This is a genomic window from Methylobacterium sp. Leaf456, from assembly GCF_001425465.1.
In the GTDB taxonomy this organism is placed as follows: Bacteria; Pseudomonadota; Alphaproteobacteria; order Rhizobiales; family Beijerinckiaceae; genus Methylobacterium.
The window spans coordinates 223,781-279,838 of record NZ_LMQV01000044.1 but is presented as its reverse complement, the minus strand read 5'-3'; the positions used below and the strand labels follow the sequence as shown (position 1 = coordinate 279,838).

Below are 56,058 nucleotides of genomic sequence, written 5' to 3'. Positions count from 1 at the left end.
TTTACCGCACGATCGTCGGGGGCGCGGCGCCTGAGGGTGCCGCGCCCTTCTCATGTCAGGGGTTGGGTGGTTTCCGCGACGATCCAGGCGGCCGTGTCCGGGTCGGCGTCCGCCACCGGCAGGTGCAGGATGATCGGGGTGTCGTAGGGATGGCGCTCCTTCAGGGCGGCGCCGAGCGCCCCGGCCAGCCCCTCCCGGCTCTTCAGGATCGCGACGACCTCGGTCGCCCGCTCGATCTTTCCCTGCCACGCATAGACCGACTGCATGTCGGGCAGCACGTTGACGCAGGCCGCGAGCCGGGCCCGCACCAGCGCCTCGCCGACCGACAGCGCGGTCGGCGCGTCGGGGAAGGTCGTGTAGACGAGGAGCATGCGCTCCATGCTATGGCTCTCCTGAAGCAGGTGGGTTCGGCAGTGGAGCCGGTGCGGCCTGCATCCGTCAACGGGGCCGACAAACCGATGCCGCGGCGTTTTTCACGGATCGCCTTCGTGGCGAGCCCCACGCCGGAGGCGCGGGAGGCGGCGGACCTGCTGATGCGCCGCTACGACCACGTACCACCGGAAGAGGCCGATGTGGTGGTGGCGCTCGGCGGCGACGGCCTGATGCTGCAGGTGCTCCACCGCTTCATGAACGAGCCGAAGCCGATCTACGGGATGAACCGCGGCACGGTCGGCTTCCTGATGAACGAGTTCCGGGAGGACGCCCTGCTGGAGCGGCTGGAGGCGACCAAGCGCTCGACGATCCATCCGCTGACCATGGTGGCGACCGACATCGAGGGGCGCAGCCACACGGCGCGGGCGATCAACGAAGTCTCGATGCTGCGCCAGACCCACCAGACCGCCAAGCTCAAGATCTCGGTGGACGAGCACGTGCGCCTGCCCGAACTGATCGCCGACGGCATCCTTGTGGCGACGCCCGCGGGCTCGACCGCCTACAACCTCTCGGTCGGCGGGCCGATCCTGCCGCTGAACGCGCAGCTCCTGGCGCTGACCCCGATCTCGGCCTTCCGCCCCCGTCGCTGGCGCGGGGCGCTGCTGCCGAATCACGGGCGCATCCGCATCGACGTGATCGACGCCACCTACCGCCCCGTGGCGGCGGTGGCCGACCACACCGAGGTTCGCCGGGTCTGCACCGTCGAGACCTGGCTCGACCACGCCACCAGCCTCGTCCTGCTGCACGATCCGGGGCACAGCCTGGAGGAGCGGATCTTGCGGGAGCAGTTCGGCTGAACGGCCGGCGTTTTCGACTGCGGCCGCTTCCACCCATCCCCGTCATCCTGAGGTGCCCGCGTCAGCGGGCCTCGAAGGAGGGCTCCAGCGGATCGCGCGATCCCTGGAGCCCTCCTTCGAGGCTTCCGCTTCGCTCCAGCACCTCAGGATGAGGGTGAGAGAGGGAAAGCCGTTCGGGCGGCGATCGGTCGGCCCCTGGCCGAGAATGGACCGCCGCCTCGGCCCTCAAGGATTGCGCAGCACCGGCACGGTCTTGGGCGAGCCGAGATCGTAGGTCTTGTTGCGCAGGGGATCGAGGCGAGTGCCCTCGGAGGCGTCGAAGGCCTTCGGGCGCTGGCCGTCGATCGTGGCGCCGTCGAGCGCCAGCGACGAGTTCGAACCCGGCGCGTAGGCCGAGGCGCGCCCGGGGGTGCCGGCGGGCTGGGGCGCGTTCGGCTCGGCGGTGTTGGGATCGACCTTGTCGACGCTGCCCGATTCCGGCTGCGGCGCCTCCTTGCGCGCGCGCTCCACCTGCCGCCAGCGGGTGACGTTGCGCTGGTGGCCTTCCAGCGAGTCGGCAAACGCGTGGCCGCCGGTGCCGTCGGCGACGAAGTAGAGGTCCTTCGTCCGCGACGGGTTGGCGACGGCTTCCAGCGCGGCGCGGCCCGGATTGGCGATCGGGCCCGGCGGCAGGCCCTCGATCACGTAGGTGTTGTAGGGGGTCGGGCGGTCGATCTCCGAGCGCAGGATCCCGCGCCCCAGCGTGCCGCGCCCGCCGACGAGGCCGTAGACGATGGTCGGGTCGGATTGCAGCTTCATCCGCTTCTGCAGGCGGTTGACGAACACGCCGGCCACCCGCGGGCGCTCGTCGGCGCGACCCGTCTCCTTCTCGACGATGGAGGCGAGCGTCACCATCTCGGCGGGCGTCTTCACCGGCACCTCGGGGCTGCGGCGCTGCCAGATCTGGGCCAGCACCTCGCGTTGCTTCGCCCGCATCAGGTTGACGATCTGCTGGCGGGTGGCGCCGCGCTCGAACTTGTAGGTGTCGGGCAGGAGCGAGCCCTCCGGCGGGGTCTCGGCGATCTCGCCGGACAGCACGTCGTTCTCGCTCAAGCGCGCCACGATCTGCTCCGAGGTCAGCCCCTCGGGAAAGGTGATGGCGTGCTGGACCTGACGCCCGTTCGCCAGGGTGTCGATGGCGTCGCGGACACTGGCATGGGCCTTGAACACGTACTCGCCGTGCTTGAGCGGACCCTTGCCGCCGAAACGGGCAGTCAGCTCGAACAGGTTGGGATGCTCGATCACGCCCTCGCGGGCGAGGAGCTGGGCGATCTCGGAGGTGCCGCTGCGGTTGGGGATCACCACGACCTTGTCGGCAGGCAGCGGTCCCGGCTCGTTGGCCTGCCGGTTGAACAGCGTGACCACGACCATCGCGCCGAGCGCGGCGATGACCGCCAGCGTCAGGAATCCGCTGACGGCGGCGAGCAGGCCGCCGCGGCGGCGCTCCGGCTTCTCGGGCGGCGGCGGGGCGACGGTGGGCTTCAGCGCCTCGCTCGGGCTGCGCGGCGACAGACGGTTGGGCAGCGACGGCTCCTCGGGAGCGGGCGGCGGCGAGGGCGGCGCTTGTCGTCTGCGGAACATCGGAACCCTGCTGCGAGCCGCGCACGATTCTCGACGAATCGTCGCCGGACTTCCCGGAGCCATGAGGCTCACGGCCGGCCGCGCGTGTCGAGCAGGACCCTTATGCGGTTTTGTGGCGAAATGGCGTTAACGTAAGACGCGTCGCTCAATCCACCCGGCGCATCAGCAGCGAGGCGTTGGTGCCGCCGAAGCCGAACGAGTTCGACAGCACGGTATCGACGCGCTTGCGCTTGGCCTCGTGCGGGATCAGGTCGATCGCCGTCTCGACCGATGGGTTGTCGAGGTTGAGCGTCGGCGGCATCACGCCGTCGCGGATCGCCAGCACGGAGAAGATGGCCTCGACCGCGCCGGCCGCACCGAGCAGGTGGCCGATGGCGGACTTGGTGGAGGACATTGAGGCCTTGGAGGCGGACGCGCCCAGCAGGCGCTCGACCGCCTTCAGCTCCAGCTCGTCGCCGAGCGGCGTCGAGGTGCCGTGGGCGTTGATGTAGTCGATCTCGGACGGGTCGATGCCGGCCCGCTTCACCGCGGCCGTCATGCAGCGGAAGCCGCCGTCGCCGTCGGGCGCGGGCGAGGTGATGTGGTAGGCGTCGCCCGACAGGCCGTAGCCGATCACCTCGGCGTAGATCTTGGCGCCGCGGGCTTTCGCGTGCTCGTATTCCTCCAGCACGACGACGCCCGCGCCCTCGCCCATGACGAAGCCGTCGCGGTCGCGGTCGTAGGGGCGCGAGGCGCGGGTCGGGTCGTCGTTGAAGCCGGTGGAGAGCGCGCGGCAGGCCGCGAACCCCGCCAGCGAGAGCCGGTTGACCGGCGCCTCGGTGCCGCCGGCCACCATCACGTCGGCGTCGCCCAGCGCGATCAGCCGCGAGGCGTCGCCGATGGCGTGCGCCCCGGTGGAGCAGGCGGTGACGACCGCGTGGTTCGGACCCTTGAGGCCGTGCTGGATCGAGACCTGCCCCGAGGCGAGGTTGATGATGCGGCCGGGAATGAAGAACGGCGAGATGCGCCGCGGCCCCTTCTCGTGGAGGGTCACCGAGGCGTCGTAGATCGTGCCGATGCCGCCGATGCCGGAGCCGATCAGGACGCCGGTGGCCTCCTGATCCTCGTCCGACTTCGGGTGCCAGTCGGCGTCGTCGAGTGCCTGACCGGCGGCGGCCATGGCGTAGACGATGAACGGATCGACCTTGCGCTGCTCCTTCGCCTCCATCCACGTATCGGGATTGAAGGTGCCGTCGCTGCCGTCGCCGAAGGGCAGCGTGCAGGCGATGCGGCAGGCGAGGTCGTCGGTCTGGAACGCGGTGACCTGGGACGCGCCGCTATCGCCGGCGATCAACCGGCTCCAGGTGTGTTCGACGCTGCCTCCCAGCGGCGTGACCGCCCCCAGACCCGTGATCACCACCCGACGCATCGCACGTTCCCGATCGATCCGTGACCCGGCCCGGTGACCGGGGCTTCGTTGAACATAGGTAAACGGCGCGCGGGGCCTGTCGACCCCGCCCGCACGAGGACGTCTCCGATCAGGCGGAGTTCTTTTCCAGGAACTTGACCGCGTCGCCGACCGTCTGAATGGTCTCGGCGGCGTCGTCCGGGATCTCGACGTTGAACTCCTCCTCGAACGCCATCACCAGCTCGACGGTGTCGAGGCTGTCGGCGCCGAGATCGTCGATGAAGTTGGAGGCCTCGGTGACCTTCTCCGGCTCGACGCCCAGGTGCTCGACGACGATCTTCTTCACGCGCTCGGCGATATCGCTCATCGTTGTTGGTCCTCGTCTTCTCGATCGTGGTGGTTTGCTTCGACGAAAGCGCCGTGGCCGCCTACCCGCTTCGGGGGTTCTTCGAGACGACCGTTGTTCGATCACGCGTGGTTTGGAAAGCCGCAACCCGCTGAACCGTCAACTCCCCTGCACGGCTGAGCCGGGTGTTAACACAGGGTTTCCGTGCTGGCGAGAGGCGGTTCAGAAAGCGTTCAGTGGCGTGGTTTTTCGGTCGGAAACCATCTCTGTGGACGGGTTCAGACCATCGCCATGCCGCCGTTGACGTGGAGCGTCTGGCCGGTGACGTAGGCGGCTTCTTCCGATGCCAGATACACCGCCGCCGCGCCGATCTCGGTCGCCGTGCCGAGGCGCCCGGCGGGCACGCGGGTCAGGATGGTCTCGCGCTGCTTCTCGTTCAGCGCGTCCGTCATCGCCGAAGAAATGAAGCCCGGCGCGATGCAGTTGACGGTGACGTTGCGGCTCGCGACTTCCGCCGCCAGCGCCTTGGTCATGCCGACGAGCCCGGCTTTCGCCGCCGCGTAATTGCCCTGGCCCGGATTGCCGGTGGTGCCGACGACCGAGCCGATGCCGATAATGCGGCCGTAGCGGCGCTTCATCATGCCCCGCAGCGCCGCCCGGGATAGCCGGAAGGCGGCGGTGAGGTTGACGTTGATGACCGCCTCCCACTCCTCGTCCTTCATCCGCATGAAGAGGTTGTCGCGGGTGATGCCGGCGTTGTTCACGAGGATGTCGAGCCCGCCGAGCGCCGATTCGGCCGCCGGCAGCAGCGCTTCGACGGCCGCCTTGTCGGCGAGGTCGGCTTCGACCACCGCGACGCGTTCGCCGCCGAGTTCGGCCGCGAGGTCTTCGAGCACGCTCTTTCGCGTCCCCGAGAGGGCGACGTGGGCGCCTTGGGCGTGGAGCGCGCGGGCGATGGCGCCGCCGAGGCCGCCGGTCGCGCCGGTGACGAGGGCCTTGCGGCCGGTCAGGTCGAACATCGGATTGTCCTTGGGCAGCTTCTTAAGCGTAGGCGGCGACGTCGTCAGGCGTGCCGACGGGCGAGGCGCTGGCGCCCGGCGCGATGCGCTTGACGAGGCCGGTCAGCACCTTGCCGGCGCCGAGTTCATGGAAGCGGTCGACGCCGGCCTCGGCCATGGCGGCGACGCTCTCGCTCCAGCGCACGGTACCGGTGACCTGGGCGACCAAAGCCTCGCGGATCGCCGCCGGATCGGTCAGCGGGCCCGCCGTGACGTTGGCATAGACCGGCACGACCGGCGGGTTCAGCGTCACCTCGGCCAGCGCCGCCTTCATGGTCTCGGCGGCGGGCGCCATCAGGGCACAGTGGAACGGGGCGGAGACGTTGAGGAGCACCGCGCGGCGCACGCCGCGCGACTGCGCCAGCGCCATCGCCCGCTCGACCGCCTCCTTGTGGCCCGACAGCACGACCTGCCCGGCACCGTTGTCGTTGGCGACGCCGCAGATCATGCCCTCGGCGGCCTCCTGGGCGATGGCGCGGGCGGTCTCGAGATCGGGCCCGAGCAGCGCCGCCATGGCGCCGACGCCCGGCGCCACCGCCTTCTGCATCGCTTGGCCCCGGATGCGCAGCAGGCGCGCGGCTTCGGCGATGGAGAACGTGCCGGCCGCGGCCAGCGCCGAATATTCGCCGAGCGAGTGACCAGCGACGAACGCCGCGTCGCGCGAAAGATCGAGGCCGCGCTCGGCCTCCAGCGTGCGCAGGACCGCGAGGCTCGCGGCCATCAGCGCCGGCTGGGCGTTGGCCGTCAGCGTCAGCTCGTCGGCCGGGCCCTCGAACATCAATTTCGACAGGTTCTGGCCGAGCGCCTCGTTCACTTCGGCGAAGACCGCGCGGGCGGCGGGCGAGGATTCGGCGAGCGCCTTGCCCATGCCGACCGCCTGGCTGCCCTGCCCCGGAAAGATGAAGGCCCGCGTCATGCCGCTCGTCGTCCCCGCCGTCTTTTAAAGAGCCGCCGAAGCAGGCGCCCCGGCGGAATCAAGGTGCGGCGGACTGGCACCGCGAACCGCGGGTGTCAACAATGCAACGCACAAGACGGAACATCTGTCTCGGATCGGGCAATCGTAACAGCCACGCTCGAACCGGCGGGGAATGCGGCGCGTTCACTCCTCGATCCTCGTCCAGATCGGGGGAGTCTCACAAATGTTCCGAACTTCGTTTCCGCAGGAAGCGGTCGGGCGGGCGCACAGCCTGATCGGCGCCTACGAGAGCGCGCAGGTCGGGCTCGCGGGCCTGTCGCGCGAGTTCCGCTCGGATCTGTGCCCGACCCTCGACCGGCTCGGGCCGATGGGCATTCCCTATCTGCGGGTGCTGCGCGGCGACCTGGAGCGGCGGACCCAGGAAGCGCAGGCGACGGCGCCGATCTTCATCGACCGGCTCACCGATCCGATGCTCGACCGCCGCCTGATCGCATCGCGGGCGTTGCTCGACACGGTGCGGGCCGAAGCACAGGCCCGCGGCTTGGCTGTCTGATGGTTGCACGGCACAGGATCGATGATCCCGTGCCGCGCGTCCGGCGGACGACCGCCGCCCCGCCGTCGCGGGGGCGACTGACGATGAACGGAACCATCGTCGGTCGGTTCGTCGCGGTCAGGCGCGGGTCAGCTTCGAGACCACCGCCAGCAACTGCTCGGGCTTGAACGGCTTCGTGATCCAGCCGGTGGCGCCCGCGGCCTTGGCCTGCTGCTTGATGCCCTCGTCCGATTCCGTGCTGAGGAACAGGATCGGCACGCCGGTGAGCGCCGGCAGCGTGCGCAGATTCTTGATCATGTCGAGGCCGTTCATCACCGGCATGTTGAGGTCCGTGATGACGAGGTTGAGCGCGGCGCTCTTGGCCTTGACGATGCCTTCGGCGCCGTCGCCCGCCTCGATGACGGTGTGACCGGCCGGTCCGAGGACGACCTTGATCATCTGCCGGATGCTCGCGGAGTCATCGACGGCGAGAACGGTGGCCATGGGGGAACTCCAGGACTTTCGTGATTTGAAACGTGAGGTTGGCTTCAGGCGGCCGGCGCGAACGGCGCCCGCGGCTGCAGGCCCGCCCGCGCGAAGGCGCTCGCCACCACGTCGGATGCGTCGATCAGATCGATCCGCTTGGCTTGGGCCCGCGCCGTGGCGGCGGCCGAGAGCACCAACTGCACGAAGGCGATGTCGGCGCGCTCGATTTGCGCGCAGTCGAGGCTCAAGTCAGCGCTCGTCTCCAGGGCGGCGGCGATCTCACGGTGCAGCGTCCGAATCGAACGCACCGTACAATCGCCGGACAACCTGACGGATAATTGTTCTGACATGGCCGGCGGCTATCCTGTCGAGGCCCGGGAACCGCGCCTCGTGACAAGAGTTAGACCGGTCCCTCGTAAAGTTTTGTTGAATCCTCCCCGCATTTCAACCGCACCGCGCTAACGCTTCGGCAAGCATGAGCCCTTAAGCCTTCGGCGGCGTGTCGCCCGCTGGGCACCGCGGCGCAGACGGTCCCTTGGAGCGCGGACGATGATTTCCGAAGTCGCGAAGCTCGCGCAGGAGCGCACCGGCGTCACGTGGCTGCAACCGCGCCGCGTGCAGCGGCTGGTCCCGGTCGCCGTGTCGGATTCAGAGCCCTCGCCCGCGGTCGCCCCGGACCAGGCCGGCGCCATCGATCTGCTTCAGGCCTGGCTCGGCCTGTCCACCCTGCAACGCCGCGCCCTCGAAGCCCTCGTCGGCGAGGCGGGTCTCACCGCCGCCCATATGGAGGAGAGCGTCCAGGGTCTCACCGGCCGGTTCGAGCGCATCGCCGCCACGACCCGCGATCAGGCGGAGATCGTGCAGGGCCTCGTCGCCTCGATCCAGGAGGTCGAGATCGACGGGCATTCGATGCTGCTCGCCGACGTCGCCGCGGGTCTCGGCGACACGCTCGGCGCGCTGATGGACAAGGTCGGTCGCCTCTCCCGCCAGGGCGGCGCGACGGCCCGCTCCCTCGACACGGTGCTGACCGAGATCGGCTCGGTCGAGGGCAGCGTCGCGCGGATCGAGGCGATCAACCGTCAGACCAACCTGCTCGCGCTCAACGCCAAGATCGAGGCGGCGCGCGCGGGGGAAGCCGGCCGCGCCTTCGCCGTGGTGGCCGACGAGGTGCGGCTGCTGGCGCAATCGATCAACACGCTCTCGGCCACGATCAAGGAGCAGATCGGCTCCATCGCGACCGGCCTGCGCGGCAGCCACGGCCTGTTGCAGGACATCGCCACCGTCGATGTCTCCGACGAGAGCCGCAGTGCGGAGGCGCGGGTGCAGACCGTGATGCAGACGCTGGTGGCGCAGAACACCCGCTTCGCCGGCGTGCTCCAGCAGACCGCCGAGACGACGCAATCGATCACCGCGGATGTCGCCGGCGCCATCGTGGCGATGCAGTTCCAGGACCTGACGAAGCAGCGCATCGAGAACACCCAGACCGTGCTGCGGGCGCTCGACGCCGAACTCGCCCGGATGGCCGAGCGCACCGCGGCCGAGACCCCCGAGGCGGCGGACGGCACCCCGGACCCGGTCTGGGCCGAGGCGATGGTCGCCGCCTGCACCCTCGGCGAAGTCCGCGACCGCCTCCGTCGCCACGTGCTGACGGGCGAGCCCGCCCCGGCGCCCGCCGCGACGGCCTCGGACGATCCGTTCGAGGGCATCGATCTTTTCTGAGTTTTTTAGTCGGCCTCTCCCACCCACACCCTCATCCTGAGCGGCCCGCGCGAGCGGGCCTCGAAGGATGAGGGGGTTGGGTGGGAAATCTGTTGTGTGCGGACGACACGTTTTCAATAACTGACTCCGGTTTTTCAGTCTCCGCCGGCTTATCCAGCCTCTCCGTCATTGCGAGGCGGAGCCGAAGCAATCCAGTGCTCCGCACTCGCCGGATGACACCTTTCGGTGGCCGCCCCTTCGGCGCAGTCGCGTCCTTTCCGAAAACGTCGCACCCTGGACCGCTTCGGCGCCGCCTCGCGATGGCGGCGTGAGGTGGATGCGGCGTCGATGGGGCGGCATCCACCTCCGACATCACGGCGCGACGCCCGGCCCGAGGCATCCGCCCACGATCTCTCCCGAGGCGATCTCCGACCCCTCCGTCCTGTGATCCGGCGATCCCAGGACACCCGGAGCACGGCATCAAACTCTACTTTTATACTTGATTTTATCTAATGTTATGCTTCACAAAATATTCATCGTTTGGCCTTTTTCTGTCGATCACCACGGAAGACAGCATTTCCACGGCACTCACCGCGATCACGCGATGTCTTTTGCCTCGCTCCGACGAGGCGGAGGACCTGTACGTGATCGAGCACAGTACCGGACGCGGCGCTGGACCTCCGTTGTGTGACCATCGGGCATGCCTCAAAGGCCGGTGCAGACATGACGACCCTGGACCCCGTCGCCGTCTTCCGTACGGAAGCCGACGAACTTCTGGAAACCTTGGAGACGACCCTGCTCGACCTCGGCGAGAAGCCGCAGGACCGGGCCCTGATCGACACCGCCTTCCGGGCGCTGCACACCATCAAGGGCTCGGGCGCCATGTTCGGCTTCGAGCGGGTGGCGGCCTTCACCCACGATTTCGAGACCGCGTTCGACCTCGTGCGGCAGGGCCGCGTGCCCGCGAGCCTCGACCTCGTCAACGTCGCCCTCTCGGCCAAGGACTACATCCGCCTGCTGATCGAGGACCCGGACGGGACCGAGCCGGTCTTCGGAGAGGCCATCCTCGACGAGCTCGGGCGTCTCGTCGGCGGTGCCAAGGACGGTGGCAAAGCCAGCGTCGCCCCCGCGCCGAGCCCCGCCCCCGCCGCGCCGGTCGCTGCGCCCGCCCCCGCCCTCAGCGAAGAAACCGGCTGGCGGATCGGGATCGCCTTCGCACCCGAGGTGCTGCGCAACGGCACCAACCCGCTCGCCCTCCTCGACGACCTGCGCGACCTCGGCCCTTGCACGGTCGTCCCCCGCCTCGACGCGCTGCCCGGCCTCGACGCCCTCGACCCGGAGGCGCTGGCGATCGGCTGGGACGTCACCCTGCGCAAGGCGGTGAGCCGGGAGGCGATCGAGGACGTTTTTCTGTTCAGTCAGGACGAGGTGACCCTCACCCTGACGCCATTCGATGCAGAGGCCGAGGCGCCGCCAAAGGCCGAGATTCCCGCCGAAGCACCGGTCGCGGCGCCTGTGTCCGTGGTCGCCGTCGTGCCGCCCACCCCACCCAAAGCACCGCCCGCCCCGGAGCCCCGTGCCGTCGCGCGTCGAACTGAGGAGAGGCCCACCAGCACGGTGCGGGTCGAGGCCGAGCGCCTCGACGAGTTGATGGACCGGGTCGGCGAACTCGTGATCGCCCAGGCGCGGCTGAGCCAACTCGCGGGCCTGCATTCGGACGGCGGCATCAAGACGATCTCGGAGGAGATCGAGCGGCTGTCGGCGCGGTTGCGCGACACCACGATGAGCATCCGCATGGTGCCGATCGGCACGCTGTTCGGCCGCTTCCGCCGCCTCGTCCACGACCTGTCGCGCGATCTCGGCAAGCCGGTCGAGTTCGTCACGGACGGCGAGGACACCGAACTCGACAAGACGATGATCGAGCGGCTGGCCGATCCGCTGGTCCACCTGATCCGCAACGCCATCGACCACGGCATCGAGGATCCGGCCCGTCGCGCCGAGAACGGGAAGGGCGCCACCGGCCGCATCACGCTCACCGCCGAGCATGCCGGCGCGCAGGTGATGGTCAGCGTGCGCGACGACGGCGCCGGGCTCGACGCCGCCCGCATCCGCGCCAAGGCCGAGGAGAAGGGGCTCTGCGCCCCCGGCACGGTCCTGAGCGACCAGCAGGTCTACCAGTTCCTGTTCGCGCCGGGCTTCTCGACCGCCGCGACCATCTCGGCCCTGTCGGGCCGCGGCGTCGGCATGGACGTGGTCAAGAAGACGATCGAGGGCCTGCGGGGCACCATCGACCTCACGACGGTGCCGGGGGCCGGCACCACGGTGGCTTTGCGGCTGCCGCTGACCCTGGCGATCATCGAGGGCCTGCTGATCCGTGTCGGCGAGGGGCGCTACGTCGTGCCGCTCTCGGCGGTGGAGGAATGCGTCGAGCTGCCCGAGGGCGACCGGGCGGGGCGGGGCCGCGACTTCCTGAACATCCGCGGCGCGCTGGTGCCGTTCCTGCGGCTGCGGAGCCTGTTTTCGGCCGAGGGCGAGCCCGACCCGCATCAGAAGGTCATCATCGTCTCGGTCGGCGAGACCCGGATCGGGCTCGTGGTCGATCAGATCATCGGCAACCACCAGACGGTGATCAAGTCGCTCTCCAAGCTCCACGCGGACGTGGCGACCTTCTCGGGGGCGTCGATCCTCGGCGACGGCACCGCCGCCCTCATCATCGATATCGGCCAGCTCGTCATGGGCAACCGGCCCGATTCCTTGCAAGAATTTCAAGAGGTGGCGTGATGACCGGCTCGGTGGAGACCCTGGAGCCCATCGCGGGGCTGCAGGTGGTGATGGTGCGGATCGGCTCCGAGACCTTCGCGCTCGATGCCGGGATGGTGCGCGAGATCATCGACCCGATCCCCGCGACCCGCGTGGCGGGGGCGCGGGCGCATCTGAACCGGATCGTGAACGTGCGCGGCAACGTCGTGCCGCTCGCCGACATCCGCGAGCGCTTCGGCATGCGGCCGGAGGCGGCGACCCAGGACACCCGCTTCGTGGTGATCGAGGTCGAGATCGAGGGCGATCCCGTCGTGGTGGCGCTCGTCGCCGACAAGGTGTTCGAGGTGACCGAGCTTCAGGCCGGCACCGAACAGCGGATGCCCAAGGTCGGCACCGCGTGGCGTCCCGAATTCATCAAATCGATCGTCAAATTCGGAGACGAGTTCGTCATCCTGCCGGATGTCGAGCGGATCCTTAATTGAGCGAGCCGAGGTGAGACCCAGCAACAGTTCCAGACGAACGGAAACGAAATCATGAGGGTCACGGTCAAAATCAAACTCGCAGGCGCCTTCGGCGTCGTGCTGCTGCTCTCCGCGGCGGCGGGGGGCTTAAGCTACGTCAAGCTATCGGACTTGGCGGCGAGCCAGGCGGATCTCGCCCGCCAGGGCGAGCGCGTCACCAAGGTCTCCGATCTGCAGAACTTCCTCAACACCACCGCCCGGATCGAGAAGAACATCATCCTCGAGAGCGATCCGGCCAAGCTCGATCTGCTGAACACGGATCTCGGGACGGCGCGCCGGGACCTGTTCAAGGCCAAGGACGAGTTGGAGCGGAGTGCGGGCGCCGACGAGCGGCGCGCGCTGGAGGGCGTCTCGGAGCGGATCGGGCTCCTGTTCAAGGTGCAGGACGAGGTGGTGCGCAACGGTCGCCTCAACTCGAACTTCCGCGCGTTCCAGACGTGGCAGAGCGAGACCACCGCCATCATCAAGGGCCTGAACGAGGCCTCCGACGCGCTCGCCGCCACCCTGACCAAGCCCGGCGCGAGCGAGGAGCAGCTGCGCGCCGCCTTCGCCTTCGAGAAGGCGCGGGAGAGCTGGCTGCGCTACACCCGCCAGATCATGATGGTGCTGAGCGCCGGCTCGCTCACCGAACTGGAGGAATCGACCCGGATCGCGCAGCAGGCCGGTAAGGAAGTCGCGGCCGACATCGCCCGGACGGTCGCGGCCATCGATGCCGGCGGCGTCTCGGCAGCCGCCGTGACCAGCCAGTACGAGAAGGCCTTCGCCTCGGCCGCGCGCGTCGTGACGATCGCGACCGAGGGCGGCAACCTGCGGGCCCAGTCCCTCACCATGGGCGAGGGACGCACGCAGCTGCTCGCCGCCATCAAGGCGCTCGACGATTACAGCGGCCAGATCCGCCATCGGATGGAGGAGGTTGCGACCACCGGCGCCACGGATGCCGCGAACGCCCGGATGCTGCTGATCGGCATGCTCGCCGCCTCGCTCCTGATCGCGCTGGCGGCGGCGACGTGGATCGCGCTTCAGATCAGCCGGGGCCTGGGTCAGGCCGTCGCGCTGGCCAACGCGGTGGCCGTCGGTGATCTCAGCCGGACGCTGACCTCCAACGCCTCCGACGAGGTCGGCGACCTGATCCGCGCGCTCAACGCGATGACGCGCAACCTCGACGCGACCGCGGCCATCGCCGACGAGATCGCGGGCGGCAACCTCACGGTCGCGGCCAAGCCCCTGTCCGAGAAGGACAAGCTCGGCACCGCGCTCCAGACGATGCTGACGCGGCTGCGCGCCGTGGTGTCGGACGCGACCGCGGCCGCCGCCAACGTCTCGGCCGGTTCGCAGGAGCTGTCGGCCTCCGCCGAGCAGCTGTCGCAGGGCTCGACCGAGCAAGCCTCGTCCACCGAGGAGGCCTCCGCCTCCATGGAGGAGATGGCGGCGAACGTGAAGCAGAACGCCGAGAACGCCGGCCAGACCGAGTCCATCGCCCGGCAATCGGCCAAGGATGCCGAAGCGAGCGGCGTCGCCGTGGGCCGCGCGGTCGAGGCGATGCAGACCATCGCCCAGAAGATCACCATCGTGCAGGAGATCGCCCGCCAGACCGATCTGCTGGCGCTCAACGCCGCGGTGGAAGCGGCGCGCGGGCGAGCACGGCCGCGGCTTCGCGGTGGTGGCCTCGGNGCTCGGGCGGCTCGTGCCCGACATCAAGAAGACGGCCTCGCTGGTGGAAGAGATCTCGGCGGCCTGCCGCGAGCAGGATGTCGGCTCGGGCCAGATCAATCAGGCGATCCAGCAGCTCGACAAGGTGACCCAGCAGAACGCCTCCGCCTCCGAGCAGGTCTCGGCGACCTCCGAGGAGCTGGCCGCCCAGGCCGAGACCTTGCAGGCGACGATCGCCTACTTCCGCATCGACGGGAAGCAGGCGCCGGCGACCGGCACGCGGGAGATCGACGGGGCGGTGACGCAGTTGCGCGCCACGGCGGCCCGGATGGATGGCGGCCTCCCCGGTGGTGAAATCACCGGTGAGCCGTGCGCCGGCCAAGCGGGCGGCGGCCCGCCCGGCGGCCAAATCCCAAGGCGGGGGCTTTGCCTTCGACATGGGCGAGGGCGACGAACGCGACGCCGACTTCACCCGCGTCGCCTGAGCGATCCTCCCTTCGACGAAAAGCACGCCGGGCTCGCACAACAAGGCCTCGAAGCCTTGGGCCCGGCGCTGAAAGCAAGATGAAAGCAAGTAGGGGCTGACCACACCATGCGTTTCACGATCAAGGCCAAACTGGGGATCTCCTTCGGGGTGATCCTCGTGCTGCTCGGCGGTGCCGGCACCCTGGCGGTGACCAGCCTGAGCCAGTCCAACGACCGGATGCAGTCCTTCGCGGCCCGCCCGTTCTCCCAGGTCCAGCGGGTGCTGCGCATGGAGGCGATGTCCTTCGATGCCGCCCGCATGTTCGCCCGCTCGATGCTGGAACCCACGACCGGCGCCCGCGAGAAGCTGTTCGCCGACTTCAAGGCGCATGACGCCAAGCTCCAGGGCATCCTGAAGGAATACACCGACCTCGTCCCGGTCGAGGACCGCCCCCGCATCCAGCCCCTGCGCGAGAACTGGACCAAGCTCAGCGAGGCCGTGACCAAGGGCCTGGAATTCGCCGTCCAGAACGGCAACAACACCGCCAACGGTGTCGCGACCGGCGAGCAGTTCGCCGCCTACACGGCCGTGATGGCGCGCATCGACGACCTCAAGGCGCGAGCCGACCTCTCGGTCGAGGACCGTACTCTCATTACCGCCATCGAACTCAAGATGGTCCGCCTGCGCGGCGAGATCTACCGCGAGATCGTGGTGACCGACGACGCCCTGCTGGCCAAGATCGCCGGCGAGTTCGCCGAGACGCAGAAGGCGCTCGGCCGTGACATCGCCAAGCTGCTCGATGCCGGCCGGGCCGGCGGCTACACCGAGGCGGCAGGGGCGCTTTCTACCGCCGTGAAGACCTGGGAGCCCTCGGCCGAGAAGGTGTTCGCCCTCGGGCTCGCCAACACCGACGCCAAGGCGCTGCGCTACTATGTCGGCCCGTTCACCGAGGCCCGCCGTGCGGTGGTCGAGGAAGTGGGCAAGCTGCGCGGCTACGAGGAGAGCGTGGCCCAGGGCTTCGTCCACGACACCCAGGAATCCTACCAGTCGGTCCGCACGATCCTGATCGGCGTCGTGGTCGGCGCCGTGCTGCTCGGCCTCGCCATGGCCCTGTGGATGGCGTTCTCGATCTCGCGGGGCCTGTCGAAGGCGGTCACCGCCGCCCAGAGCGTCGCCGCGGGCGACCTGACCCGGGACGTGGCGGCCACCGGCCGCGACGAGGTCACCGACCTGCTGCACGCCATCCAGGCGATGAACGTGAAGCTGCGCGAGGTCGTCGGTCAGGTGATCGCCTCGGCGAGCAACGTCTCGGCCGGAAGCCAGGAACTGTCGGCCTCCGCCGAGCAGCTGTCGCAGGGCTCGACCGAGCAGGCCTCGTCCACCGAGGAGGCCTCCGCCTCCATGGAGGAGATGGCGGCGAACGTGAAGCAGAACGCCGAGAACGCCGGCCAGACCGAGTCCATCGCCCGNGCCTCGTCCACCGAGGAGGCCTCCGCCTCCATGGAGGAGATGGCGGCGAACGTGAAGCAGAACGCCGAGAACGCCGGCCAGACCGAGTCCATCGCCCGGCAATCGGCCAAGGATGCCGAAGCGAGCGGCGTCGCCGTGGGYCGCGCGGTCGAGGCGATGCAGACCATCGCCCAGAAGATCACCATCGTGCAGGAGATCGCCCGCCAGACCGATCTGCTGGCGCTCAACGCCGCGGTGGAAGCGGCGCGCGCGGGCGAGCACGGCCGCGGCTTCGCGGTGGTGGCCTCGGAGGTGAGGAAACTCGCCGAGCGTAGCCAAGCCGCGGCCGCCGAGATCGGCACSCTGTCGATCGACACGGTCAAGGCGGCGCGCGAGGCCGGCGACATGCTCGGGCGGCTCGTGCCCGACATCAAGAAGACGGCCTCGCTGGTGGAAGAGATCTCGGCGGCCTGCCGCGAGCAGGATGTCGGCTCGGGCCAGATCAAYCAGGCGATCCAGCATCGCCCGAGGCCGTGCAGGAGCGNCGCGCGCGGGCGAGCACGGCCGCGGCTTCGCGGTGGTGGCCTCGGAGGTGAGGAAACTCGCCGAGCGTAGCCAAGCCGCGGCCGCCGAGATCGGCACCCTGTCGATCGACACGGTCAAGGCGGCGCGCGAGGCCGGCGACATGCTCGGGCGGCTCGTGCCCGACATCAAGAAGACGGCCTCGCTGGTGGAAGAGATCTCGGCGGCCTGCCGCGAGCAGGATGTCGGCTCGGGCCAGATCAACCAGGCGATCCAGCAGCTCGACAAGGTGACCCAGCAGAACGCGTCCGCCTCCGAGCAGGTCTCGGCGACCTCCGAGGAACTGGCGGCCCAGGCCGAAACGCTCCAGGCGGCCATCGTACTTCCGCATCGACGGGAAGCAGGCGCCGGCGACCGGCACGCGGGAGATCGACGGGGCGGTGACGCAGTTGCGCGCCACGGCGGCCCGGATGGCGGCTTCCCCGGTGGTCAAGTCGCCGGTGAGCCGCGCCCCGGCCAAGCGGGCGGCGGCCCGGCCGGCGGCGAAGGCGATGGCCGGCAGCGGCGGCTTCGCCTTCGACATGGGCGAGGGTGACGAGCGCGACGCCGACTTCACCCGCGTCGCCTGACGCGGCCTGGTCCCCCGCGGGCTCGAAACGCCCGCGGGGCCTACCATCGATCAACACTTTTCATGCAACCTGCCCGTGGCTCGGGACAGCCAGCGGACGGACCGGAGCGCCAGGATGTCGAGCGTATGGCAATATCTGACCCTCGGCCTCGGCCGTGAGACCTTCGGGATCGACATCGAGCACGTCCAGGAAATCCTCGATTACCGCGCCCCCGCGGCCCTGCCGCAGGCGCCGGCCTTCCTCGTCGGCATGATCGACGTACGCGGCCAGAGCTATCCGGTGATCGATCTGCGGACCAAGCTCGGCCTGCCGCCGGAGGCGCCGACGCCGGCGACCCGGATCATCCTGCTCAACGTGCCGATGGAGGACCGCACCATGCGGGTCGGCTTCGTCGCCGACCGGGTGTTCGAGGTGACCGAACTCGACCGGGCCGAGATGGAGACCGCCCCCGATGTCGGCGGGCGCTGGCGCTCCCACTACATCGCCGGCATCGGCCGGCGCGGCGAGGCCTTCGTCGTGGTGTTCGACCTCGTTCGGCTGATGGCCGGCGACGAGCCGGCGCTCGCCGGCCCCGCGCTCGCCGCCTGAGGGTCGCATGTCTTCCGGACTCCTGACGGACACGCTGAGCGAGCGGCATTTCCGCTCGATCGCCGAGGTCATCGAGACGCAAGTCGGCATCCAGTTGCCCGCCACCAAGCGGACGATGCTGGAGGGGCGCCTGCGCAAGCGGGTGCGGGCGCTGCGCCTCGATACCCTGGACGATTACGGCCGCCACCTCTTCGACCGGGGGCGGCTGGCGGACGAGTTTGTCCACCTCGTCGATTGCGTGACCACCAACAAGACCGACTTCTTCCGCGAGCCGGCGCATTTCGACCTGTTGCGGACCAAGCTGGTGCCGAAGCTCTGCGCCCTGCCCGGCCATCGCGGCGAGCGCCCGCTGTTGAAGATCTGGAGTTCGGCGGCCTCGACGGGCGCCGAGGCCTACACCCTGGCGATGGTGCTCCAGAACCTGATCGCGGAGGGCGGCCGGTTCGACTACGCGATCCTCGGCACCGACATCTCGACGGAGGTGCTGCGGCTCGCCAGCGCAGGGATCTATTCCGACGAGATGCTGGAGGCGATCCCAGCGGCAACCCGCCGCCGCTACGTCATGGCCGCGCGCGATCCCGCCCGGCAGCAAGGCCGGATCGTGCCCGAACTGCGCCGCCGGGTGCGCTTCCAGCGCCTCAACCTGATGGACGAGCGCTACGCCATCGACCGCGACGTGGACGTCGTCTTCTGCCGCAACGTGCTGATCTACTTCGATCGGCCGACGCAGCGGGCGGTGCTGGAGCGTCTGGCCGCCCATCTGCGCCCCGGCGGCTACCTCGTTGTGGGCCATTCCGAATCGATGTCGGTCGCGGGTCTCCCGGGTCTCACCCAGGTGACCTCGACGGTCTTCCGCCGCTGAAGGATTTCTTCCCATGCCCGGCACCGCTCCGATCCGCGTCCTCGTCGTGGACGATTCGGCCTCCGTCCGGCAGACGCTCTGCCAGATCCTCGACACGGCGCCCGACATCACGGTGCTCGGCACTGCCGCCGACCCGTTCGTGGCGGCGCGGCGCATCCAGGAGGAGATGCCCGACGTCATCATCCTCGACCTCGAGATGCCGCGGATGGACGGGCTGACCTTCCTGCGCAAGATCATGGCGCAGAAGCCGATCCCCGTGATCATCTGTTCGACCCTGACCGAGGCCGGCTCGCGGATGCTGTTCGAGGTGTTGGAGGCCGGCGCCGTCGACGTGCTCCCGAAGCCCCGCATCGACACCCGCCAGTTCCTCGTCGAATCCTCGGTGCGGGTCTGCGACGCGGTGCGGGCCGCCGCCCGCTCGCGCTTGCGCCCGCGCAGCGCCGAGCGGCAGGTGGAGCGCAAGCTCTCCGCCGACGCGATGCTGCCGCCGCCGGTGGCATCGCGCCGCGTCACCGGCACCGAGCCGATCGTCTGCATCGGCGCCTCGACCGGCGGCACCGAGGCGCTGCGCGACGTGCTGGAGGTGCTGCCCGCCGAGAGCCCCGGCATCGTCATCGTCCAGCACATGCCCGAGCGCTTCACCGCCGCCTTCGCCCGCCGCCTCGACGGGCTCTGCGCCGTCGCGGTCAAGGAGGCGGAGGACGGCGACCCCGTGCGCCCCGGCCAGGCCCTGATCGCGCCGGGCGGGCGCCATCTGCTGGTCCAGCGGGTCGGCGGGCATTACGCGGTCGCGGTCAAGGACGGCCCGCTGGTCTCGCGCCACCGCCCCTCCGTCGACGTGATGTTCCGCTCCGCGGCGCAATGCGCGGGCACCAACGCGCTCGGCATCATCATGACCGGCATGGGCGACGACGGCGCCAACGGCCTTCTCGAAATGCGCCGGGCCGGCGCGCTCACGGTCGCCCAGGACGAGGAGAGCTGCGTCGTGTTCGGGATGCCGAAGGAGGCGATCGAGCGGGGGGCCGCCGCCAAGGTGATGCCGCTCGACCGCATCCACGCGGAGATCCTGCGCTTCGGCGCGAGCCAGCCCCTCGGCCGCACCGCCTGAGGCAAGATCGAGGGCCACGCCATGCTGCTCAAGCCGATACCGTTGGGGACGCCGCCGATGCGGGCGCTCGTGGTGGACGACAGCGCGTCGAGCCTCGCCAACCTGACGCGGCTCGTCGAGGAGGCCTGCGCGCTGACTTGCGTGCCCTTCACCGACCCCTACGCGGCGCTGGACGCGGCCGCGACCGGCGCGTTCGATCTCGTGCTCGTCGATTACGTCATGCCGGGCCTCGACGGCATCGCGCTGACCCGCCGACTGCGGGCGCTGCCCGGCTACGAGCAGATCCCGATCGTGATGATCACCACGAGCCTCAACGAGCGCGTGCGGATCGAGGCGCTGGAAGCCGGCGCGACCGACTTCCTGTCGAAGACCCCGGACGCCGCCGAGGTGCGGGCGCGCCTGCGCAACATGGCGAGCCTCTCGGCGGCGCTGCGCCGCCTCAACGATCAGGCCGCCTGGCTCGCCCGCGAGGTCGAGGCGGCGACGCGGCGGCTGCTCGACCGGGAGGCGGAGATCATCTTCCGCCTGTCGCTGGCGGTGGAGTACCGCGACAACGACACCGGCGGCCACACCTACCGCGTCGCCCGCTACAGTGCGCTGCTCGCCGAGGAACTGGGCCTGCCCCCCGCCGCCTGCCGCTCGATCTTCCTCGCAGCACCCCTGCACGATGTCGGCAAGGTCGCGGTGCCCGACGCGATCCTGCTCAAGGCGGGCCGCCTCGATCCGGCCGAGTTCGCGGTGGTGCGCGAGCACGCGGCCATCGGCGAGCGCATCCTCGGCGGCAGCACCAGCGACCTGATCCAGCTCGCCGCCGAGATCGCGGGCGCCCACCACGAGCGCTGGGACGGCAAGGGCTATCCCCGCGGGCTGTCCGGCCGGCTGATCCCGCTGCCGGCCCGGATCGTCGCCATCGCCGACGTGTTCGACGCGCTGACCACCGTGCGGCCCTATAAGACGGCGCTCACCGACGAGGAGGCCTTCGCCTACATCGCGCGCGAGCGCGGCGGCCATTTCGATCCGACCTGCGTCGATGCCTTCCTGGCGGCCAGGGCGAAGATCGAGGCGGCCAAGCACGAACGGCCCGACATCGAGGTGGGCGCGGCGCAGCAGCAGACGGCCGCCTGAGTGGAACGCTGCCGCTTCGGCTCGCAACCCGACCAAAACTTCGGCAACGCCCGACGGAAGTTGATGCAGCCGGGCGGCGAAGCCTGATTGACCCTCAATTCGTCAAAAGCGTATTCATGATGACGAGTTGATCGCTAGGGTTCCTGCATCGAAGTTTCGATGTGAACGGTCCGAGAGCGGTCGCCGCGGCGGGAGACATCCGCCCGGATGCACGGCGGGATAAAAGCCCGGGAGACCTCACTGGCCAAGGGATTGGCAAGCAGTGGTCTTGTGCAATCCCTTCAATCAGGAAGGGAATCTATGCTCTCCTCGATCTCATCTTTGTCCGAACACCGCGGGCGCCCAGCGCCCGGCTGCGGTCTCTAGACCGTTCTCACTCCCTCGAATTCAGGTCCGTCGCGCCCCGGTCTTCCGGCCGGGCTCTCAGCGCGCGCCTGCCCCCGTTCCCCCAAGGAGACGAGACATGCGCATCCCGACCCTGATCACCGGCTGTCTCGCGGGCGCCCGGCGCAGCCTGTCCGCCCTGACGCTGGCCGCGAGCTTGTTCTCCGCGCCCGCGCTGGCCGCCGAGCCGCTGCGCATCGGCTACAGCGACTGGCCGGGCTGGGTCGCGTGGCAGGTCGCCATCGACAAGGGCTGGCTGAAGGAAGCGGGCGTCGAGGCGAAGTTCGAGTGGTTCGACTACTCCGCCTCCATGGACGCCTTCTCGGCGGGCAAGCTCGACGCGGTGACCTGCACCAACGGCGACGCGCTCGTCATGGCCGGCAACGGCGCCAAGAACGTCATGATCCTGCTCACCGACTACTCGAACGGCAACGACATGATCGTCGGCAAGCCGGGGGTGAAGTCGCTGGCCGATCTCAAGGGCAAGAAGGTCGGGCTGGAGGTCGGCCTGGTCGAGCATCTCCTTCTGATCGACGGCCTGCAGAAGGCCGGGATCAAGGAGACCGACGTCACGCTGGTGAACGCCAAGACCAACGAGACGCCGCAGGTGCTCGCCTCGGGCGATGTCGCGGCCATCGGCGCATGGCAGCCGATCGCCGGTCAGGCGATGCGCGGCGCGGCCGGCGCGCGCCCGCTCTACACCTCCGCCGACCGGCCCGGCCTGATCTACGACGTGGTGACGGTGACGCCCGCGAGCCTCGCGGCGCGCCGCGCCGACTGGATCAAGCTCGTCGGCCTGTGGGACCGGGTGGTCGAGTACATCGAGAACCCGAAGACCCAACCCGACGCGGTGGCGATCATGGCCGCCAAGGTCGGGATCGAGCCCGCCACCTTCACCCGCTTCCTCAAGGGCACCAAGCTCCTGAAGCTCGCCGACGGCCGCGCGGTGATGAAGGATGCCGACGGCTTCGGCTCGCTTTACGGATCGAGCCGGCATGCCGATGCCTTCAACGTCAAGTTCGAGGTCTACAAGACCCCGCAGGACGTGAAGAGCACCATCGATCCCGCCCTCACCGACGGCAAGTGAGGGTTTGAGGATGCGCGCCCTCCCCTCCTCCGCCGACGCCGTCCCCGCGGCGCTCGCCCCGCTCCCGCCGGTGGCGGGGGCGGCGGCCCCGGTGGGCCGGGCGCGCCGTTCTCCAAAGCGCTCTTGGGTCGGCGTCGCCCGCCCCCTGCCGCCCCGGCGGCGGCTGGCGCTCACCCTGCTGTCGTTCCTGCTGCCGCTCGGGCTTTGGGCGGCGGTCTCCTACCTGCCCTTCCTCTGGCACCCGCTGGTGGAGGTGACCAATCCCGGCGAGGTCGCCTGGATGGAGCCCGGCATGCGGGTGCCGAAGGCCGCCTTCGCCGAGGAAGTCGCGGCCTCAGCAAACGCCGGCACCGAGGCGCCCGCGGGTCGGCCCGCCAACCCGGTCTATCTCCCGGCCCCGCACGAGGTCGCGGTGGCGCTCTGGACCACGCTCACCGCCCCCCCGCCCCAGCGCGACGCGATCTGGCTGCCGTCGAGCCTGTGGCACTCGATCCAGATCATCTTCTGGGGATTCACGATCTCGTCGATCTTCGGCGTGCCGCTCGGCGTGCTGTGCGGGGCGCAACCGACCATCGCCCGGCTGACCGAGCCGGTCATCGAGTTCGTGCGCTACCTGCCCGCCCCCGCCTTCGGCGCGCTGATGGTGGCGATCCTCGGGATCTATGACGGGCCGAAGATCGCCATCATCGTCATCGGCACCTTCTTCCAGCAGGTGCTGGTCATCGCCAACACCACCCGCCGGGTCGATCCGCTGCTGATCGAGGCCGCGCTCACCATGGGCTCGCGCAACCTGCGCCTGATCCGCCGCGTCGTCGTGCCCGCGGTGCTGCCGCAGCTCTACCGCGACCAGCGCATCCTGCTCGGCTGGGCCTGGACCTACCTGATCGTCGCCGAGCTGATCGGCACCTCGTCGGGCATCACCTTCTTCATCACGCAGCAGGCCCGCTACCAGCATTTCGACAACGTCTACGCCGCGATCCTCGTGATCGGCTTCATCGGCGTGGCCACCGACATCGCGCTCGCGCTGCTCGGCCGCCGCCTGTTTCCCTATGCGAGGGCCGAGGCATGAGCGCCGCCCCGATCCCGATCACCACAGAGCCCTGCGACTACCGCACGCAGTGCGAGCCGGTGCGGGCCCGCTTCGAGAAGCTGAAGGCCCGCGAGGTCGCGCTGCGGGTCGATGGTCTCGGCAAGGTTTTTCGGAATGCCGACGGCGGCGAGACCGTGGCTTTGCGCGGCATCGATCTCGTTACCCATCGCCGCGAGTTCCTCTGTGTCGTCGGCCCGTCGGGCTGCGGCAAGTCCACCTTCGTGCGCATCCTCGCCGGGCTGGAGACCAAGTCTTCGGGCACCGTCAGCGTCGGCGGCGTGCCGGTCTCTGGGCCCGGCGCGGACCGGGGCATGGTGTTTCAGGGCTACACCCTGTTCCCGTGGCTGACGGTGAAGCGCAACGTCGCCTTCGGGCTGGAGGAGAACGGCGAGTCCCGGCACGTCGCCGAGCGCGAGTCGCTGCAATGGCTGGCGCTGATCGGCCTGGAGCGCTTCGCCGACGCCTACCCGCACCAGCTCTCGGGCGGCATGAAGCAGCGCGTGGCGATCGCCCGCGCGCTCGCCATGCGGCCCCGCATCCTGCTGATGGACGAGCCGTTCTCGGCGCTCGACGCGCAGTCGCGCGCCCGGATGCAGGCCTACCTGATCGAGATCTGGCGCAAGATCGACATCACCATCGTCTTCATCACCCACGACCTCGACGAGGCCGTGACGCTCGCCGACCGCATCCTCGTGCTGAAGGCGCATCCGGGCGAGGTGGAGGAGTTGATCGAGGTGCCGGTGCCGCGCCCCCGCCATCCGGGCCAGACCCTGACCCCGGAATTCCGCGCCGTCCGCACCCGGCTCGATGCGCTGATCCACCCGGCGGAAGCCGAAGCCGACGGCCCGGCCGATCTCGGCAGCCTCGACATGGTCACCCGTATGGCGAGCGTGGGGGACGAGGTCGAATGAGCGCACCCGTTCTCTGGTCCGAGCGCACCTGGGAGGAGATCCCCGGCGACTTGGCGAACGCCGCGCAGGCCGCGCTCCTGCCCGTGGGCGCCACCGAGCAGCACGGGCCGCATCTCGGCTGCGGCATGGATTTCGTGCTGGCGGACGCGGTCTGCCGGGACGTCTCGGCTTGCACCGGCGTGCCCATGCTGCCCACCCTCCCCTACGGCTGCTCGCTCGGCCATTCCCGGCGTTGGCCGGGCACCATCGCCCTCGATCCGCTGGTGATGACCGAGCTGGTCCGCCAGATCGGCGCCCAGGCCTATCACTCGGGCGTGCGCCGCCTGTTCCTCGTCAACGCGCACGTCACCAACGCCGCGCCCCTGCGCTGCGCCCTCGAAGTGCTGCGCGCCGCCCACGACCACCTGATGGTGGCGCTCGTCAACACCGCCACCGTCAGCGAGCGGGTGCGCGCGGCCCATTTCGCCGACGCCGAGGATTGGCACGCCAACCGGGCCGAGACCGCGTTGATGCAGGCGATGGCCCCCGCCCTGGTGCGGGAAGACCGCGTCGCGGATTCCGACGACCCGGACCGCACCGAGGGCTTGGTCTTCGCCCATCCGGTCAACCGCACCAGCCGCAACGGCGTCACCGGCTCCCCCTCGCAGGCGAATGCGGCCGAGGGCGCCGAACTGTTCGCCTGGATGGTCGAGGACCTGTCGGCACTCGTCCGCCGCGGCCTGACCGAGACCCCGCCCCTCCCCCATTCCTACGACGGCCCGGCCGTCGCCCGAAAAGGAGCCTGAACCATGGGCCACAGCCACGACATCGATCCGGCGATCCGCGCCGTGCAGGACGATCTGCGGGCGAAGGGCGTGAAGTACGTCATCGGCGCCTATGTCGACATCCACGGCGCGCAGAAGGCCAAGGTGGTGCCCCTCGACCACCTGCCGCAGATGGCGGCGGGCTCCGAGCGCTACACCGGCTACGCCCTCGACGGCCTCGGACAGGCCCCGAACGAGGACGAGCTGGCCTCGGTCCCCGACCTGTCGCGCGTCATCCCGCTGCCCTGGGAGCCCAAGCTCGCCTGGGCGCCCGCCGACCTGACCTTCCAGGGGAAACCCTATCCACTCTCGACCCGCGTCGCCCTCAAGAACGTCCTGAAGCAGGCCGAAGCCATGGGTTTTGGCTTCAACCTCGGCATCGAGTGCGAAATCTTCCTCTTGCGCCAAGCCGCTGACGGCTCGCTGCACACGCCCGTGCCCGACGATAAACTGGTGAAACCCTGCTACGACGTGCGTGGCTTCATCGACAACTTCTCCTGGCTCGACAAGGTCGCGACGACGATCAACGATCTCGGCTGGGACCTCTATTCGTTCGACCACGAAGACGCCAACGGCCAGTTCGAGTTCGATTTCCAGTATTCCGACGCGCTGACGATGTGCGACCGGCTGACCTTCTTCCGCATGATGACGAAGCATTACGCGAAGGAGGAAGGGCTGATCGCCACGATGATGCCCAAACCCTTCGCCGACCGCACCGGCAACGGCGCCCACTTCAACATGTCGCTCTCCGACATCGAGACCGGCCGCAACCTGTTCGCCCGCGCACCCGGCGACGATCCCCGGGGCCTGGGGCTCACCGAGACCGGCTACCACTTCATCGGTGGCGTGCTCCGCCACGGCCGCGCGCTCTGCGCCGCCTTCGCGCCCACCGTGAACAGCTACAAGCGCCTCGTGCGCCAGGGGGCGATGGCGGGTTTTTCGTGGGCGCCGGTGTTCAACTCCTACGGCTCGAACAACCGCACCAACTCGGTCCGCGTCCCGGCCGGCGGCGGGCGCTGCGAGAGCCGCAACGCGGACGGGGCGGTCAATCCCTACCTCGCCGCCGCCCTGGTGCTCGCCGCCGGCCTGGAGGGCGTGCGCGAGCGGATCGATCCGGGCGAGCCCAACGAGGACAACCTCTACGAACTGAGCGACGGCGAGCGGCGCGCGCGTGGCATCGGCTTTCTGCCCCAGACCCTTCAGGAGGCCGTCGAGGCCTTCGCCGCCGATCCCCTGATCGAGAAGACGCTGGGCACCGCCTTGCGCGACGAGTTCATCCGCTACAAGCGCGACGAGTGGAACGCCTATCATCTCACGGTGAGCCCGTGGGAGATCGAGCGCTACAGCCACCTGTTCTAGGCGGAGACTTTTCATGAAAAAGGTCATCGCCTTCGCGAACTCTTCCGCCGAACCCTCGACCTACCGCCCGGCCCCCGAGCGCATCGTCACCGGCGATCCGGTCCAGACCGCGACGCTCCATTTCACCAGCGAGGACGGGCGCTTCACCGCCGGCAGTTGGGCGGCCGAGCGGGGCACGTGGCGGGTCGTCTTCACCGAGAGCGAGTTCTGCCACCTGCTCGAAGGCGTCATCGTCGTCACCGACGAGGCCGGCGCACAAACCACCTTCCGGGCCGGGGACGCCTTCGTGTCGCCGGCCGGCTTCACCGGCACCTGGGAGATCGTCGAGCCGGCGCGCAAGCTCTTCGCCTTCTACGAGGCACCCCCGAACCCGTGACCCCATCCCACCCGTCCCCCTCATCCTGAGGTGCTGCGAAGCAGCCTCGAAGGAGGGCTCCAGCCCGCCGCGCGATCCTTGGGAAGCCCTCCTTCGAGGCCCGCCGAGGCGGGCACCTCAGGATGAGGGGGATGGGTGGGACGGAAGTCAAAACCCCAAAAAAACGGCCTGCCGGGACGGCCCGGCCGCGACAGGGCTCTCCGGCCGGGACGACCCGGCCCCCATCGGAGACACGACCATGTCGGACGACGCGAGCGCGATCGCGGAAAACCGCCGCCGCTACGAGGAACTGAAGCGGGCGGGCCAGGGCCATGCCCCGCGCGCCCTGCCGGGCCCGAGCCCGCGGGGCGGCGTGCCGCTGGACGAGGCGGCGATCCTTCACCGCGAGACCATTCCCGGCGGCTGGTACTGGACCACCACGCTCAAACGCAGCGAGGCCCTGCGCCTCTCGCTCGACCACGGCCCGTCGAGCGTCGCCCTCGTTGCGTGGTCGGCCAAGGACCCGAGCGAGCGGCTGAACTATGCCGACACCGTGAAGGTGCAGTGGACCGCGGCCCTGCGCAAAGGCCGGGTGCTGTTCTCCGACATGGGCAGGGTGATGCTTTCGCTGATCGAGGATTCCGGTGCTGCGCACGATGCGCTGGCCGGCGGCTCCAACGCCGCCTCGAACGCGGCCCGCTACGCGGGCGGCCCTCACCGCAACACCCGCGACAACCTCGTGCTCGCCGCCCTCAAATGCGGGCTGGAGCGGCGCGACATCCCCCCTCTCATCACCTTCTTCGCCCCCGTCGTCGTCGGGCCAGAGGGCCGACTCGGCTGGAACGAGGCCGGCCGCGCGGCGGGCGATTTCGTGGACCTACGCGCCGAGATGGACCTGACGGTAGCGCTATCGAACTGCCCGCATCCCCTCGATCCGGCGCCCGATTACGCCCCGAACCCGGTCGCGATCACCCGCTTCCGCGCCGCCGTGCCGGCGGCCGACGACCTCTGCCGTACCGCCACCATCGAGGCCGTGCGCGGCTTCGAGAACAACGCCTTCGCCGGCCTCTGACGGGAGCGACACCGATGACCGACACCGTGACCGCACTCTTCGATCAGGTCGTGCCCGCGCAGGCCCCGTTCTCCACGCTGGTGAAGGCCGGCCAGATCGTCCGCATCGAGGACAGCCAAGGCTGCCAAGCCGTCGACACCCTGTTCTACCGCGCCGACGACCTCACCGAGCGCTACTCCTCGCAGGACACCGTGCGCGAACAGGGCGCGGCCTACGTCACCACCGGCACGCGGGTGATGTCGAGCGAGGGCCGGGTGATGCTCACCGTCACCGCCGATTCCTGCGGGCGCCACGACACCTCCGCCGGGGCCTGCTCCTGCGAGAGCAACACGGTGCGCTTCGGCCACGCCACGAAGTATCTCCACGCCTGTCGCGAGAACTTCGCCATCGAGGTGGCGAAATACGGCCTGTCGAAGCGCGACATCGTGCCGAACATCAACTTCTTCATGAACGTGCCGATCGAGCAGGACGGCGGGCTCGCTATCGTCGACGGCGTCTCCTCGCCCGGCGACTATGTCGAGCTGAGGGCCGAGATGGACGTGATCTGCGTGATCTCGAACTGCCCGCAGATCAACAACCCCTGCAACGGCTTCAACCCCACGCCGATCCGCGTGATGGTGCGCGAGGGCTGACCCGATGTTCGCCAAGGTCCTGGTCGCCAACCGCGGCGAGATCGCCGCCCGCGTCGTGCGCACGCTCAAGCGCATGGGACTTGCCTCGGTCGCCGTCTATTCCGACGCCGACCGCTTCACCCTCGGCGTGCTCGCCGCCGACGAAGCGGTACGGCTCGGGCCCGCCCCCGCGGCGCAGAGCTATCTCGACGTTGAGGCCGTCATCGCCGCCTGCAAGGCGACGGGGGCGCAGGCCGTTCATCCCGGCTACGGCTTCCTCTCGGAGAACGTCGGCTTCGCCGAGCGGCTGGCGGCGGAAGGCATCGTCTTCATCGGGCCGCGCCCGGAGCACCTGCAGGCCTTCGGCCTCAAGCACACCGCCCGCGAGCTGGCCAAGGCCAGCGGCGTGCCGCTCCTGCCGGGCACCGACCTCCTGCCCGATGTCGAGACCGCTTTGAGCGCGGCCGAGACCATCGGCTATCCGGTGATGCTCAAGAGCACGGCGGGCGGCGGCGGCATTGGCATGCAGCTCTGCCACTCCGCCGACGAACTCGCCGAGCGCTTCGCCGCGGTCGAGCGGACGGCGCGGGCCAGCTTCGGCGATGCCCGCGTCTATCTGGAGCGCTTCGTGGCGGAGGCCCGCCATGTCGAGGTGCAGATCTTCGGCGACGGAAAGGGCCGCGTGGTCGCGCTTGGCGAGCGCGACTGCTCGCTCCAGCGCCGGAACCAGAAGGTGATCGAGGAGACGCCGGCGCCGGGCCTCTCGGAGGCGGTGCGCGCCCGCCTCCACGCCGCCGCGGTGGCGTTGGGGGCAAGCGTCGCCTACGCCTCGGCCGGCACGGTCGAGTTCATCTACGATCCCCGGCGCGAGGATTTCTCGTTCCTCGAAGTGAACACCCGGCTCCAAGTGGAGCATCCGGTAACGGAGGCGGTGTTCGGCATCGACCTCGTCGAGTGGATGGTGCGCCAGGCCGCGGGCGAGGACCCGATCGGGGAAGCCGGCCCGCTCGCGCCCAAGGGCGCCGCGATCGAGGCCCGGCTCTATGCCGAGATCCCGCACGCCAACTTCGCCCCGAGCGCGGGGCTCCTCACCGAGGTGCGTTTTCCGGACTTCGCCCGCATCGACGGCTGGATCGCCACCGGCACCGAGGTGACGCCGTTCTACGATCCGATGCTCGCCAAGATCATCGTCACCGGCGAGGACCGACCGGCGGCCATCGCGGCGCTTCAAGTCGCGCTCGCCGAGACCGCCGTGTCGGGCATCGAGACCAATCTCGACTACCTGCGCACCATCGCGGCCTCCGATCTCTTCGCCAGCGGCCGCGTCGCGACCACGGCCCTGCGCGACCTCGCCTATCGCCCGCGCAGCATCGAGGTGCTGCTGCCCGGCCCGCAATCGAGCCTGCAGGAACTCCCCGGCCGCCTCGGCCTGTGGGAGGTCGGCGTGCCACCGAGCGGGCCGATGGACGCCCGCTCCTTCCGCCACGCCAACGCGCTGGTCGGCAACGACGGCGACACCTGCGCCCTCGAACTCACGGTCTCGGGCCCCACGCTCCGCTTCCACACCGACGCCGTGGTGGCGCTCTCGGGCGCGGCCATGCGGGCGACGCTGGACGGTGAACCGCAGCCGCACGGTCGCGCCTTCGCGGTCGCGGCGGGGCAGACGTTGGCGATCGGTCCGATCGAGGGACCGGGCCAGCGCGCCTATCTGGCGCTCCGCGGCGGTTTTTCCGCGCCGGTCGTGCTCGGTTCCCGCGCCACCTTCGCGCTCGGCGCCTTCGGCGGCCACGCCACCGGCGTGCTCAAGGCCGGCGACGTGCTCCATTGCGGCGAGGCGGTCGAAGTAACGACCGCCTCGCTCGAGCCCGCGCCGCTGACGCGGGATTGGGAGATCGGCGTCGTCTACGGCCCGCACGGTGCGCGGGACTTCTTCCAAGAGGCGGACATCGCCGACCTGTTCTCGGCCTCCTACGAAGTCCACTTCAACTCGGCCCGCACCGGCGTGCGCCTGATCGGCCCGACCCCGCGCTGGGCGCGCGCCGACGGCGGCGAGGCGGGCCTGCACCCCTCCAACCTGCACGACAACGCCTACGCCATCGGCGCCATCGACTTCACCGGCGACATGCCGATCCTGCTTGGCCCCGACGGCCCGAGCCTGGGCGGCTTCGTCTGCCCGGCGGTGATCGCTCGGGACGAGCTGTGGAAGATGGGACAGTTGCGGCCGGGCGATACGGTCCAGTTCCGGCCGGAGGCGCGGCCGGCGGACGAGGCGATGACGGAAGCCCTCCCCCCTCACCCGCCCGCTCCGCGGGCCCCCTCACCCGCGGCAGGGGGAGGGTTCGGTTCTCCCATCCTCGCCCGCGACGAATCCGGCCCGGTCCCGGTCGCCTATCGCCGCCAGGGCGACGACAACCTTTTGGTCGAGTACGGCCCGATGGCCCTCGACATCGGCCTGCGGCTGCGGGTGCATCTGCTGGCCGACGCCGTGCGCGCCGCTCGCCTCCCCGGTCTGATCGACCTGACGCCCGGCATCCGCTCCCTCCAGATCCATTACGACGGCGCGGCGCTCCCCCGCCCGCGCCTGCTCGGCCTGCTCCGCGAGATCGAAGCCAGCCTGCCCGCGGCGGAAGACGTCAGCGTCCCGAGCCGCGTCGTCCACCTGCCGCTGTCGTGGAACGACCCTGAAGCCGAACTCGCCATGCGCAAGTATCAGGAACTGGTGCGTCCCAACGCGCCCTGGTGCCCGTCGAACATCGAGTTCATCCGCCGCATCAACGGCCTGCCCGACGAGGCGGCCGTGCGGCAGACCGTGTTCGATGCCAGCTACCTCGTGATGGGCTTGGGCGACGTCTATCTCGGCGCCCCGGTCGCGACGCCGGTCGATCCGCGCCACCGGCTGGTGACCACCAAGTACAACCCGGCCCGCACCTGGACCCCGGAGAACGCCGTCGGCATCGGCGGCGCCTACATGTGCATCTACGGCATGGAGGGGCCGGGCGGGTATCAGCTGTTCGGGCGCACGATCCAGATCTGGAATACGTGGCGCACGACCCGCGAATTCGCCCCCGGCCATCCCTGGCTGTTGCGCCCGTTCGACAGCATCCGCTTCTTCCCGGTCTCGCACGACGAGCTGACCGAGGCGCGCGCCGCCTTCCCGCATGGGGCCTATCCGGTACGGATCGAGGAGGACACGTTCTCCTACGCCGCGCACCGCGCCATGCTGGCCGACAACGCCACCGAGATCGAGGCCGCCCGCCTGCGGCGCCAGGGCGCCTTCGAGGCCGAGCGCGAGCGCTGGAAGGCGGAAGGCCTTGACAGCTTCGTCACCGACGAAGGCCCTCCCTCCGAGGCCGGCGACATCCCACCGGGCTGCGTCGGCGTGCCCACAAGCGTGCCGGGTAATGTCTGGAAGCTGCTGGTGACCGAGGGCGAGAGCGTCGCGGCGGGCCAGACCGTGGCGATCCTCGAATCGATGAAGATGGAGGTACCGGTCATGGCGCCCGTGGCCGGCCGCATCCGCGAATTGCGCACCGGGCCCGGCCGGACGCTGCGCGGCGGCGACCTCGTCGCGATCCTCGACGTGTGAGGCGGCTGGCCCGGGACTTGCCCCGGTCCGGCCGCGGCCTCGGGGCCGCCCGCGAGAGCACCCGGCCGATGCAGCAGACGACCCTCCTTCTCCGCGCCGCCCTGAGGCTGGTTTTTCAGGGGGTACAGGCGAAAGCCGCGGGCGTCCGGCGGCAGGGACGGTAGGGCTGGGGCGGACGGGTCGGCATGAGCCTATCGTTCGCTTGCCGCGCTCCGGCTGATGCCTCGGCCTCACACCGCATCGCGAGGCGAAGCCGAAGCAATCCGGTGCTCCGCACCCTCCGTCCGAATCACGCCGCCGATGGAGCGACGGCAGAAGCCGCCTCGCAATGGCGCCGGTGCGTAAACCCGAGGTCGTAGCGCCTCTAGGTTATCGTGCCGCACCGGCTTTTTCCGAAAACCGGCTCCCGCCTTTCGGGCCGATGCTCGAGGCTTCCGGAAAATCGTTCAGCGGGCTTGGGTCTCTCCGGCGGCGGGCGGAGGGGCGCCGCGCCAGGAGCCGAACAGGCTGAAATGCGAGCCTGCTCCCCCGGGCTCGACCGCCACCGTGGCGGTGCGGCCCACGACGAGCCGAGTCTCGTCGGGCACGCCGTCGAGCTTGATCCGCACCGGGATGCGCTGCGCCAGCCGCACCCAGGCGAAGGTCGGGTTCACGCTGGCGAGCAGGTTCGAGCCGGCCGTGCGCTCGCGGTCCTCGATGCCGCCGGCGAAACTCTCGACATGTCCGGTCAGCGTGCTTGTCTCGCCCATCAGGCGGATGCCGGCCCGGTCGCCGACATGGATACGCGGCAGCTTGGTCTCCTCGAAATAGCCTTCCACCCGCAGGGTGTCGCGGTCGATCAGCGCCATCACGCCGCGGCCGGTCGAGACGTAGGTGCCGGGCCGCAGGCCCATATTGGTGATGCGCCCGTTGACCGAGGCCTTCACGGCGGAGCGGTCGAGATTGAGCTTGGCCAGATCCCGGTCGGCCATCGCCTGACCGTAGGCGGCCTTGGCTTCGAGGTCCGCCGCCTGCGCCGCCTCGACGCGCTGCTGCGAGGCCGCCGCGTCGCTGAGCTTGAGGTAGCGGGCGTAGTCGGCCGCCGCCTGCACGGCGGTGGCCTTCTTGCCCTCGACCATCGCCTCGGCTTGCCGTAGCGCCAGCGCGAAGCGGTCGGGGTCGATGCGGAACAGCACGTCGCCGCGCTTCACCACTTGGTTGTCGGCGATCAACACCTCGGTGACGAGGCCGGACACGTCGGGGGCGACCTGCACCACGTCGGCGCGCACGCGCCCGTCGTGGGTCCAGGGGGCCTCCATGTAATAGTCCCACAGCGCCAGCCCGACGACGATCGCCGCGGCGACCATCGCCAGGGTGACGAGAAGGCGGAACGAGAGGGCGAGGAACCGGGGCATCGGGGATTCCGGAAGGTCTGGGACGTGGCCGGGCGCGCCGGTCGATCAGGAGGTGAGCGGCACCGCGACCGCGACGACGGCGCCCAGCAGCACGACGTAGAGGGCGAGATCGAACAGGGGCCGGTGCCAGACGAAGCGGTAGAACCCGGCCCAGGCGAGCCCCCGCCGCAGGGGTAGACTGAGCGCGAAGGCGATCAGCATCCAGGCCGCCAGGCTCGGCACGAAGACGCCGTAGAGGTCGAATTCGCCGCTCATGCCGCGCGCTCCGCTTCGCTGGTCGAACGATAGGGGTCGGCTTGCGGAAACAGGCCGCGCCGGATGCCGACGAGTCCCATCAGCGCCGCGCGCCCCGGTGCCTGACGTGCCTCGACCGAGACGGCATCGAGCGCCGCGTCGATGGTGTCGAGCAGGTCCGGGCCGGGGGCCGCGGGCTTGGCCCGGAAGTGGCGCGCTAGCGCCACGAGCAGCGCCTCGACCGCCTCCCGCGCCGCCTTCGGCAGTCGGCGCCGGTCGCGCCGGAGTTCCACCACGTTGATGCCGACGCGGACCTCGGCCAGCAGGTCGGCGGTCCACTCGGCGTCGTCCGACGGCAGGGCGGCGAGCCGCGGCGCGATCAGGCCGACGCGGTCGAGCATCAGGGCGGCGAGTTCGAGGCCGTTCTGCGCGCCCTGGTGCTCGGCCGCGCGGGCGAGGTCGCGGCGGTTGACGCCGCGCAGGCGCCGGGCCGACCAGCCGGCCCCGACCGAGCGGACGAGGCGCGTGACGATGGCCGCCACCCACATGCCGACGACGACCGCGATGGAGGAGTTGGCAAACGCAGCGAAGTCGGCGCTGTAGCTGCCCTGGAGGGCGATCATCGCCGAGCCGTTGACCGCCGCACCCATCGCCAGCGGCGCGGTCTTGGGCTGGGCCATGAAGACACCGCAGACCAGCAGCGCCGGGGCGAGCGCCAGGGCCAGCATCTCGAAGGTGGTGGCCACCGGCAGGACCGCGAACAGGTAGGCACCGGCTCCGAGCGCCCCGAGGATCGCCGAATTGGCGAAGTTGACGATGAACGGCGCCGGGTCGTCCTGCGCGGCGAAGAAGCTGCAGCCCACCGCCGCCATCATCGGGGCGGCGGAGCCGTGCGGCCATCCGGTCGCGATCCAGATCGCGCAGGTGACGAGGATCGTCAGGAACACGCCCACCGCCGAAAGGAGCGCCATCCCGTGGTCGCGGTGGCGGATCGTGCGGGCAGTGGCCGTGTAGCGGAAGGTCAGATCCTCGGTGACCGGCGTGCCGTCGGCGATGTGGCGTTGGAGGATGCGCGCGTCCTGGCGCAGGTCGATGAAGTCGCGCAGCCGTGCGAGCAGGCTGGCGAGCACCAGGGCATCCCAGGACGGGCGCGCCCCGAGTCCCGGTTCGAGAGCGTCGGCGGCGGTCTTCAGCCGGTCGGCCTGCCCCTGTTCGGTGGTGCCGGAAGCGAGCCAAGCGGCCATGTCGTCGAGGAGGGCGCGCAGGCGCGGCAGTAGGGGTCCCGCCCGCTCCAGCGTCTCGATGCGGTCGGCGACCGCGGAGGCGATGGGCAGGAACATCAGCATGTGCTGGCGCAACGTCGCCATCGCCTCGACTGACCGCTCCGCCCCGGTCATGTCGTAGCGCAGCGGGGTCGCGAGCGCATCGAAGGCGACGGCGTCGGAGGCGAGCTTCAGCCGCGCCCCTTGCGTGTCCCGCGCCGTGCGGGCGCGGCCGAGAAGGTCGATGACCCAGGCCCGCGCGTCGCGCAGCCAGAGGTCGAGCCGGCCGGTGACCACGGGCGCCACCGATTGCGGCAGCACCACGGTGTTGACGAGGCTGGCGCAGAGGATGCCCAGCGTGATCTCTTCCGCCCGCGCGACCGCGGTGTCGAACATGGTGCCGGGGTCGCCGACGGCGGGGAAGCCGATCAGCGCCGCCGTGTAGCCGCCGAGCATCATCAGGTAGCTGCGCGGGGTGCGGTCGAGCAGGGAGAAGTACAGGCAGGTCGCGACCCACAGCGCGATGGCGAGCGTCAGCAGTTCCGGGGCGTTCACGAGGTTCGGCACGAGGGCGACCGTGACCACGGCACCGAGCAGGGTCCCGAGCACCCGGTAGAGCGCCTTCGAGCGGGTGGCGCCCGCGAGCACCTGACTGGTGATGTAGACGGTTCCGAGCGCCCAGTAGGGGTTCGGCAGGTCGATCCAGAACGCCAGGAACAGCGCCAGCATGGCCGCCGCGAAGGTCTTGAGCGAGAACGCCCAATCGCGCCAGCCCGGCAGGGTCATGGCGCGGCCTCGCCCGGCTCGGACGGGCCGCCCCGGTGATCCTGGATCGCCCGGAACACCCGTAGGCTCGCCTCCAGATCGGCGGCACTCACCCCCGCGAACACCGCCTGCCGCAACCGGTCGAGGTCGGCCTCGATCCGCGCGACCACGGCGCGCCCAGTATCGGTGAGGCTCAGGACCTTGGCGCGGCGGTCGGTCGGGTCTTCCTTGCGTAAGGCAAGGCCGGCGGCTTCGAGCTGGTCCAGCAGGCGCACGAGCGACGGCCCCTCGATACCGACGGCCTCGGCCAGCGCGGTCTGGCGCGGCTCACCGCCCAGGCGTCCGATCAGCACCAGCGGCAACGCCTTCGCCTCGGAGACGCCGTGCGCCTCCGTGGTCGCGTTGGCGAGCCGCCGCCACTGGCGGCCGGAGAGGAGGAGCGCGTGGGTATAGGTCAACCAACGCCGGTTCAGGGCCTCGCCTGCCATCCGACCCCTTCCTTCGGGACCGAGCCGGACGCATCGTCGGAGCCGGTCGATTGATTAGCAACCTATCAATTGGCGATCGCCGCCTCAAGGGTCTCGTTCCCAGGGCAGAACGCCGGGGCGATGCGCCGGACCTGCCCCCCCTGAGCGAGCAGAGCAGCGTAACGACCCGATCGGAGCGACTGTCGCCCGTCCTATATCCCGCGCCGCGATGCGCGCGCCGGATCGCCGGCCACGGCCGCTACGGGTTCATCTGCCGATGTTTGGAAGCGGGAGCCCGAACGGTTCAGGCCCGACCCGTCACATCCCGAAACCGCAAGGCGGTTTCCCGGTGGAAGGGAGTGGAGCGGGTGAAGGGAATCGAACCCTCGTATTCAGCTTGGAAGGCTGCTGCTCTACCATTGAGCTACACCCGCATAAGGGGCCGGATATCACGGGGCGCGGGCTTTGAGAAGATCGCCGCGCCGGGGCGGCGGGTAAGGTTTTCACCGGTCGCGGGATGACGGGGGTGGCGCGGCGCGTTCTCTCGTGGAACCGGAAGCGGTGGGTTCGAGCGGGGGAAGCGGCGTGTCCGGTCGCACGATGACGGGTGAGGATGCGCCGCCCCGGCTCGCCGTCGAGGCGGTGAGCCGGGCTTACGGGCGCAGCCTCGCCCTCAACCGGGTGTCGCTGGCGCTGGGCGCGGGCGAGATTTTGGCGGTGCTCGGCGATTCCGGCTGCGGCAAGAGCACCCTGCTGCGCCTCGTCGCGGGACTCGATGCGCCGGATGCGGGCGAAATCCGCATCGACGGCCGCCTCATCGCGGACGCCCGGCGCTCGGTGCCGCCGGAGGCCCGCGGCGTCGGGCTCATGTTTCAGGACTACGCGCTGTTTCCCCATCTCACCGTGCTGGCCAATGTCGGCTTCGGGCTCAAACACCTCGGCCGCGCGGAAGCCCGGCGGGTCGCGCTGGAGCGGCTCGGCGAAGTCGGCTTGCGCGAGCGGGCCGGGTGCTATCCGGCGACCCTGTCGGGCGGTGAGGCGCAGCGGGTGGCGCTCGCCCGTGCATTGGCCCCGCGCCCACGGGTGCTGCTCCTCGACGAGCCGTTCTCGAACCTCGACGCGGGCACCCGCGACCGGGTGCGGGCCGACACCGTCACGGTGCTGCGGCAAGCGGGCGCCAGCGCGATCCTCGTCACCCACGACGCGGCGGAGGCCGTCGAGGTCGCCGACCGCATCGCCCTGATGCGCGCCGGCCGCCTCATCCAGTGCGGCACCCCTGAAGCGCTCTACCGCGCCCCTGCGAGCCCGGCCGCCGCCCGCGCGCTGGGGGAGGTGCTGGAGATCGAAGGCCACGCCGCGGCGGGCCGCATCGAGACGCCGCTCGGCCCCCTCCCCGGCCCGACCGCGCTTCCTGACGGCGCCGTCCGGGTCTGCCTGCGGCCGGACGCGATCCTCGTCGGCCCGGCGGGCGAGGGCCGGCCGGCCAGCGTGCTGCGCCGCGCCTTCGCCGGGCCGCATCTGCGCCTCGATCTCGCGGTGAACGGCCTTCCGGCGCCGCTGCGCCTCAGCCTGCCCCACGACACCGAGGCCGCAGAGGTCGTCGGCCTCAGCCTCGTCGCTGAACGGGCGCTCGTCTTCCCCCACAGGCCGGAGGCGGGCTGACGCACACAATATAGTTGGAATAATTACAAACAAAAATCGCCTTGCCGGACAGTCACGCCCTGTATAACACCCTGATCGTCTCGACGATCCTGGGGGTTTTATCGTGTCGCGCCTGCGCTGGACTGGTTCATTCGCATGCCTCTTCGCGCTCGCGGGTACGGCGCAGGCGGCGGAGGTCAACCTCTACACCACCCGCGAGCCCGGCCTGATCCGCCCCCTGCTCGACGCCTACAGCGCCAAGAGCGGGGTCACGGTCAACACCGTCTTCGTCGAGAAGGGGCTGGCCGAGCGGGTCGCCGCCGAGGGCGAGCGCTCCAAGGCCGACGTCGTCATGACGGTCGATATCGGCAACCTGATCGAGCTGGTCGATCGCGGGCTCGCTCAAGCAGTGCGCTCCCCCACCCTGGAGGCCGCAGTGCCGGCCCCGCTCCGCGATGCGGACGGGCGCTGGTTCGGCCTGTCGATGCGCGCCCGCGTGCTCTACGCCGACAAGGGGCTGAACGATCTCACCGCCGCCACCTACGAGTCGCTCGCCGACCCGGCCTGGAAGGGCAAGGTCTGCATCCGCCCCGGCCAGCACCCCTACAACACCGCCCTGATCGCCGCCTTCCTCGTCCGCCACGGCGCGGAGAAGACCGAGGCGTGGCTCAAGGGTGTGAAGGCCAATCTCGCCCGCAAGGCCGCGGGCGGCGACCGGGACGTCGCGCGCGACATCGCCGCCGACCTCTGCGAGGTGGGGCTGGCCAACTCCTACTATGTCGGGCTGATGCGCTCGGGCCGCGGCGGACCGGACCAGCAGAAATGGGGCGAGGCGATCAAGGTCGTGCTGCCGACGTTTGAGGGCGGCGGCACCCACGTCAACGTCTCGGGCGCCATCGTGGCCAAGAACGCGCCCAACCGCGACGAGGCGGTCAAGCTGTTGGAGTACCTCGTCTCCGACGAGGCCCAGGCGCTCTATGCCAAGACCGACTACGAGTATCCGGTGAAGCCCGGCGCCGCGGTCGATCCGCTGCTCTCCGCCTTCGGGACGCTCACCATCGACACCACGCCGCTCGTAGAGATCGCCCGCAACCGCAAGGCCGCGAGCCTGCTCGTGGACAAGGTGGGCTTCGACAACTGACGCCCCGTCCCGTGTCGATGGCCCGCGGGCTCGGCTGGGCGGCGGCGCTCGCGCTCGCGGCGCTTCTCGTGGCGCCCGTGGTCTCGCTCGCTTTCACCGCTGCGGAGGGCACGGGCGAGCTGTGGCCGCATCTCGCCGCCTACGTCCTGCCGCAGGCGATCCGCGACACGGCGCTGCTGCTCGCGGGCGTCGGCCTGCTCGTGATCGGGCTCGGCACCGGGACCGCGTGGCTGGTCTCGGCCTTCGATTTCCCCGGTCGGCGCCTCCTCGATGCGGCGCTGCTGCTGCCGCTCGCGGTGCCGACCTACGTCGTGGCCTACGCCTATCTCGACCTGATGCATCCGCTTGGGGCCATGCAGAGCGGATTGCGGGCGATGCTGGGGTTGACGAGCCCGCGCGACCTCGTACTGCCGGACCTGCGCTCGCTCCCCGGCTGCATCGGGTTGCTCGGCTTCGTGCTCTACCCTTACGTCTACCTGCCGACGCGGGCACTTTTTCTGATGCGGGCCGGCAGCCTGTTGGAGGCCGCACGCATGCTCGGCGCCGGGCCGGCCCGGACTTTCCTGCGCGTGGCGTTGCCGCTCGCTCGCCCCGCCGTCGCGCTCGGCACCGGGCTCGCCCTGATGGAGGCGCTGAACGATGTCGGCGCCGCGGAATTTCTGGGGGTCCGCACCCTCACGGTGCAGGTCTACGCCACCTGGGTGAACCGCTCGGACCTGCCCGGCGCGGCGCAGATCGCGCTGGTGATGCTGGCCTGCGTGCTGCTCCTCGTCGGGCTGGAGCGGCTCGCCCGCGGCGGGCGCGGTTATGCCGGGACGGGCCAACGCGAGCGCCCGACCGCCCGCCGGCGCCTCGACGGATGGCAGGCCGCGGCCGCTCTGGGGCTCGGCAGCGTGCCGGTGATCGTCGGCTTCGGGCTGCCCGCGGGCTACCTCGCGGTCTCGGCATGGCGGCGCGTGAACAGCGCGGGCCTGCCCGACACGCTGCTGGCGGAGGCCGGCAACACCGTGCTTTACGCCGGGCTCGCGACGCTGGTGACGGTGGCGTTGGGGCTGATGATCGCGGCGGCGCCGGGCCTGCTCGGGCGCCGCTCCGGCACGGCGCTGATCCGCACGGCGGCGGTCGGCTACGCCATGCCCGGCACGGTGCTGGCGGTGGGCCTGCTCGGGCCGCTGGCGTTGATGGATTCGGGGCTCTCGGTTCTGACGGGAGCCGCGGTGGGGATTGTGGGCCTCGGCACCGGCGGCGCGCTGGTGATGGGCTACGGGATGCGCTTCCTCACCGTCTCGGTGGGGGCGACGGAGGCCGGGCTCGCCCGCATCCCGCGCACGATTCCCGACGCGGCGCGGATGCTCGGGCGGGGGCGGCTCGCCACCCTGTTTTCGGTGCAGATCCCGCTGGCATGGCCCGCCATCCTGAGCGGGGCGCTGCTCGCCTTCGTGGACATCGCCAAGGAGCTGCCGCTGACGCTGCTGCTGCGCCCGCTCAACGTCGAGACGCTGAGCACGCATCTCTACGGGGAGGCGGCGCGCGGCACCTACGAGGACGGAGCCGCCGCCGCGCTCCTGATCGTCGGAATCGGATTGATCCCGGTCATCCTCCTGCTGCGGCTCGACCGCGATGCGGGCTTCCGCCGGGGATGACCGGGACCGGTCAGGCTAGAGCACGATGCGAAAAAGGGGGGGCCGGTTTTCCGAAATCATCGTGCGGCTACAGAGAGATAGAACGTCACGACGGGCCTGCCCGATCAGCCGCCCATCAGCACGCTGACCGAGCCGACGGCCGTCACGATGAGACCACAGGCGAACACGGCGATCATGGCGTAGGAAACGGGCTTCAGCTGCATCGTCGATCGACTCCTGAGATTCTGAGAGAAGGTTCGGGTTTCGATTGCGTCCGCAGGGCACGCGGGGCCCGAGCCGGACGGCTACGGGCTCACACGCACAATGCGGGCCGTGGTGCAGTGCGATCCATCACAACGGCGTGAGCGTGGATCGAACTGGAGCTTCGGGAGATTTTCGCAAGATGGGCCTGACCCATCGTGCAGGTCTCGACCGAGAAGACTTTGATCGAGGCGGGGTATCGGCAGTATTGTTCCAGGCGGGCGGCCCGCCCTCATCGGGCGGGCCGCTTCGGATCAGCAGCGGGCGCCGCCCGAGACCTGACCGTACTGCTTGACCGGGAAGTGCTGCTGGTTGGCGTTGCCCTCCGCGGCCGAGCTCATCGGGCAGCGCGTGAATTTTTGGTCGTCATGAACACCCAGCGACCCCGTCACCTCCGGCCCGAAGGTCGTGACGGGCGCGGTTCCCGCGATCGGAGCGGGCGCGCTGAAGGCCAAGGCGGAAGAGACCGGAGCGGTGGCGCCGAGCAACACGGCGGCAACGACGGCGGCGACTCGCGTCTTCATGGGGTGTTCATTCTCTTTTTGCAGCACATCCCTGGGATCGGGCCTGTTTCTCTCTGCTGATGACAAATATAGGCATCGCCTTCCATTCCGGATGTGACACCACGCACACCGCCGAGCGGATTAAGTTTCTTGCTTCTCTTCTGAACGATGGTTCGTGGCCGGCTGGCGCTGCCGGCGTAGCCAGCGGACCAGGGTGCGCAGGCGTTCGAACAGGGCGGGCCGGCGCTCCAGCTCCGCTTTCGCCGCGACGGCGGCGCGCTTCGCGGCGAGGGCGAGCCGTCCCCGCAGGGTCCGGCCTTGCGCGATCTCGAACAGCGGGCGCTCGACCGGGCCGAACCCCGCCTTGTAGGGCTGTGTCCCGATGGTGAAGTCGAAATAGGTCAGCCCCTCCCCCCGCGCCCACACCATGATGCGCGAGGCGATCAGCAGGCCGGGCGCCGCCGCGCGCCACGGTCCGCCCGCCATGGCGAGCAGCACGCCGTGGAAGGCGCCGCCATGGACGAGGCCGTAGGCGGTGGCGATCCACTCCCCCTCGGCTCGCAGGCCGAACACCCGCACGAGGCCGGAGCCGGGCTCGGCGAGTGCTGCGGCGCGGTAGAAGGCGGTCACGGCCGGCTCGTCCAGGGGCTCGAACCGGCCGATCTCGCGGAAGCGCTCCCGGCGCTGCGCCACGAGGGTGTCGAACAGGGCGGCGATCTCGGCGGGCTCGGTGGCGGCGACGAAGGCGATGTCGGCGTGGCGTTCGAGGCGGTTGGCGCGCCGTGTCAGGTCGCGGTGGGTCGAGGCGCTGCACACCCGCTTGAGCAGGGTCTCGGGCTCGCCTTGAAGCGCGAAGCCGGAGCGGGTGAGCGGGATCGGCCGGGCGCAGGCCAGCAGCGCCAGCGGGTTGGCGACCGTGCCGAGATCGCCCGGTATCCGGGTGAGGCGGATCAGGTCGGCCGGCGGCAGCACGGCGCGCACCGCCTGCCAGATCCGTTCGGCCTCTTCAGCGGTCGGCGCGGGGCCGGGGGCGAGGAGCGGCGCGGCGTAGTCGCAGGTGCCGAGATCGAGCGCCTCGATGGTCCGCACGCCCCGGCGTCGGAGCTGCGCGAGCGGCAGCAGCAGGATCGGCCGCCCGCCGCGGCGGATCTCGACGATCAGCGGCTCGGCGCCCCGCGCGGCGGCGAGATGGGCGATCAGCGGCTCGACCCACTCGATCCGCTGATAGGCGGTGCAGGCGCCCTCGCTCTGAAGCCGACGCCAGAGGGGGGTAAGCGCCGCCACGTCGCGATGAAGCACGGCCTCGTAGGCCGTGGATGCCTCCGCTTCGTGCGGGCGGATCGATTCGGCCGCGACGATCACGGGGCTCTCCTGGCGAGCGGCAGGGAAGTGGGTGCCTCGGAACGGGTCGGGGTGGCGCGCCGCCGCAGCGCCCACCAGCACCAGACGAGCACGACGACCTCGGAGGCCGCGACCCCGGCCATCGACCAGGCCGGCGCGGAGAACGCCACGATGCCCGCCACCGCCGCCATGCCGAGCGCGGCGCTGGCCAGCGCCATGGCGGCGAGTTCGGGGAAGGCGCGGCGCGTCTCGATCAGGGTTTTCGGTGCCGCATAGAGCATGGTGAGCGTCACCGTCGCCCAGACGAGCGCGGCGATCAGGCCGAGCGGCTCGCCCGCAAACCGGTCGGCGAAGAGATGGTGCTCGACCATGTCGAACAGCAGGACCAGGGCCGCGCCGTAGGCGAGGCAGGCGGCGGTCAGCAAGGCGGTGCCCGCGGCGAGCACGAAGCGCAGGCGACGCGCATCGCCCCTTGCGATCAGACGGGCCATTTCAGGCTGGATCAGGTTGACCACGACGGTGCCGAGCAGCCGCAGCGGCGCGAGCAGCACCAGCACCGCCGCGACCGGCGCGTAGGCGGCCGGCCCGGCGAGCCCGGCGATGAGGAACATTTGCCCTTGCGCCTGCACGTTGGCGGTGGCGGTGCCGGCGACCGACCACGCGAGCGAGCGCCACAGCCGGCGATAGCGCCGCCACGCATGGCGCGGGGCGATGCGCAGCCGCTCACGCAGGATCGCGAGCCCGACGGCGAGGCCGAGCCCGTGCGCGGCGGCGAGCAGCCACAGGCTGTCCCACAGCAGAGCGTCCGTCGTCTCGCTGTGGAGGAGAAGCACCAGAATCGCGGTACCGCTCGCCGTGAAGGCGAGGTCGCTCACGCCCGCGATCCCGGCGCGCCCGCGGGCGAAGAGCAGGTTGCGCAGGAAGCTGCGCAGCGACCACGCTGCCACGAACGCCCCGGCGGCCAGTGATCCGGCGCCGACGAAGGGCGCGAAGGCGGCGGCCGTACCAAGACCCAGCGCGAGGCAGAGGGCGAGCGCCCCGGTGCCGAAGGCGGTCGCCTCGGCCCCCGCGACGCGCTTCGCGCGCGCCTGCGGGATGAAGGTCGCGGCCGGCACGCCGCACAGGGCCCGCACGAAGGTGAGCGCGACGGCGCCCAGCCCGAACACGATGGCGAACAGCCCGTAGCCGTGCGCCGACAGCACCCGCACCAGGGCGAGGTTGAGCCCGAGATGGAACAGGCTCTGCAACACCTCGCCGCCCAGCATCACGGCGAAGCGCCGGGCGAGGCGATGGAGATCGGGGCGGGTCATCGAACGCGTCATGGGGTGGGCGTCTCCCGTCCCGTCCTCCCACCCCCACCCTCATCCTGAGGGGCCGCGCCAGCGGCCTCGAAGGAGGGCTCCAGAAGGCGCGCGATCCCTGGAGCCCTCCTTTGAGGCTCCGCTTCGCTGCGGACCTCAGGATGAGGGTGTGGGTGGGAGCGGGGATCGAGACATCGCTCTCGGACCAACGCCCCGATCGCCCGCCGCGCCACCGCTTCCGTGAACAACGCCTCGTACCGCCGCCGCCCGGCCTCCGGAAACGCCGCCCACGCCTCCGGCGTCGCGACGATCCGGGCCAGAGCCGCCGCCAGGGCATCGGCCCGGTCGGGCGGCACGCACCAGCCGGTGCGGCCGTCCTCGACCACTTCGGCGAGGCCGCCGATGGCCGAGACCAGCGGCGGGCGGCCGTAGGCCATCGCCTCGATGGCGACGCGCCCGAGCGATTCGGGCAGGCGCGAGGGGACAGTGACGATGTCGGCCCAGCGGTAATGCGGATCGGGATCGGGGGCAAAGGGGAGCAGCGTCACCCGCGCGGCGTAAGGGCCTTCGGCGATGCGGGCGGCCAGACGCCGCTCGAGCTCCGGGTCCTCGAAGGCGCTGCCGACGATGCGCAATTCGATCCGCCGGGCTTTCTCCGGCGGCAGGGCGTCGAGGGCGTCGAGCAGCACGTCCTGTCCCTTGATCCGGCTGAGGCGGCCCAGCATCAGCACCCGCAGGGGCAGCGTGCCGTCATAGGTTTGCGGCAAAGCGGCAGACGGGCCGGCGATGCCGTTGTGGATTACCCGTGCGCGCGCCGATTCCGGCAGGGCGAAGGCGGCGCGCGTCGCCTGCGAGTTGAACACGATCTCGGCCCGGCTCCAGCGAATCAGCCCGCGCAGCACCCGGAGCGCGAGCCCCTGCGGGATCTCGTGGACGTGGAGGATCGCTTGGCCCGGAAAGAACCGGGCGGCGAGGAGATGGTCGGCCACCACCGCGGTGTTGATGTAGACGAGATCATTCGTCGCGAAGCGCCGCAGGGCGCGGACAATCGCGGCGGGCAGGGCGAGCAGGCCCAGAGTCGCGAGTCGCCCGAGGTTTTTTCGGCGCAAGATCCACAGAGGTGCGTAGTCCACCCGCGTCGCGAAACCTTTCAGGAACGGTACGATCGGCCCCTCTCGGGGCAGGATCACGCTCAGGTCCGCCTCGGGCACCGTATCGCGTATGGCACCGACGGTTTCGATGAAGCATCGGTCCGAGCCGTAGAGTTCGTAGCCCTGATGGATGCAGGCAATGCGCATGGGGTCACTGCCCTCGACTCGTCCCGTTTCGGCACCGAACCGGCGCCGCTGACGGAGACTGAGCAAGGGCCGGGCCCGCGTGCCACGGGCATGGGTCGTCCCGCTGTGGCGATCCTGGGCACCCGCGGCATCCCGGCGGCGCATGGCGGCTTCGAGACCCTGGCCGAGCGGCTGGCGCAGCACCTGGCAAACCGCGGCTGGCGTGTCACGGTCTATTGCCAGCACGAGGTCGCGACCCTGCGGCGGCGCTTCACCACGACGACGTGGCGGGGCATCGAACTCGTCCATGTCGAGGTGGCGCGAAAGGGGGCACTCGCGACGCTGGCCTTCGACTGGCACTGCGCCCGCCACGCCGCCGCGCGCGACGCGCTCTGCCTCGTGCTCGGCTACAATGGCGCCCCGTTCCTGCCGTGGCTTCGGCTGCACGGCAAGACGATCCTCACCAACATGGACGGGATCGAGTGGCGCCGGCCCAAATGGAATCGGTCCGTGCGGGGCTATTTCTGGGTGAGCGAGTGGATCGCCGCCTGGGCTTCGCACCGGCTGATCGCCGACCATCCGGCGATCGCCGACCATCTCGCCACAAGGCGTCCGCGGAGCGCCATCGCGACGATCCCCTACGGCGGCGACGCCGTGACGGAAGCGCCCACCGCCCCGCTCGACGCGCTCGGCTTGAAGCCCCAGAACTATCTGCTGAGCGTGGCGCGGATCGAGCCCGACAACTCGATCCTGCCGATCGTGCGCGCCTTCTCGCGCCGCCGCCGGGGCGCACGCCTCGTCGTGCTCGGCTGCCTCAACGAGGAAAACCCCTATCACCGTGCCGTGCGGGCGGCGGCGGGCGACGAGGTTCTGTTTCCCGGTGGAATCTACGATCCGGCGCAGGTGCGGGCGCTGCGCTTCCACGCCCGCGCCTATCTCCACGGCCACCGGGTCGGGGGCACCAACCCGTCGCTGGTCGAGGCCCTGTGGGCGGGCAACGCGGTGATCGCCCACGACAACGTCTTCAACGCCTGGACCACCGGGCCGGGGCAGTTCCCCTTCCGCGACGAGGCCGCGTTGGAGGCGGCGATCCATCTCGCCCTGACAGAACCGGAGCGACTCGCCCCCGCCCGCGCCGCCGCACGAATGCGGGCGGCGGAGGCGTTCGCGTGGTCCGAGGTGCTAGGCCGCTACGAGACGGAGCTGATCGCGCTCGCCGAGCGGGCGGGAAGTCACCACGCGGCGCCCGCGGCGGTTCGGCCGGACGCCGCACCGCGCCCGCGCTGAGATGCCGACCCGGCGCACACTGCTGGCCGCGGCGCTCGGCGCGGCGATGCCGTCGCGGGCCGACCCGGCCAGGCCCCGTCTGCGGCGGGGCATCAGCCTGTGGCCGTGGTTCTCGCTCACCACGGAATATCCGGCCCCGCGCACCGACTACGCGTGGCCGTCGTTCCAGGACCAGCGCCCGGTGCCGCGGCAGGACGACCTGCAGCGCTTGGCGCAAGCCGGCTTCGATTTCGTGCGGATCCCGGTCGATCCGGGGCCGTTCCTCGCGTTCGAGGGGACGCCGTTTCGCCGTCGACTCCTCGACGAGTTGGAGGATGCGGTCGGACTCTGCCTCGCCGCCGGGCTCGATGCGGTCGTCAACGTCCAGATCAACGAGGCGACGCATCACTGGAATTCACGCCGGCTGATCGCGAGCCGCGAGGCGCCGGACTTTTCCGCCTACCGCGCCCTCGTGGTCGAGATCGCGCGACGTCTCGATCCGGCCCGGACGGCACTGGAGCCGGTCAACGAGCCGCCGCAAGCCTGCGGCTCGGCCGAGTGGGCCGCCCTGCAACGCGACCTCCTGGCGACGGCCCGCGCGGCGGCGCCCGCGCTGACGCTCACCGCCACGGGCGCCTGCGGCAGCATGGTGCCGGGGCTGCAAGCGCTCGACCCCAAACCGCTCGCCGGCCCCGGGCCGCTGACGTACGTCGTTCACTTCTACGAGCCGTACCTGTTCACCCACCAGGGCGCGCCGTGGATGCGGGGCGAGCCGATCTACCGCGCCCTCAACGCCGTGCCCTGGCCGGCGAGCGCCGGCACGCTCGCGGCGACGCTCGGCGCCGTGCGCCGCCGGATGGCGCAGGACACGGAGCGCCCCGCGGCCGAGGCGAAGGCGGCCTATGCCGAGACCGAGACCAAGATGCGGGAATATTTCGACGCTCGCCCCGACCGAAATTTTCTGGAGCACGGACTCTCGGGTGTTCGCGACTGGGCGGCAGCCAACGGCATCGCCCCCCAGAAAATCCTGATCGGCGAGTTCGGGGCTTTGCGCAGCGACGCCCGCTACGTCGCGGCCAACGCCGCCGACCGGGCGCGCTACATCCGGGACCTGCGCGAGACCATCGAAAGCGACAGTTTCGGCTGGGCCTACTGGAATTTCTTCGACGGCTTCGGCCTCGTCACCGACGACGCGACGCGGGCGTTCGATCCGGCCATCGTCGCGGCGCTCGGGCTGCGGATGCCGCGCTGAGCCACGCTCCCGGCGCCTCCCACCCACACCATCATCCTGAGGTGGCGACGCGAAGCGGCGCCCTCGAAGGAGGGCGCCAGGGATCGCGCGGCTGGCTGGAGCCCTCCTTCGAGGCTGCTTCTGCTTCGCAGCACCTCAGGATGAGGGGGTTGGATGGGATGAGAGGGCCGGGCGCTCCCCTTACGGAAACACCCACCCGCCGACGATCCGAAGCCCCACCTCGCGCCCCTGCGCGAGACGCGCCGTGTCGGAAGCCTCGACCACGACGGTTTTGGCGCCCTCGCGATCCACCTCGATCCGCTGGCGTCCTTGCGTGCGATAGGACGAGCGCACGGTGCCGTGGAGATGGGCGGTGTCCGCGTCGGCGAACTGGAGTTGCCAGGGCCGGGCGTAGAGCTTGACCGGGCCGGACACGCCCTGCGGCGCCGTCAGCGGGGTGACGCGGCCCGAGACCAGCACCTGCCCGTTCTGGGCGATGGCCTCGACCTCGATCGTGTCGCCCAGAAACTTCAGCACGGTCGGGGAGACCGGGTTCTCCTGCACCTCGTCCGGCGTGCCGACCTGCTCCAGCCGGCCGCGATCCAGCACCGCCACGCGGTCGGAGAGTTCGAGCGCCTCGTCCTGATCGTGGGTGACGAAGATCGTGGTCTGGCCGGTGCGGTCGTGAATCTCGCGCAGCCAGCGGCGCAGGTCTTTTCGCACTTGGGCGTCGAGAGCGCCGAACGGTTCGTCCAAGAGGAGCACGCGGGGCTCCACCGCGAGCGCGCGGGCGAGCGCGATGCGCTGGCGCTGGCCGCCGGAGAGCTGGCTCGGATAGCGGTCGGCGAAGCCCGAGAGCTTGATCAGGTCGAGCAAATTGCCGACCCGGCGCTTGATCTCGGCCTTCTCCGGACGCTCCGAGCGCTTCCGGGCGTTCAAGCCATAGGCGATGTTCTCCGCCACCGTCATGTGCTTGAACAGGGCGTAATGCTGGAACACGAAGCCGACCGCGCGCTGCTGCACCGGCACCCGCGTGGCGTCGTCGCGCCCGAAGATGATCCGGCCGCGGTCGGGGAAGTCGAGCCCGGCGATGATCCGCAGCAGCGTCGTCTTGCCGGAGCCGGAGGGCCCGAGCAGCGCCAGGAGCTCGCCCGCCCGCACATCGAGATTGAAATCGTGCAGGACGGCGGCCGTCTCGAACGTCTTCGACAGGTCCTCGATGCGGATCGCGGTCGCCTGACCCGCGCGGTCAGTGACGGCGTGTCCCCGCCGCGATGTCGTCGGCGTAGCGCCATTCGAGGAAGGATTTGATGGCGAGGGTGACAAGAGCGAGGCCGGCAAGGAGGGAGGCGACGGCGAAAGCGGCAACGAAGTTGTACTCATTGTAGAGGATCTCCACGTGCAGCGGCAGCGTGTTGGTGAGGCCCCGGATGTGGCCGGAGACCACCGAGACCGCGCCGAACTCGCCCATCGCCCGGGCATTGCAGAGCAGGACCGCGTAGAGCAGGCCCCAGCGGATGTTGGGGAGCGTCACCGTCCGGAAGGCGTGCCAGCCGGATGCGCCGAGCGTCAGCGCGGCTTCCTCCTCCGCGGTTCCCTGCTCCTGCATCAGCGGGATCAGCTGGCGGGCCACGAAGGGGAAGGTGACGAACACGGTGGCGAGCACGATGCCCGGCACCGCGAAGATGATCTGGATGTCGTGCTCGACGAGATAGGGCCCGAACAGGCCGCGCGAGCCGAACACCAGCACGTAGATCAGGCCCGAGACCACCGGCGAGACCGAGAACGGCAGGTCGATCAGCGTCACGAGCAGATTCTTGCCGCGGAACTCGAACTTGGCGATGGCCCAGGCCGCCGCCACGCCGAAGACGAGGTTGAACGGCACGGCGATGGCCGCGACGGTCAGCGTGAGCACGATCGCTGAGCGCGCGTCGGCTTCCGTGAAGGCGGCGAGATACGCGCCCCAGCCCTTGGCGAGCGCCTGCGCGAACACCGTGATCAGCGGCAGCACGAGGAACAGGGCCAGGAAGGTCAGGGCGACGGCGATCAGGAGCCAGCGGACGTAACGCCGCTCGGTCACCACGCTTTGGGGCGGGCGGATGGTGTCGTCCCGCGTGTCGGGAAAGGGGGCGACGGCCTCAGACATAGCCGAATCTCCGCCGGCTCCAGGCCTGGACCAGGTTGATGGCGAGCAGCGTCAGGAACGAGATGCCGAGCATGATCACCGCGATGGCGCTGGCGCCCTCGTAGTCGAACTCGGAGAGCTTGATGACGATGAGCAGCGGGGCGATCTCGGAGACGTAGGGCAGGTTGCCGGCGATGAAGATGATCGAGCCGTACTCGCCCACACCCCGGGCGAAGGCGAGCGCGAAGCCCGTCAGCACCGCAGGGATCAGCGGGGGCAGCACCACCTTGGTCAGCGTCGCGATCCGCGAGGCGCCGAGGATAGCGGAGGCCTCCTCCACCTCCTTGTCGATCTCGGCGATCAGCGGCTGCACGGTGCGCACGGCGAAGGGCAGGCCGATGAACACCATGGCGATGAAAATGCCGACCGGGGTGTAGGCCGCCTCGATGCCAATTTTGGCGAGCTGCGATCCCACCGGCCCATTGGGGGCGTAGAGCGAGGCCAGCGCGATGCCGGCGACCGCGGTCGGCAGGGCGAACGGCAGGTCCACCACCGCGTCGGCGAGCTTGCGGCCGGGGAAGTCGTAGCGGGTCAACACCCAGGCGACGATGCCGCCGAAGATCGAGGCGGTGAGTGCGGCGAGCAGCGACACGCCGAAGCTGACGCGCAAGGCGCTCGCCACCCGCGGATCGGTGGCGACCGCCCAGATGCCCGCCGGCCCGAGCCCGGCGGCCTTGGCCACCAGTGTCGCGAGCGGCAGCAGCACGATCACGCCGAGGCAGGTGAGCGTGTAGCCGAGCGTGAGCCCGAAGCCGGGGATCACGCTCTTCTGGCGGAAGCGCCGTTTTGGGCGGGGAGCGTCGCTCATCGCTTGCTCAGCTGATCGAACAGGCCGCCATTGTCGAAGTTCAGCTTCTGGATGTCGTCCCAGGAGCCCTGGACGTCCTCGATCTTGAACAGCTTAATGTCCGGCAGCAGGGCGAGATCCTCGGGCTTCGCCGCCTCGCGCTTGATCGGGCGGTAGCGGTGCTTGGCGAAGATCGCCTGCGCCTTGTCGCCGTAGAGGAACTGGAGATAGGCCTCGGCCTGCTTGCGGGTGCCCTTCTTGTCGACGTTGGCGTCGACGAGCGCGACCGGAGGCTCGGCGTAGATCGAGGTCGGCGGCACGACGATGTCGAACTTGTCCTTGCCGAACTCCTCCAGCACGAGGAACGCCTCGTTCTCCCAGGTGGGCAGCACGTCGCCCAAGCCCCGCTGGGCGAAGGTCACGGTCGAGCCGCGGGCGCCGGTGTCGAGCACGGGCACGTTCTTGTAGAAGCTGCCGACGAAGGCGTTGGCCTTTTCCTTGTCCTTGCCCTCCCTCTCGTAGGCATAGCCCCAGGCGGCAAGGAAGTTCCAGCGCCCGCCCGCCGACGTCTTCGGGTTCGGGGTGATGACCTTCACGTCGGGCTTGGCGAGGTCCGACCAGTCCTTGACCGCCTTCGGGTTGCCCTTGCGGACGAGGAACACCACCGTCGAGGTGTAGGGCAGGCCCTCGTTCGGAAGCTTGGTGCGCCAGTCGGCGGGAATCTTCTTCGAGATCTTGGAGATCGCGTCGATGTCGGACGGGATGCCGAGCGTCACCACGTCGGCCGGGATGCCGTCGATCACCGTGCGGGCCTGCGCGCCCGAGCCGCCATGGGCCGCGCGGATCGTGATGGTCTCACCGGTCTTGGCCTTCCATTCCTCGGCGAAGACCGCGTTAATCTCGCGGTAGAGTTCGCGCGTCGGATCGTAGGAGACGTTGAGGATTTCGGTCTGCGCCCCGGCCGCACCCACGGTGCCGAGCGCCAGGGCGAGGCCGAGGAGCGCGGCCCTTCCGAGCGGGGCGCGGCCGGGTCGGGTCGGGTTGCCTGAAGTCACGTCGTCTCGCCTCCGTGGGGCGGGCCCGCAGGCCCACTCGTCATCGAAGGAAGTGTTCGTTTTAACGAACGTTGTCAAGCTGACGCAGGGCGTCCACCGAACCCATCGACAGGCGCGATAGAGGTCATCCCACCGCGTCGTCAAGGGCGTACCGAGCCCCTTCGAAACGATCTTCTCCCGCATGCCGACTTAGTGGAAGAACCATCTTCTCCGACAGCGTTCTCTAGAAAGAACGTTCGCCCGCCTTGCGCCGGGCGCCGCTCAGGCCGTCGCCCACTCGATGGCCAGCCACACGCCGCGGGCGACGATGAACCACCACGTCATCGTGAGCGCCAGCGCGCCGACGAGGCCGAAGGTGGCGAAGCGGCGGTGGAGGAGGCGCCGGAGCGCGCCGGTGTCGGGCTGCATGGTCGGTCCTGTGGCAGGCGAGGCGTCGGTTCCGGATCGGGGCGTGCGTGCCGTCCCGATCCGCCAGCCGTCCCGATCCGGGACATCGCGGCCCGGCGGAAGGCGGTTTCACTTAACCATCGCAACCCCCGAACCAGCCCGGCACGGGGCCTCGGCGCGCCCGTTTGCGCAGGGAAATCGGCGCTTCCTCCGCAGGTCGTGCCCTGCGGGAGCGCGGCGGGGCTCCGGTCTTGCAGTGAGGCGGGCAACGGCCCGCCGCGCGCGGGCCCCGTCCCGGCTCTTCCGCGAAGGTTTTTCCGCGTGCCTGCATCCGCCCGTTCTCACGACACCGCGCATCCGGCGCCCGTGCTCGGCCTGTTCTCGGACGGCTTTTCCGCGCGGCGGGGTTCGTTTCCTCGCGCCCTGCCGTTCACCCATGCCTGCGACCCGAGCCACCGCTACGCCTTCTCGGTGGCGGACGACTGGTACGGCCGCTGGAACGTCCTGCCCTGGCGCCCCCCGGCCGCGGCGGTCCCCGGCGAGGATATTTGGGTCGTCGTCCCCACGACGGACCGGTCGCGGCGAAACGACCGGCTTCCCCCGGCCCCACGGCTGCTCTTAAGCTGAAGGCATGGAAGAGAACCCACTCCGCGAGTCGCGCGCGGCCCTGATCCTGATGGCGGTCGCCGTGTTCGCCGTGCTGGCCTTCGGCGCCGTGACGCTGATCGTGCAGGCGGGGTGAGGCGGGTTTTTCGTACGCCGCCGCGTGATCCAATCGCCCTCCCCGTCATTACGAGGCGGAGCCGAAGCAATGACGGCGTGAGGCGGAACGCGATGCAACCGTCCAGAGGGTCCCTCAACTCGACAATTGCCGCAACTGCTTGTCGAACGCTTCTAGCGCGCGGGCCTGCTCCGGGTCGGGCTGCGGTCCGCTGAGATAGGCGAGCGTCACCCGGGCGATGCGCAACGCGGTGGCGAGGTCGCGCCCCTCGCGTCGGGCCTGCTCGATCACGGTGGCGACGTCCGCCATGACCTGAGCCTTTGCCTCGTATCCCCTCATGTGTTTGGCCGCTTGTGCGCTCCGGGCGGCCAAGGCCGCGCTTGAACTCGTATCACTCCCGCGGGCGTCCGCGAAACACGTCCACGCGACATGCGCCGATTTCCCCCGGTGCATGCAGTCTCACCTTCAAACGCGGCGGGAGCGAGACCGCCTCACAGCACGTCGGTGCCGGCATTCTCGGGCCGCAGGAACTTGACGGCGCATTGCAGGGGCTCGGCGGCGCCCTGGAACAGACGCTCGCTCGTCAGCTTGAGGAAGTAGAAGCCGAATTCCGGGTTCTGGTAGTAGAGCTGCTTGACCTCGGAATAGCTCAGGCACAGCGCCGAGCCCGCCTCGACGCAGGCGAGCGAGCCGGTGCGGCGGTTGCCCGGCGACAGCATGCCGAGTTCGCCGACGATGGCACCGGGCTTCACGTCGAGCCCGTGCTCGGCGATGCGGAAGCGCCCGCTCTCGATCAGGTACATCTCGGTGGCCGGGTCGCCCTGGAGAAAGAGAACCTCGCCGGCCCGGAAGCGGCGGGAGGTGCCGAAGGGCTTGAGCCAGTCGAGCAACAGGTCGCCGGAGGCCGCCCGCTCGGTGTCGCGCACGAGGCGGATCATCTGGTAGAGCCGCCACGCGTTGAACGGGATTGGGATCATCGCGGTCAGCACCACCGGCGCGCTGCCGATCAAGAAACCGTAGGTGAGGACGGCGCAGCTCGCGCCGAGCGCCACGATGCGCAGCGGGATCATCGTGCTCATCGCGGTCGAGGCGATGGTGAGTCCCGTGCCGAGATAGCCGATCGCCTCGATCCAGTTCATCGCCGCCCCCGTCGTCGAGGCGGCGGTTCGCATCGTTCGTGCCCGGATGGCAAGCCGGCGTCAGGCGCTGGCGCGCAGGCTCCGTGCCGACAGGCACTCGGCCAGCGTATCGGCCGCGCGCGTGCCCTCCTCGAAGGCGCCCCCGGCGGTGCCCCATTGCAGGCGGGAATTGGCCTCGCCCGCGAACCAGATCCGCTCGGCCACCGGCGCGCCCAGGGTCTGTCGCGCCCCGGCATGGCCCGGCGGCACCACCGCCCAGGAGCCGCGCGCGAACGGATCGCGGCGCCATCCGGTCACCGCCGGCATGGCGAGGTCGCGCAAGGCGCGGTGGCCGAAATGCTCGGCCAGGACCGTGCGGGCGAGGCGGCGCTCGGCGTCCGGCCCGGCCCGCAGAGCGTCGGCGCTCTCGGCGAAGGCGGCGTCGAGTTCGAAATAGTGGAAACTCGTGCCGTCGATCCGGGTCAGCATCCCCGGCGGCTCGTGGTGGCCGCCGACGATGCTGGCGAGCCGATCGCGGCCCCGGAACGGCGCGGACGGCCAGTGCAGCACGACATGCTCGTAGGTGCCCGACAGAAACCCGTCGATCGCCTCGCGCGTGCGGGCCGGCAGCGGCGGCGTGAAGCGGACGCTGCGCTGAAGCACCGGGATCGGCACGGTGACGATGACGGCCCGCACGGCGAGCGTCCCGCCGTCTTCCATGCGGATTTTCACCCCCGGCCCGGTGGTGTCGATGGCGGCGACCGGCGCCGACAGGCGGATCGGCAGATCGAGCGCAAGGCGGGCGATGTAGGCACCGTAACCGCCGGACACGAAGAAGTTGTCGCCGTATTCGAGGCTCGGCCAGTCGTGCAGCGACACTTCCTGAAGCGGCCGGCCCGAAACGAGGGCATGGACGAGGCTGATGCGCTCGCGCCACGGTCCGAGGCTCGGCGGCACCGCGCTCGAAGCCGGTGCGTCTTCCCGCAGCCCGGCGGCGAGCGTCATCGCCCGGTCGGCGATGTCGAAGGCGCGGCCGAAGGCGGCCTGCTCGGCCGGGCGTCCGCGGCGGCGTCCGACCCAGAGATGCCCGTCCTGCGCCGCACGCCGCAGCGGCTCGCCGCGGGCGCGGCCGAGCGCCACCAGCGGGTTGACCGGCCCGGCATGGAGCCAGTGGGCGCCGAGGTCGATCGGATGCCCGCGCATCGCCGCGGTGAAGGCGCGGCCCCCGACGCGGTCGCGCGCCTCCAGCACCGTCACCGACAACCCGCGCGCCCTCAGCCGCCGCGCCGCCGCGATCCCCGCCGCGCCCGCGCCGATCACCGCCACGTCGGGAGCGGTGGGCAGGGGGGCGAAGCGGGACGGGACGGTGGGGCGGAAGCGGGTGTGTTCGGGAGACGGGGGCATTTTCTTTGTCGTGGCAACGGAAGGGCACCCGTGATGTCGGACGCATCGCCCTCCGCGGCAAGCGCGCCAGAAAAACCCTCCCCCCTCTGCGGGGGAGGGTGGCCACGGAGCGGACGGGAGAGGGGAACGACGCTTCCGCTTGGCCGCACTCGACCAGCTCTCTCCGGCACCGTCGCTCCCCTCACCCGACCCTCGCTGACGCGAGGCCCACCCTCTCCCGCGGAGGGGAGAGGGGGATGCAGCGGCGACGCCTGCGACAGAACTATGAAAAATTACCGCCCCGGCGCTGCCGCCTTCGGATCGAGCACCTCCACGGTCCCCGACTTGTCGCCCCCCGGCCGCGGGCTTCCCGTCAAAGTGTAGATGCGGCCGCCATAGGTCACGGCGCCGAAGCCGTGGCGGGCGGTAGGCAGGCGGGCCAGCGCGCGCCAGAGGTTGGCCGGCAGATCGAACGCCTCGACCTCGTCGTAGGTCTTCACCTTGGA

Annotated in this window: 49 protein-coding genes, 1 tRNA gene, 5 pseudogenes and 1 riboswitch (1 of these 56 running past the window's edge); of the genes and pseudogenes, 29 read left to right on the top strand and 26 right to left on the bottom strand. The window is 70.3% G+C overall.

All coding sequences use genetic code 11. From position 1 onward, the window contains the following. Positions 1-50 precede the first annotated feature (50 nt). The gene (gene cutA, locus ASG52_RS25190) at positions 51-380 is read right to left on the bottom strand and encodes a divalent-cation tolerance protein CutA (protein WP_056249568.1); all 330 of its coding nucleotides are present in this window, start codon (positions 378-380) and stop codon (positions 51-53) included. Positions 381-458: 78 nt separating this feature from the next. Between cutA and ASG52_RS25185 the strand changes: the two genes are divergently transcribed. Continuing rightward, positions 459-1,229 carry an NAD kinase gene (locus ASG52_RS25185; protein ID WP_056249952.1) on the top strand — a complete coding sequence of 257 codons (771 nt, stop codon included), beginning with the start codon at positions 459-461 and terminating at the stop codon, positions 1,227-1,229. Positions 1,230-1,454: 225 nt separating this feature from the next. On the opposite strand, the gene mltG is transcribed toward ASG52_RS25185, so the two are convergent. From mltG to fabD, 5 genes are all read right to left on the bottom strand, one after another. Then, entirely contained in the window at positions 1,455-2,849 is a 1,395-nt protein-coding gene (mltG, locus tag ASG52_RS25180; protein WP_056249566.1) for an endolytic transglycosylase MltG, read from the bottom strand. A gap of 145 nt (positions 2,850-2,994) precedes the next feature. After that, positions 2,995-4,257: a beta-ketoacyl-ACP synthase II gene (fabF, locus tag ASG52_RS25175; protein WP_056249563.1), complete on the bottom strand. Its 1,263-nt coding sequence runs from the start codon at positions 4,255-4,257 to the stop codon at positions 2,995-2,997. Between the two features lie 109 nt (positions 4,258-4,366). Continuing rightward, positions 4,367-4,603, bottom strand: a complete 237-nt coding sequence (locus tag ASG52_RS25170) for an acyl carrier protein (protein WP_056249561.1) — start codon at positions 4,601-4,603, stop codon at positions 4,367-4,369. A 257-nt stretch (positions 4,604-4,860) separates the two neighbouring features. Further along, positions 4,861-5,601 carry a 3-oxoacyl-[acyl-carrier-protein] reductase gene (gene fabG / locus ASG52_RS25165; RefSeq protein WP_056249559.1) on the bottom strand — a complete coding sequence of 247 codons (741 nt, stop codon included), beginning with the start codon at positions 5,599-5,601 and terminating at the stop codon, positions 4,861-4,863. A gap of 22 nt (positions 5,602-5,623) precedes the next feature. Next, positions 5,624-6,556, bottom strand: a complete 933-nt coding sequence (fabD, locus tag ASG52_RS25160) for an ACP S-malonyltransferase (protein WP_056249555.1) — start codon at positions 6,554-6,556, stop codon at positions 5,624-5,626. Between the two features lie 223 nt (positions 6,557-6,779). Between fabD and ASG52_RS25155 the strand changes: the two genes are divergently transcribed. Further along, a complete protein-coding gene (locus tag ASG52_RS25155; RefSeq protein ID WP_056249553.1) occupies positions 6,780-7,109 on the top strand; it encodes a hypothetical protein in 330 nt (109 codons plus the stop codon). 117 nt (positions 7,110-7,226) lie between these two features. On the opposite strand, the gene ASG52_RS25150 is transcribed toward ASG52_RS25155, so the two are convergent. Then, positions 7,227-7,592 carry a response regulator gene (locus ASG52_RS25150; protein ID WP_056249551.1) on the bottom strand — a complete coding sequence of 122 codons (366 nt, stop codon included), beginning with the start codon at positions 7,590-7,592 and terminating at the stop codon, positions 7,227-7,229. Between the two features lie 44 nt (positions 7,593-7,636). After that, a complete protein-coding gene (locus ASG52_RS25145; RefSeq protein ID WP_056249548.1) occupies positions 7,637-7,924 on the bottom strand; it encodes an STAS domain-containing protein in 288 nt (95 codons plus the stop codon). Positions 7,925-8,123: 199 nt separating this feature from the next. Between ASG52_RS25145 and ASG52_RS25140 the strand changes: the two genes are divergently transcribed. From ASG52_RS25140 to uca, 21 genes and pseudogenes are all read left to right on the top strand, one after another. Next, positions 8,124-9,293 carry a methyl-accepting chemotaxis protein gene (locus ASG52_RS25140; protein ID WP_056249544.1) on the top strand — a complete coding sequence of 390 codons (1,170 nt, stop codon included), beginning with the start codon at positions 8,124-8,126 and terminating at the stop codon, positions 9,291-9,293. Positions 9,294-9,995: 702 nt separating this feature from the next. After that, entirely contained in the window at positions 9,996-12,053 is a 2,058-nt protein-coding gene (locus tag ASG52_RS25135) for a chemotaxis protein CheA (protein WP_056249947.1), read from the top strand. Next, complete coding sequence (locus ASG52_RS25130) at positions 12,053-12,514, top strand: chemotaxis protein CheW (RefSeq protein WP_056249538.1); 462 nt, start codon at positions 12,053-12,055, stop codon at positions 12,512-12,514. The genes ASG52_RS25135 and ASG52_RS25130 overlap by 1 nt, the downstream gene beginning before the upstream one ends. Positions 12,515-12,565: 51 nt before the next feature. Continuing rightward, positions 12,566-14,223 (top strand): annotated as a pseudogene (locus ASG52_RS25125) (methyl-accepting chemotaxis protein); the annotation flags it as partial. A gap of 1 nt (position 14,224) precedes the next feature. After that, positions 14,225-14,688 (top strand): annotated as a pseudogene (locus ASG52_RS28565) (methyl-accepting chemotaxis protein); the annotation flags it as partial. Positions 14,689-14,795: 107 nt separating this feature from the next. After that, positions 14,796-16,138, top strand: a pseudogene (locus tag ASG52_RS25120) (HAMP domain-containing methyl-accepting chemotaxis protein); the annotation flags it as partial. A gap of 1 nt (position 16,139) precedes the next feature. Continuing rightward, positions 16,140-16,662, top strand: a pseudogene (locus tag ASG52_RS28560) (methyl-accepting chemotaxis protein); the annotation flags it as partial. Between the two features lies 1 nt (position 16,663). Next, positions 16,664-17,269: pseudogene (locus ASG52_RS25115) on the top strand (methyl-accepting chemotaxis protein); the annotation flags it as partial. Between the two features lie 114 nt (positions 17,270-17,383). Beyond that, entirely contained in the window at positions 17,384-17,857 is a 474-nt protein-coding gene (locus ASG52_RS25110) for a chemotaxis protein CheW (protein WP_056249521.1), read from the top strand. Between the two features lie 7 nt (positions 17,858-17,864). Beyond that, a complete protein-coding gene (locus ASG52_RS25105; RefSeq protein WP_056249518.1) occupies positions 17,865-18,719 on the top strand; it encodes a CheR family methyltransferase in 855 nt (284 codons plus the stop codon). Positions 18,720-18,732: 13 nt separating this feature from the next. Then, positions 18,733-19,827: a protein-glutamate methylesterase/protein-glutamine glutaminase gene (locus ASG52_RS25100; protein WP_056249515.1), complete on the top strand. Its 1,095-nt coding sequence runs from the start codon at positions 18,733-18,735 to the stop codon at positions 19,825-19,827. A gap of 21 nt (positions 19,828-19,848) precedes the next feature. Further along, positions 19,849-20,952 carry an HD domain-containing phosphohydrolase gene (locus ASG52_RS25095; RefSeq protein ID WP_056249511.1) on the top strand — a complete coding sequence of 368 codons (1,104 nt, stop codon included), beginning with the start codon at positions 19,849-19,851 and terminating at the stop codon, positions 20,950-20,952. 123 nt (positions 20,953-21,075) lie between these two features. After that, positions 21,076-21,188, top strand: a riboswitch (guanidine-I (ykkC/yxkD leader). A gap of 227 nt (positions 21,189-21,415) precedes the next feature. Then, entirely contained in the window at positions 21,416-22,423 is a 1,008-nt protein-coding gene (locus ASG52_RS25090; protein WP_056249505.1) for an ABC transporter substrate-binding protein, read from the top strand. Positions 22,424-22,433: 10 nt separating this feature from the next. Then, positions 22,434-23,492: an ABC transporter permease gene (locus ASG52_RS25085; protein ID WP_056249502.1), complete on the top strand. Its 1,059-nt coding sequence runs from the start codon at positions 22,434-22,436 to the stop codon at positions 23,490-23,492. After that, the gene (locus tag ASG52_RS25080; RefSeq protein WP_056249499.1) at positions 23,489-24,424 is read left to right on the top strand and encodes an ABC transporter ATP-binding protein; all 936 of its coding nucleotides are present in this window, start codon (positions 23,489-23,491) and stop codon (positions 24,422-24,424) included. Before ASG52_RS25085 ends, ASG52_RS25080 begins: the two co-directional genes overlap by 4 nt. Next, positions 24,421-25,209 (top strand): creatininase family protein, encoded by a 789-nt coding sequence (locus tag ASG52_RS25075; protein ID WP_056249496.1) that lies wholly within the window; start codon positions 24,421-24,423, stop codon positions 25,207-25,209. The genes ASG52_RS25080 and ASG52_RS25075 overlap by 4 nt, the downstream gene beginning before the upstream one ends. Before the next feature lie 3 nt (positions 25,210-25,212). Further along, positions 25,213-26,586 (top strand): type III glutamate--ammonia ligase, encoded by a 1,374-nt coding sequence (gene glnT / locus ASG52_RS25070; RefSeq protein WP_056249491.1) that lies wholly within the window; start codon positions 25,213-25,215, stop codon positions 26,584-26,586. 13 nt (positions 26,587-26,599) lie between these two features. Beyond that, the gene (locus ASG52_RS25065; protein WP_056249489.1) at positions 26,600-26,962 is read left to right on the top strand and encodes a cupin domain-containing protein; all 363 of its coding nucleotides are present in this window, start codon (positions 26,600-26,602) and stop codon (positions 26,960-26,962) included. Positions 26,963-27,200: 238 nt separating this feature from the next. After that, entirely contained in the window at positions 27,201-28,013 is an 813-nt protein-coding gene (locus ASG52_RS25060; RefSeq protein ID WP_056249485.1) for an urea amidolyase associated protein UAAP1, read from the top strand. Positions 28,014-28,027: 14 nt separating this feature from the next. After that, on the top strand, positions 28,028-28,645 hold the full coding sequence (locus tag ASG52_RS25055; RefSeq protein WP_056249482.1) for an urea amidolyase associated protein UAAP2: 618 nt from the start codon (positions 28,028-28,030) through the stop codon (positions 28,643-28,645). Positions 28,646-28,649: 4 nt separating this feature from the next. Then, positions 28,650-32,210 carry an urea carboxylase gene (gene uca, locus ASG52_RS25050; RefSeq protein ID WP_056249477.1) on the top strand — a complete coding sequence of 1,187 codons (3,561 nt, stop codon included), beginning with the start codon at positions 28,650-28,652 and terminating at the stop codon, positions 32,208-32,210. A 446-nt stretch (positions 32,211-32,656) separates the two neighbouring features. On the opposite strand, the gene ASG52_RS25045 is transcribed toward uca, so the two are convergent. The 5 genes from ASG52_RS25045 to ASG52_RS25025 form a co-directional block, all read right to left on the bottom strand. Continuing rightward, positions 32,657-33,604 carry an efflux RND transporter periplasmic adaptor subunit gene (locus ASG52_RS25045; protein WP_056249474.1) on the bottom strand — a complete coding sequence of 316 codons (948 nt, stop codon included), beginning with the start codon at positions 33,602-33,604 and terminating at the stop codon, positions 32,657-32,659. A gap of 45 nt (positions 33,605-33,649) precedes the next feature. Further along, positions 33,650-33,859: a DUF1656 domain-containing protein gene (locus ASG52_RS25040; RefSeq protein WP_056249471.1), complete on the bottom strand. Its 210-nt coding sequence runs from the start codon at positions 33,857-33,859 to the stop codon at positions 33,650-33,652. Further along, complete coding sequence (locus ASG52_RS25035) at positions 33,856-35,886, bottom strand: FUSC family protein (RefSeq protein ID WP_056249468.1); 2,031 nt, start codon at positions 35,884-35,886, stop codon at positions 33,856-33,858. The genes ASG52_RS25040 and ASG52_RS25035 overlap by 4 nt, the downstream gene beginning before the upstream one ends. Then, complete coding sequence (locus tag ASG52_RS25030; protein ID WP_056249466.1) at positions 35,883-36,353, bottom strand: MarR family winged helix-turn-helix transcriptional regulator; 471 nt, start codon at positions 36,351-36,353, stop codon at positions 35,883-35,885. The genes ASG52_RS25035 and ASG52_RS25030 overlap by 4 nt, the downstream gene beginning before the upstream one ends. Before the next feature lie 339 nt (positions 36,354-36,692). Then, positions 36,693-36,766 (bottom strand) — tRNA-Gly (locus tag ASG52_RS25025). A 166-nt stretch (positions 36,767-36,932) separates the two neighbouring features. Between ASG52_RS25025 and ASG52_RS25020 the strand changes: the two genes are divergently transcribed. The 3 genes from ASG52_RS25020 (at position 36,933) to ASG52_RS25010 (ending at position 40,757) form a co-directional block, all read left to right on the top strand. Continuing rightward, positions 36,933-37,994 carry an ABC transporter ATP-binding protein gene (locus ASG52_RS25020; protein WP_056249464.1) on the top strand — a complete coding sequence of 354 codons (1,062 nt, stop codon included), beginning with the start codon at positions 36,933-36,935 and terminating at the stop codon, positions 37,992-37,994. Between the two features lie 103 nt (positions 37,995-38,097). Further along, on the top strand, positions 38,098-39,114 hold the full coding sequence (locus ASG52_RS25015; RefSeq protein ID WP_502691112.1) for an extracellular solute-binding protein: 1,017 nt from the start codon (positions 38,098-38,100) through the stop codon (positions 39,112-39,114). 11 nt (positions 39,115-39,125) lie between these two features. Next, entirely contained in the window at positions 39,126-40,757 is a 1,632-nt protein-coding gene (locus ASG52_RS25010; RefSeq protein WP_056249462.1) for an ABC transporter permease, read from the top strand. A 494-nt stretch (positions 40,758-41,251) separates the two neighbouring features. Here ASG52_RS25010 and ASG52_RS25005 read toward each other — a convergent pair whose 3' ends face one another. The 4 genes from ASG52_RS25005 to ASG52_RS24990 form a co-directional block, all read right to left on the bottom strand. Beyond that, positions 41,252-41,521 carry a hypothetical protein gene (locus ASG52_RS25005; RefSeq protein ID WP_056249459.1) on the bottom strand — a complete coding sequence of 90 codons (270 nt, stop codon included), beginning with the start codon at positions 41,519-41,521 and terminating at the stop codon, positions 41,252-41,254. A gap of 120 nt (positions 41,522-41,641) precedes the next feature. Beyond that, on the bottom strand, positions 41,642-42,862 hold the full coding sequence (locus ASG52_RS25000; protein WP_056249456.1) for a GNAT family N-acetyltransferase: 1,221 nt from the start codon (positions 42,860-42,862) through the stop codon (positions 41,642-41,644). Then, positions 42,859-44,163 carry an MATE family efflux transporter gene (locus ASG52_RS27720; protein ID WP_056249454.1) on the bottom strand — a complete coding sequence of 435 codons (1,305 nt, stop codon included), beginning with the start codon at positions 44,161-44,163 and terminating at the stop codon, positions 42,859-42,861. Before ASG52_RS27720 ends, ASG52_RS25000 begins: the two co-directional genes overlap by 4 nt. Then, complete coding sequence (locus ASG52_RS24990; RefSeq protein WP_082552725.1) at positions 44,160-45,440, bottom strand: glycosyltransferase; 1,281 nt, start codon at positions 45,438-45,440, stop codon at positions 44,160-44,162. Before ASG52_RS24990 ends, ASG52_RS27720 begins: the two co-directional genes overlap by 4 nt. Positions 45,441-45,530: 90 nt before the next feature. Here ASG52_RS24990 and ASG52_RS24985 point away from each other — a divergent pair, with 90 nt between their 5' ends. Together ASG52_RS24985 and ASG52_RS24980 are read left to right on the top strand one after the other, a co-directional pair. After that, the gene (locus ASG52_RS24985) at positions 45,531-46,706 is read left to right on the top strand and encodes a glycosyltransferase (protein WP_056249450.1); all 1,176 of its coding nucleotides are present in this window, start codon (positions 45,531-45,533) and stop codon (positions 46,704-46,706) included. A gap of 1 nt (position 46,707) precedes the next feature. Beyond that, entirely contained in the window at positions 46,708-47,937 is a 1,230-nt protein-coding gene (locus tag ASG52_RS24980) for a glycoside hydrolase family 5 protein (protein ID WP_056249448.1), read from the top strand. Positions 47,938-48,117: 180 nt separating this feature from the next. On the opposite strand, the gene ASG52_RS24975 is transcribed toward ASG52_RS24980, so the two are convergent. From ASG52_RS24975 to ASG52_RS28010, 5 genes are all read right to left on the bottom strand, one after another. Then, positions 48,118-49,143: a sulfate/molybdate ABC transporter ATP-binding protein gene (locus tag ASG52_RS24975; RefSeq protein WP_056249942.1), complete on the bottom strand. Its 1,026-nt coding sequence runs from the start codon at positions 49,141-49,143 to the stop codon at positions 48,118-48,120. Positions 49,144-49,165: 22 nt separating this feature from the next. Continuing rightward, on the bottom strand, positions 49,166-50,062 hold the full coding sequence (gene cysW / locus ASG52_RS24970) for a sulfate ABC transporter permease subunit CysW (RefSeq protein ID WP_056249444.1): 897 nt from the start codon (positions 50,060-50,062) through the stop codon (positions 49,166-49,168). Next, positions 50,055-50,909, bottom strand: coding sequence for a sulfate ABC transporter permease subunit CysT (cysT, locus tag ASG52_RS24965; protein ID WP_056249441.1), 855 nt, complete (start codon positions 50,907-50,909; stop codon positions 50,055-50,057). Before cysT ends, cysW begins: the two co-directional genes overlap by 8 nt. Next, a complete protein-coding gene (locus ASG52_RS24960; RefSeq protein WP_056249439.1) occupies positions 50,906-51,943 on the bottom strand; it encodes a sulfate ABC transporter substrate-binding protein in 1,038 nt (345 codons plus the stop codon). The genes cysT and ASG52_RS24960 overlap by 4 nt, the downstream gene beginning before the upstream one ends. Positions 51,944-52,204: 261 nt before the next feature. Continuing rightward, a complete protein-coding gene (locus tag ASG52_RS28010; RefSeq protein ID WP_200945660.1) occupies positions 52,205-52,351 on the bottom strand; it encodes a hypothetical protein in 147 nt (48 codons plus the stop codon). A 300-nt stretch (positions 52,352-52,651) separates the two neighbouring features. On the opposite strand from ASG52_RS28010, the gene ASG52_RS24955 reads away from it, so the two are divergent. Then, the gene (locus ASG52_RS24955) at positions 52,652-52,957 is read left to right on the top strand and encodes a hypothetical protein (RefSeq protein WP_156384114.1); all 306 of its coding nucleotides are present in this window, start codon (positions 52,652-52,654) and stop codon (positions 52,955-52,957) included. 229 nt (positions 52,958-53,186) lie between these two features. On the opposite strand, the gene ASG52_RS24950 is transcribed toward ASG52_RS24955, so the two are convergent. The 4 genes from ASG52_RS24950 to ASG52_RS24935 form a co-directional block, all read right to left on the bottom strand. Further along, a complete protein-coding gene (locus tag ASG52_RS24950) occupies positions 53,187-53,360 on the bottom strand; it encodes a hypothetical protein (RefSeq protein ID WP_286159163.1) in 174 nt (57 codons plus the stop codon). Between the two features lie 182 nt (positions 53,361-53,542). Continuing rightward, positions 53,543-54,190 carry a Crp/Fnr family transcriptional regulator gene (locus ASG52_RS24945; RefSeq protein ID WP_056249937.1) on the bottom strand — a complete coding sequence of 216 codons (648 nt, stop codon included), beginning with the start codon at positions 54,188-54,190 and terminating at the stop codon, positions 53,543-53,545. A gap of 60 nt (positions 54,191-54,250) precedes the next feature. Continuing rightward, a complete protein-coding gene (locus ASG52_RS24940) occupies positions 54,251-55,573 on the bottom strand; it encodes a flavin monoamine oxidase family protein (protein WP_056249432.1) in 1,323 nt (440 codons plus the stop codon). A gap of 272 nt (positions 55,574-55,845) precedes the next feature. Then, on the bottom strand, positions 55,846-56,058 hold the end of the coding sequence (locus tag ASG52_RS24935; RefSeq protein ID WP_056249429.1) for a Kelch repeat-containing protein. 741 nt of this gene lie beyond the right edge of the window; 213 of the gene's 954 nt are visible here — the last part of the coding sequence; its start codon lies off the right edge, out of view; it ends in the stop codon at positions 55,846-55,848.

Coding starts and splice junctions, on each gene's coding strand:
- ASG52_RS24990 (WP_082552725.1), bottom strand. CDS start 45,440: ATGCGCATTGCCTGCATCCATCAGGGCTACGAACTCTACGGCTCGGAC.
- ASG52_RS25040 (WP_056249471.1), bottom strand. CDS start 33,859: ATGAGCGGCGAATTCGACCTCTACGGCGTCTTCGTGCCGAGCCTGGCG.
- ASG52_RS25045 (WP_056249474.1), bottom strand. CDS start 33,604: ATGCCCCGGTTCCTCGCCCTCTCGTTCCGCCTTCTCGTCACCCTGGCG.
- ASG52_RS25005 (WP_056249459.1), bottom strand. CDS start 41,521: ATGAAGACGCGAGTCGCCGCCGTCGTTGCCGCCGTGTTGCTCGGCGCC.
- ASG52_RS25100 (WP_056249515.1), top strand. CDS start 18,733: ATGCCCGGCACCGCTCCGATCCGCGTCCTCGTCGTGGACGATTCGGCC.
- cysT (WP_056249441.1), bottom strand. CDS start 50,909: ATGAGCGACGCTCCCCGCCCAAAACGGCGCTTCCGCCAGAAGAGCGTG.
- fabG (WP_056249559.1), bottom strand. CDS start 5,601: ATGTTCGACCTGACCGGCCGCAAGGCCCTCGTCACCGGCGCGACCGGC.
- ASG52_RS25140 (WP_056249544.1), top strand. CDS start 8,124: ATGATTTCCGAAGTCGCGAAGCTCGCGCAGGAGCGCACCGGCGTCACG.
- ASG52_RS27720 (WP_056249454.1), bottom strand. CDS start 44,163: ATGACGCGTTCGATGACCCGCCCCGATCTCCATCGCCTCGCCCGGCGC.
- ASG52_RS24940 (WP_056249432.1), bottom strand. CDS start 55,573: ATGCCCCCGTCTCCCGAACACACCCGCTTCCGCCCCACCGTCCCGTCC.
- cysW (WP_056249444.1), bottom strand. CDS start 50,062: ATGTCTGAGGCCGTCGCCCCCTTTCCCGACACGCGGGACGACACCATC.
- ASG52_RS25075 (WP_056249496.1), top strand. CDS start 24,421: ATGAGCGCACCCGTTCTCTGGTCCGAGCGCACCTGGGAGGAGATCCCC.
- mltG (WP_056249566.1), bottom strand. CDS start 2,849: ATGTTCCGCAGACGACAAGCGCCGCCCTCGCCGCCGCCCGCTCCCGAG.
- ASG52_RS25055 (WP_056249482.1), top strand. CDS start 28,028: ATGACCGACACCGTGACCGCACTCTTCGATCAGGTCGTGCCCGCGCAG.
- fabD (WP_056249555.1), bottom strand. CDS start 6,556: ATGACGCGGGCCTTCATCTTTCCGGGGCAGGGCAGCCAGGCGGTCGGC.
- ASG52_RS25060 (WP_056249485.1), top strand. CDS start 27,201: ATGTCGGACGACGCGAGCGCGATCGCGGAAAACCGCCGCCGCTACGAG.
- ASG52_RS25170 (WP_056249561.1), bottom strand. CDS start 4,603: ATGAGCGATATCGCCGAGCGCGTGAAGAAGATCGTCGTCGAGCACCTG.
- ASG52_RS25085 (WP_056249502.1), top strand. CDS start 22,434: ATGCGCGCCCTCCCCTCCTCCGCCGACGCCGTCCCCGCGGCGCTCGCC.
- uca (WP_056249477.1), top strand. CDS start 28,650: ATGTTCGCCAAGGTCCTGGTCGCCAACCGCGGCGAGATCGCCGCCCGC.
- ASG52_RS25110 (WP_056249521.1), top strand. CDS start 17,384: ATGTCGAGCGTATGGCAATATCTGACCCTCGGCCTCGGCCGTGAGACC.
- cutA (WP_056249568.1), bottom strand. CDS start 380: ATGGAGCGCATGCTCCTCGTCTACACGACCTTCCCCGACGCGCCGACC.
- ASG52_RS24985 (WP_056249450.1), top strand. CDS start 45,531: ATGGGTCGTCCCGCTGTGGCGATCCTGGGCACCCGCGGCATCCCGGCG.
- ASG52_RS25130 (WP_056249538.1), top strand. CDS start 12,053: ATGACCGGCTCGGTGGAGACCCTGGAGCCCATCGCGGGGCTGCAGGTG.
- ASG52_RS25035 (WP_056249468.1), bottom strand. CDS start 35,886: ATGACCCTGCCGGGCTGGCGCGATTGGGCGTTCTCGCTCAAGACCTTC.
- fabF (WP_056249563.1), bottom strand. CDS start 4,257: ATGCGTCGGGTGGTGATCACGGGTCTGGGGGCGGTCACGCCGCTGGGA.
- ASG52_RS25095 (WP_056249511.1), top strand. CDS start 19,849: ATGCTGCTCAAGCCGATACCGTTGGGGACGCCGCCGATGCGGGCGCTC.
- ASG52_RS24945 (WP_056249937.1), bottom strand. CDS start 54,190: ATGAACTGGATCGAGGCGATCGGCTATCTCGGCACGGGACTCACCATC.
- ASG52_RS24950 (WP_286159163.1), bottom strand. CDS start 53,360: ATGGCGGACGTCGCCACCGTGATCGAGCAGGCCCGACGCGAGGGGCGC.
- ASG52_RS25155 (WP_056249553.1), top strand. CDS start 6,780: ATGTTCCGAACTTCGTTTCCGCAGGAAGCGGTCGGGCGGGCGCACAGC.
- ASG52_RS25030 (WP_056249466.1), bottom strand. CDS start 36,353: ATGGCAGGCGAGGCCCTGAACCGGCGTTGGTTGACCTATACCCACGCG.
- ASG52_RS25105 (WP_056249518.1), top strand. CDS start 17,865: ATGTCTTCCGGACTCCTGACGGACACGCTGAGCGAGCGGCATTTCCGC.
- ASG52_RS28010 (WP_200945660.1), bottom strand. CDS start 52,351: ATGCAGCCCGACACCGGCGCGCTCCGGCGCCTCCTCCACCGCCGCTTC.
- ASG52_RS25150 (WP_056249551.1), bottom strand. CDS start 7,592: ATGGCCACCGTTCTCGCCGTCGATGACTCCGCGAGCATCCGGCAGATG.
- ASG52_RS25145 (WP_056249548.1), bottom strand. CDS start 7,924: ATGTCAGAACAATTATCCGTCAGGTTGTCCGGCGATTGTACGGTGCGT.
- ASG52_RS25065 (WP_056249489.1), top strand. CDS start 26,600: ATGAAAAAGGTCATCGCCTTCGCGAACTCTTCCGCCGAACCCTCGACC.
- ASG52_RS25185 (WP_056249952.1), top strand. CDS start 459: ATGCCGCGGCGTTTTTCACGGATCGCCTTCGTGGCGAGCCCCACGCCG.
- glnT (WP_056249491.1), top strand. CDS start 25,213: ATGGGCCACAGCCACGACATCGATCCGGCGATCCGCGCCGTGCAGGAC.
- ASG52_RS24980 (WP_056249448.1), top strand. CDS start 46,708: ATGCCGACCCGGCGCACACTGCTGGCCGCGGCGCTCGGCGCGGCGATG.
- ASG52_RS25080 (WP_056249499.1), top strand. CDS start 23,489: ATGAGCGCCGCCCCGATCCCGATCACCACAGAGCCCTGCGACTACCGC.
- ASG52_RS25090 (WP_056249505.1), top strand. CDS start 21,416: ATGCGCATCCCGACCCTGATCACCGGCTGTCTCGCGGGCGCCCGGCGC.
- ASG52_RS25020 (WP_056249464.1), top strand. CDS start 36,933: ATGACGGGTGAGGATGCGCCGCCCCGGCTCGCCGTCGAGGCGGTGAGC.
- ASG52_RS25135 (WP_056249947.1), top strand. CDS start 9,996: ATGACGACCCTGGACCCCGTCGCCGTCTTCCGTACGGAAGCCGACGAA.